General features: G+C 38.8%; 64 protein-coding genes and 2 pseudogenes (1 of these 66 cut by a window edge). 44 read left to right on the forward strand and 22 right to left on the reverse strand.

Going from position 1 to position 57,181, the window contains the following annotated elements; genetic code table 11:
- From LCD32_RS05505 to LCD32_RS05530, 6 genes are all read left to right on the forward strand, one after another.
- Positions 1-265, forward strand: a 265-nt coding sequence (locus LCD32_RS05505) for a hypothetical protein (RefSeq protein ID WP_224563046.1), incomplete at its 5' end; no start/stop codon positions are given.
- Positions 265-426 carry an XkdX family protein gene (locus LCD32_RS05510; protein WP_224563048.1) on the forward strand — a complete coding sequence of 54 codons (162 nt, stop codon included), beginning with the start codon at positions 265-267 and terminating at the stop codon, positions 424-426. The genes LCD32_RS05505 and LCD32_RS05510, both read left to right, overlap by 1 nt.
- A 32-nt stretch (positions 427-458) precedes the next feature.
- The gene (locus LCD32_RS05515) at positions 459-770 is read left to right on the forward strand and encodes a hypothetical protein (RefSeq protein WP_047204067.1); all 312 of its coding nucleotides are present in this window, start codon (positions 459-461) and stop codon (positions 768-770) included.
- A 25-nt stretch (positions 771-795) separates the two neighbouring features.
- Complete coding sequence (locus LCD32_RS05520) at positions 796-1,527, forward strand: peptidoglycan-binding protein (protein WP_224563050.1); 732 nt, start codon at positions 796-798, stop codon at positions 1,525-1,527.
- Positions 1,524-1,763: a phage holin gene (locus LCD32_RS05525; RefSeq protein ID WP_224563052.1), complete on the forward strand. Its 240-nt coding sequence runs from the start codon at positions 1,524-1,526 to the stop codon at positions 1,761-1,763. Before LCD32_RS05520 ends, LCD32_RS05525 begins: the two co-directional genes overlap by 4 nt.
- 131 nt (positions 1,764-1,894) lie before the next feature.
- On the forward strand, positions 1,895-2,407 hold the full coding sequence (locus LCD32_RS05530; protein WP_224563054.1) for a hypothetical protein: 513 nt from the start codon (positions 1,895-1,897) through the stop codon (positions 2,405-2,407).
- A 15-nt stretch (positions 2,408-2,422) separates the two neighbouring features.
- On the opposite strand, the gene LCD32_RS05535 is transcribed toward LCD32_RS05530, so the two are convergent.
- Together LCD32_RS05535 and LCD32_RS05540 are read right to left on the reverse strand one after the other, a co-directional pair.
- A complete protein-coding gene (locus LCD32_RS05535; RefSeq protein ID WP_224563065.1) occupies positions 2,423-2,767 on the reverse strand; it encodes a YolD-like family protein in 345 nt (114 codons plus the stop codon).
- 45 nt (positions 2,768-2,812) lie between these two features.
- A pseudogene (locus tag LCD32_RS05540) lies at positions 2,813-3,028 on the reverse strand (helix-turn-helix domain-containing protein); the annotation flags it as partial.
- Positions 3,029-3,168: 140 nt separating this feature from the next.
- Between LCD32_RS05540 and LCD32_RS05545 the strand changes: the two are divergent.
- Complete coding sequence (locus LCD32_RS05545) at positions 3,169-3,957, forward strand: helix-turn-helix domain-containing protein (RefSeq protein WP_224563071.1); 789 nt, start codon at positions 3,169-3,171, stop codon at positions 3,955-3,957.
- 1,101 nt (positions 3,958-5,058) lie between these two features.
- Here the strand turns inward: LCD32_RS05545 and LCD32_RS19345 are convergent.
- A pseudogene (locus LCD32_RS19345) lies at positions 5,059-5,143 on the reverse strand (hypothetical protein); the annotation flags it as partial.
- Positions 5,144-5,648: 505 nt separating this feature from the next.
- Between LCD32_RS19345 and LCD32_RS05560 the strand changes: the two are divergent.
- Complete coding sequence (locus LCD32_RS05560) at positions 5,649-5,873, forward strand: hypothetical protein (protein WP_181891812.1); 225 nt, start codon at positions 5,649-5,651, stop codon at positions 5,871-5,873.
- A 380-nt stretch (positions 5,874-6,253) separates the two neighbouring features.
- On the opposite strand, the gene LCD32_RS05565 is transcribed toward LCD32_RS05560, so the two are convergent.
- Together LCD32_RS05565 and LCD32_RS05570 are read right to left on the reverse strand one after the other, a co-directional pair.
- On the reverse strand, positions 6,254-7,198 hold the full coding sequence (locus tag LCD32_RS05565) for an acetyl-CoA carboxylase carboxyltransferase subunit alpha (RefSeq protein WP_048003226.1): 945 nt from the start codon (positions 7,196-7,198) through the stop codon (positions 6,254-6,256).
- 32 nt (positions 7,199-7,230) lie between these two features.
- Complete coding sequence (locus tag LCD32_RS05570; RefSeq protein ID WP_008348375.1) at positions 7,231-7,677, reverse strand: MarR family winged helix-turn-helix transcriptional regulator; 447 nt, start codon at positions 7,675-7,677, stop codon at positions 7,231-7,233.
- A gap of 250 nt (positions 7,678-7,927) precedes the next feature.
- Between LCD32_RS05570 and LCD32_RS05575 the strand changes: the two genes are divergently transcribed.
- The 6 genes from LCD32_RS05575 to LCD32_RS05600 all read left to right on the forward strand — a co-directional run bounded on the left by LCD32_RS05575 (position 7,928) and on the right by LCD32_RS05600 (position 12,690).
- Positions 7,928-8,758 (forward strand): sialate O-acetylesterase, encoded by an 831-nt coding sequence (locus tag LCD32_RS05575; RefSeq protein ID WP_008348373.1) that lies wholly within the window; start codon positions 7,928-7,930, stop codon positions 8,756-8,758.
- Between the two features lie 127 nt (positions 8,759-8,885).
- Positions 8,886-9,545 (forward strand): type A chloramphenicol O-acetyltransferase, encoded by a 660-nt coding sequence (catA, locus tag LCD32_RS05580; RefSeq protein ID WP_136944439.1) that lies wholly within the window; start codon positions 8,886-8,888, stop codon positions 9,543-9,545.
- A 195-nt stretch (positions 9,546-9,740) separates the two neighbouring features.
- A complete protein-coding gene (locus LCD32_RS05585) occupies positions 9,741-10,853 on the forward strand; it encodes a Rap family tetratricopeptide repeat protein (protein WP_060780974.1) in 1,113 nt (370 codons plus the stop codon).
- Positions 10,843-11,013, forward strand: a complete 171-nt coding sequence (locus LCD32_RS05590; protein ID WP_136944438.1) for a RapH phosphatase inhibitor — start codon at positions 10,843-10,845, stop codon at positions 11,011-11,013. The genes LCD32_RS05585 and LCD32_RS05590 overlap by 11 nt, the downstream gene beginning before the upstream one ends.
- Positions 11,014-11,347: 334 nt before the next feature.
- On the forward strand, positions 11,348-11,986 hold the full coding sequence (locus LCD32_RS05595) for a hypothetical protein (protein WP_058213856.1): 639 nt from the start codon (positions 11,348-11,350) through the stop codon (positions 11,984-11,986).
- Positions 11,987-12,009: 23 nt separating this feature from the next.
- Complete coding sequence (locus tag LCD32_RS05600; protein WP_058213855.1) at positions 12,010-12,690, forward strand: hypothetical protein; 681 nt, start codon at positions 12,010-12,012, stop codon at positions 12,688-12,690.
- Between the two features lie 50 nt (positions 12,691-12,740).
- Here LCD32_RS05600 and LCD32_RS05605 read toward each other — a convergent pair whose 3' ends face one another.
- Positions 12,741-13,496, reverse strand: a complete 756-nt coding sequence (locus tag LCD32_RS05605; RefSeq protein ID WP_058213854.1) for a Cthe_2314 family HEPN domain-containing protein — start codon at positions 13,494-13,496, stop codon at positions 12,741-12,743.
- Between the two features lie 834 nt (positions 13,497-14,330).
- On the opposite strand from LCD32_RS05605, the gene LCD32_RS05610 reads away from it, so the two are divergent.
- The gene (locus tag LCD32_RS05610; RefSeq protein WP_058213853.1) at positions 14,331-15,164 is read left to right on the forward strand and encodes an SMI1/KNR4 family protein; all 834 of its coding nucleotides are present in this window, start codon (positions 14,331-14,333) and stop codon (positions 15,162-15,164) included.
- 425 nt (positions 15,165-15,589) lie between these two features.
- A complete protein-coding gene (locus LCD32_RS05615) occupies positions 15,590-16,486 on the forward strand; it encodes a macrolide 2'-phosphotransferase (RefSeq protein WP_052320237.1) in 897 nt (298 codons plus the stop codon).
- Between the two features lie 43 nt (positions 16,487-16,529).
- Here the strand turns inward: LCD32_RS05615 and LCD32_RS05620 are convergent, their stop codons facing one another.
- Together LCD32_RS05620 and LCD32_RS05625 are read right to left on the reverse strand one after the other, a co-directional pair.
- Positions 16,530-17,405 carry a LysR family transcriptional regulator gene (locus LCD32_RS05620; protein WP_046343315.1) on the reverse strand — a complete coding sequence of 292 codons (876 nt, stop codon included), beginning with the start codon at positions 17,403-17,405 and terminating at the stop codon, positions 16,530-16,532.
- A gap of 23 nt (positions 17,406-17,428) precedes the next feature.
- Positions 17,429-18,127, reverse strand: coding sequence for an aspartate/glutamate racemase family protein (locus tag LCD32_RS05625; protein WP_035392360.1), 699 nt, complete (start codon positions 18,125-18,127; stop codon positions 17,429-17,431).
- Between the two features lie 192 nt (positions 18,128-18,319).
- Between LCD32_RS05625 and LCD32_RS05630 the strand changes: the two genes are divergently transcribed.
- Positions 18,320-18,844 (forward strand): DinB family protein, encoded by a 525-nt coding sequence (locus tag LCD32_RS05630; protein WP_046527478.1) that lies wholly within the window; start codon positions 18,320-18,322, stop codon positions 18,842-18,844.
- Positions 18,845-18,848: 4 nt separating this feature from the next.
- On the opposite strand, the gene LCD32_RS05635 is transcribed toward LCD32_RS05630, so the two are convergent.
- Together LCD32_RS05635 and LCD32_RS05640 are read right to left on the reverse strand one after the other, a co-directional pair.
- Entirely contained in the window at positions 18,849-19,412 is a 564-nt protein-coding gene (locus LCD32_RS05635; RefSeq protein ID WP_048003231.1) for a GNAT family N-acetyltransferase, read from the reverse strand.
- A 16-nt stretch (positions 19,413-19,428) separates the two neighbouring features.
- On the reverse strand, positions 19,429-20,334 hold the full coding sequence (locus tag LCD32_RS05640) for a LysR family transcriptional regulator (protein ID WP_017359617.1): 906 nt from the start codon (positions 20,332-20,334) through the stop codon (positions 19,429-19,431).
- A 109-nt stretch (positions 20,335-20,443) separates the two neighbouring features.
- On the opposite strand from LCD32_RS05640, the gene LCD32_RS05645 reads away from it, so the two are divergent.
- The gene (locus LCD32_RS05645) at positions 20,444-21,604 is read left to right on the forward strand and encodes a CynX/NimT family MFS transporter (protein WP_017359616.1); all 1,161 of its coding nucleotides are present in this window, start codon (positions 20,444-20,446) and stop codon (positions 21,602-21,604) included.
- A gap of 114 nt (positions 21,605-21,718) precedes the next feature.
- Here LCD32_RS05645 and lpdA read toward each other — a convergent pair whose 3' ends face one another.
- The gene (gene lpdA, locus LCD32_RS05650) at positions 21,719-23,113 is read right to left on the reverse strand and encodes a dihydrolipoyl dehydrogenase (protein ID WP_046343321.1); all 1,395 of its coding nucleotides are present in this window, start codon (positions 23,111-23,113) and stop codon (positions 21,719-21,721) included.
- A 184-nt stretch (positions 23,114-23,297) separates the two neighbouring features.
- Between lpdA and LCD32_RS05655 the strand changes: the two genes are divergently transcribed.
- From LCD32_RS05655 to LCD32_RS05665, 3 genes are all read left to right on the forward strand, one after another.
- Positions 23,298-23,867 (forward strand): TetR/AcrR family transcriptional regulator, encoded by a 570-nt coding sequence (locus LCD32_RS05655; RefSeq protein WP_224563078.1) that lies wholly within the window; start codon positions 23,298-23,300, stop codon positions 23,865-23,867.
- Between the two features lie 30 nt (positions 23,868-23,897).
- Positions 23,898-24,317 carry a GNAT family N-acetyltransferase gene (locus LCD32_RS05660; protein WP_224563081.1) on the forward strand — a complete coding sequence of 140 codons (420 nt, stop codon included), beginning with the start codon at positions 23,898-23,900 and terminating at the stop codon, positions 24,315-24,317.
- Positions 24,318-24,445: 128 nt separating this feature from the next.
- Positions 24,446-25,579 (forward strand): tetratricopeptide repeat protein, encoded by a 1,134-nt coding sequence (locus tag LCD32_RS05665; RefSeq protein WP_224563083.1) that lies wholly within the window; start codon positions 24,446-24,448, stop codon positions 25,577-25,579.
- 785 nt (positions 25,580-26,364) lie between these two features.
- Here the strand turns inward: LCD32_RS05665 and LCD32_RS05670 are convergent.
- Positions 26,365-26,628, reverse strand: a complete 264-nt coding sequence (locus tag LCD32_RS05670) for a hypothetical protein (RefSeq protein WP_024720168.1) — start codon at positions 26,626-26,628, stop codon at positions 26,365-26,367.
- A gap of 200 nt (positions 26,629-26,828) precedes the next feature.
- On the opposite strand from LCD32_RS05670, the gene LCD32_RS05675 reads away from it, so the two are divergent.
- The 4 genes from LCD32_RS05675 (at position 26,829) to alr (ending at position 30,463) form a co-directional block, all read left to right on the forward strand.
- Positions 26,829-27,314: an ATP-binding cassette domain-containing protein gene (locus tag LCD32_RS05675; protein WP_263485672.1), complete on the forward strand. Its 486-nt coding sequence runs from the start codon at positions 26,829-26,831 to the stop codon at positions 27,312-27,314.
- 582 nt (positions 27,315-27,896) lie between these two features.
- Entirely contained in the window at positions 27,897-28,346 is a 450-nt protein-coding gene (locus LCD32_RS05680) for a GyrI-like domain-containing protein (RefSeq protein WP_224563087.1), read from the forward strand.
- A 144-nt stretch (positions 28,347-28,490) separates the two neighbouring features.
- Entirely contained in the window at positions 28,491-29,099 is a 609-nt protein-coding gene (locus tag LCD32_RS05685; protein WP_224563089.1) for a hypothetical protein, read from the forward strand.
- A 182-nt stretch (positions 29,100-29,281) separates the two neighbouring features.
- The gene (alr, locus tag LCD32_RS05690; RefSeq protein ID WP_224563098.1) at positions 29,282-30,463 is read left to right on the forward strand and encodes an alanine racemase; all 1,182 of its coding nucleotides are present in this window, start codon (positions 29,282-29,284) and stop codon (positions 30,461-30,463) included.
- Positions 30,464-30,541: 78 nt separating this feature from the next.
- Here the strand turns inward: alr and LCD32_RS05695 are convergent, their stop codons facing one another.
- Complete coding sequence (locus tag LCD32_RS05695; protein WP_007498906.1) at positions 30,542-31,654, reverse strand: NAD(P)-dependent alcohol dehydrogenase; 1,113 nt, start codon at positions 31,652-31,654, stop codon at positions 30,542-30,544.
- Positions 31,655-31,869: 215 nt separating this feature from the next.
- Here LCD32_RS05695 and LCD32_RS05700 point away from each other — a divergent pair, with 215 nt between their 5' ends.
- The 5 genes from LCD32_RS05700 to hag (LCD32_RS05720) all read left to right on the forward strand — a co-directional run bounded on the left by LCD32_RS05700 (position 31,870) and on the right by hag (LCD32_RS05720) (position 37,351).
- Entirely contained in the window at positions 31,870-32,484 is a 615-nt protein-coding gene (locus tag LCD32_RS05700; protein WP_060780979.1) for a TetR/AcrR family transcriptional regulator, read from the forward strand.
- A gap of 145 nt (positions 32,485-32,629) precedes the next feature.
- Positions 32,630-34,111 carry a Kelch repeat-containing protein gene (locus LCD32_RS05705; RefSeq protein WP_224563100.1) on the forward strand — a complete coding sequence of 494 codons (1,482 nt, stop codon included), beginning with the start codon at positions 32,630-32,632 and terminating at the stop codon, positions 34,109-34,111.
- A 225-nt stretch (positions 34,112-34,336) separates the two neighbouring features.
- Positions 34,337-35,158 carry a flagellin Hag gene (gene hag / locus LCD32_RS05710; protein WP_224563113.1) on the forward strand — a complete coding sequence of 274 codons (822 nt, stop codon included), beginning with the start codon at positions 34,337-34,339 and terminating at the stop codon, positions 35,156-35,158.
- 235 nt (positions 35,159-35,393) lie between these two features.
- Entirely contained in the window at positions 35,394-36,239 is an 846-nt protein-coding gene (gene hag / locus LCD32_RS05715) for a flagellin Hag (RefSeq protein ID WP_025207194.1), read from the forward strand.
- A gap of 290 nt (positions 36,240-36,529) precedes the next feature.
- A complete protein-coding gene (hag, locus tag LCD32_RS05720; RefSeq protein ID WP_025207195.1) occupies positions 36,530-37,351 on the forward strand; it encodes a flagellin Hag in 822 nt (273 codons plus the stop codon).
- Between the two features lie 27 nt (positions 37,352-37,378).
- Here hag (LCD32_RS05720) and LCD32_RS05725 read toward each other — a convergent pair whose 3' ends face one another.
- A complete protein-coding gene (locus LCD32_RS05725) occupies positions 37,379-38,848 on the reverse strand; it encodes an NAD(P)/FAD-dependent oxidoreductase (protein ID WP_224563128.1) in 1,470 nt (489 codons plus the stop codon).
- Between the two features lie 221 nt (positions 38,849-39,069).
- Here LCD32_RS05725 and LCD32_RS05730 point away from each other — a divergent pair, with 221 nt between their 5' ends.
- A complete protein-coding gene (locus tag LCD32_RS05730; RefSeq protein ID WP_060780982.1) occupies positions 39,070-39,894 on the forward strand; it encodes a methyl-accepting chemotaxis protein in 825 nt (274 codons plus the stop codon).
- Positions 39,895-39,933: 39 nt separating this feature from the next.
- Here LCD32_RS05730 and LCD32_RS05735 read toward each other — a convergent pair whose 3' ends face one another.
- Positions 39,934-40,305, reverse strand: a complete 372-nt coding sequence (locus LCD32_RS05735; protein ID WP_017359605.1) for a DUF5412 domain-containing protein — start codon at positions 40,303-40,305, stop codon at positions 39,934-39,936.
- Between the two features lie 244 nt (positions 40,306-40,549).
- Here LCD32_RS05735 and LCD32_RS05740 point away from each other — a divergent pair, with 244 nt between their 5' ends.
- Complete coding sequence (locus LCD32_RS05740; protein ID WP_047945590.1) at positions 40,550-41,173, forward strand: poly-gamma-glutamate hydrolase family protein; 624 nt, start codon at positions 40,550-40,552, stop codon at positions 41,171-41,173.
- Here the strand turns inward: LCD32_RS05740 and LCD32_RS05745 are convergent.
- Positions 41,164-41,748 carry an ImmA/IrrE family metallo-endopeptidase gene (locus LCD32_RS05745; RefSeq protein ID WP_008346294.1) on the reverse strand — a complete coding sequence of 195 codons (585 nt, stop codon included), beginning with the start codon at positions 41,746-41,748 and terminating at the stop codon, positions 41,164-41,166. The genes LCD32_RS05740 and LCD32_RS05745 overlap by 10 nt on opposite strands.
- Positions 41,749-42,051: 303 nt before the next feature.
- Between LCD32_RS05745 and LCD32_RS05750 the strand changes: the two genes are divergently transcribed.
- On the forward strand, positions 42,052-42,951 hold the full coding sequence (locus LCD32_RS05750) for an N-acetylmuramoyl-L-alanine amidase (RefSeq protein WP_060780983.1): 900 nt from the start codon (positions 42,052-42,054) through the stop codon (positions 42,949-42,951).
- Here LCD32_RS05750 and LCD32_RS19235 read toward each other — a convergent pair.
- From LCD32_RS19235 to LCD32_RS05775, 6 genes are all read right to left on the reverse strand, one after another.
- The gene (locus tag LCD32_RS19235) at positions 42,940-43,071 is read right to left on the reverse strand and encodes a hypothetical protein (protein WP_256734188.1); all 132 of its coding nucleotides are present in this window, start codon (positions 43,069-43,071) and stop codon (positions 42,940-42,942) included. The genes LCD32_RS05750 and LCD32_RS19235 overlap by 12 nt on opposite strands.
- Positions 43,072-43,170: 99 nt before the next feature.
- Positions 43,171-43,347: a type II toxin-antitoxin system SpoIISB family antitoxin gene (locus tag LCD32_RS05755; RefSeq protein ID WP_008346289.1), complete on the reverse strand. Its 177-nt coding sequence runs from the start codon at positions 43,345-43,347 to the stop codon at positions 43,171-43,173.
- Positions 43,316-44,086: a type II toxin-antitoxin system SpoIISA family toxin gene (locus tag LCD32_RS05760; RefSeq protein WP_060780984.1), complete on the reverse strand. Its 771-nt coding sequence runs from the start codon at positions 44,084-44,086 to the stop codon at positions 43,316-43,318. Before LCD32_RS05760 ends, LCD32_RS05755 begins: the two co-directional genes overlap by 32 nt.
- A gap of 146 nt (positions 44,087-44,232) precedes the next feature.
- Positions 44,233-45,231: an inorganic phosphate transporter gene (locus LCD32_RS05765; protein ID WP_017359158.1), complete on the reverse strand. Its 999-nt coding sequence runs from the start codon at positions 45,229-45,231 to the stop codon at positions 44,233-44,235.
- A 15-nt stretch (positions 45,232-45,246) separates the two neighbouring features.
- A complete protein-coding gene (locus tag LCD32_RS05770; RefSeq protein WP_008346281.1) occupies positions 45,247-45,864 on the reverse strand; it encodes a DUF47 domain-containing protein in 618 nt (205 codons plus the stop codon).
- 206 nt (positions 45,865-46,070) lie between these two features.
- Complete coding sequence (locus LCD32_RS05775) at positions 46,071-46,529, reverse strand: ASCH domain-containing protein (protein WP_008346278.1); 459 nt, start codon at positions 46,527-46,529, stop codon at positions 46,071-46,073.
- Between the two features lie 227 nt (positions 46,530-46,756).
- Between LCD32_RS05775 and ggt the strand changes: the two genes are divergently transcribed.
- The 11 genes from ggt to pdhA form a co-directional block, all read left to right on the forward strand.
- Complete coding sequence (ggt, locus tag LCD32_RS05780; RefSeq protein ID WP_008346275.1) at positions 46,757-48,511, forward strand: gamma-glutamyltransferase; 1,755 nt, start codon at positions 46,757-46,759, stop codon at positions 48,509-48,511.
- Positions 48,512-48,787: 276 nt separating this feature from the next.
- Complete coding sequence (locus LCD32_RS05785; protein WP_082181676.1) at positions 48,788-49,801, forward strand: sulfate ABC transporter substrate-binding protein; 1,014 nt, start codon at positions 48,788-48,790, stop codon at positions 49,799-49,801.
- A gap of 12 nt (positions 49,802-49,813) precedes the next feature.
- Entirely contained in the window at positions 49,814-50,659 is an 846-nt protein-coding gene (gene cysT / locus LCD32_RS05790) for a sulfate ABC transporter permease subunit CysT (RefSeq protein WP_035700429.1), read from the forward strand.
- Between the two features lie 5 nt (positions 50,660-50,664).
- Entirely contained in the window at positions 50,665-51,534 is an 870-nt protein-coding gene (gene cysW, locus LCD32_RS05795) for a sulfate ABC transporter permease subunit CysW (RefSeq protein WP_035700432.1), read from the forward strand.
- A 15-nt stretch (positions 51,535-51,549) separates the two neighbouring features.
- Positions 51,550-52,281 carry a sulfate/molybdate ABC transporter ATP-binding protein gene (locus tag LCD32_RS05800; RefSeq protein ID WP_051632389.1) on the forward strand — a complete coding sequence of 244 codons (732 nt, stop codon included), beginning with the start codon at positions 51,550-51,552 and terminating at the stop codon, positions 52,279-52,281.
- A 240-nt stretch (positions 52,282-52,521) separates the two neighbouring features.
- Positions 52,522-52,989: a PTS sugar transporter subunit IIA gene (locus LCD32_RS05805; protein ID WP_017359150.1), complete on the forward strand. Its 468-nt coding sequence runs from the start codon at positions 52,522-52,524 to the stop codon at positions 52,987-52,989.
- Between the two features lie 50 nt (positions 52,990-53,039).
- Positions 53,040-54,413, forward strand: coding sequence for a PTS galactitol transporter subunit IIC (locus tag LCD32_RS05810; protein ID WP_007498866.1), 1,374 nt, complete (start codon positions 53,040-53,042; stop codon positions 54,411-54,413).
- A gap of 19 nt (positions 54,414-54,432) precedes the next feature.
- The gene (locus LCD32_RS05815) at positions 54,433-54,711 is read left to right on the forward strand and encodes a PTS sugar transporter subunit IIB (protein WP_008346262.1); all 279 of its coding nucleotides are present in this window, start codon (positions 54,433-54,435) and stop codon (positions 54,709-54,711) included.
- Positions 54,712-54,773: 62 nt separating this feature from the next.
- Positions 54,774-55,220: a hypothetical protein gene (locus LCD32_RS05820; RefSeq protein WP_008346260.1), complete on the forward strand. Its 447-nt coding sequence runs from the start codon at positions 54,774-54,776 to the stop codon at positions 55,218-55,220.
- Entirely contained in the window at positions 55,217-56,248 is a 1,032-nt protein-coding gene (locus LCD32_RS05825) for an alcohol dehydrogenase catalytic domain-containing protein (protein ID WP_041092293.1), read from the forward strand. Before LCD32_RS05820 ends, LCD32_RS05825 begins: the two co-directional genes overlap by 4 nt.
- A gap of 180 nt (positions 56,249-56,428) precedes the next feature.
- On the forward strand, positions 56,429-57,181 hold the 5' portion of the coding sequence (gene pdhA, locus LCD32_RS05830; protein WP_041092295.1) for a pyruvate dehydrogenase (acetyl-transferring) E1 component subunit alpha. 231 nt of this gene lie beyond the right edge of the window; only the first 753 of its 984 coding nucleotides appear in the window; the start codon lies at positions 56,429-56,431; the stop codon falls past the right edge of the window.

Raw genomic sequence — 57,181 nt, forward strand, 5'->3', positions numbered from 1 at the left:
GAAAAATTTCGTTTGGCAGGCCGGAGAGGAAATTCTAGTTGATGTAGAAAACGGTGAGCAAGTACCCGATGGTTACACGCAAACACAACCCCCGGATGGTCTTTATATAGCCAAGTATGATCAGGATAAAGACGAGTGGTTCGAAACGGCTTCGCAAGACTATATAGACGGAATTAAACAAGAATATTTTCCGACAGAACTCGAAATAGTACGCCAGCAGCAGGCGGAGCTGGTTTTCACTTTAATGATGAAGGGAGTGATTTAATGAACTGGTTCGCGTTCATCAAGAAGTTTTACACAGACGGAGATTGGACGAAGGAGCAAGTCGCGGCCGCAGTAGTTATGGAGAAGATTACACCGGAACAATACGAAGAAATTACGGGAGATAAATACGAAGTTGATGAGCCGCCGGCCGATGAGTCGTAGGCTTTTTATTTTGCACTTAAGGAGGATTTGCGGTGACTCAACCGACTACGCACGAACTTAACGAAAAGATTGCGAAGATACAGGTCGACATCGCCACCATCATCGCTACCCAACAACATCAGACGCGCATCTTCGAAGAGTTCCGAGAAATGGCGGCAACGGCGCTATCTAGGGCGGACACGGCCGACGACAAGGCGAGCGAAGCCCTACGTATTGCTAAAACGGCTCGCGATGATCTACGAGAATACCGCGACCAGGTAAAAGGCGATCGACGTTGGCTTATCGGAATTGCAGTTCCGGTAATGCTAGCGTTGGTACCGGTCCTGTTCCGTTATTACTTCTAAATAAAACGAAAAGGGAGACGATTATATGGCACTAACTTACGATAAGAGAAACCGAGAAAACCTCGCAAAGTTGGCGGATAACACAAAAGCGGCAGCACTTAAATGGTACGAATACCTTGTTGCGGAAAATATCGACGTCCTCATCTACGAAACTATTCGTACTGAAGCGCAGCAAAGGGAAAACGTTGCAAAAGGCGCTTCACAGACGATGCGTTCTTATCATCTCGTAGGGCAGGCGTTGGATTTCGTGCCGGTAAAAGGTAAGGATACGTTGTGGAACGGATACGGTGCGGCGGATATTAAAAAGGCGGTTGCTAAGGCGAAAGCGATCGGATTTGAGTGGGGCGGCGACTGGAAGACATTCGTAGATAAGCCGCACCTTCAGTTTAACTATAAAGGATACGGTACGGATACGTTTGGCAAAGCGCCAGCTAAAACAGGCGCAGCGACTAAGCCGGTTAAAACTAGCGCACCGAAGTCTCCGTCCAAAAAACTAACGGTACCTACCGGCGTCATCCGTCAAGGTGCTCGCGGTACAGCGGTTACGAATCTTCAGAACGCACTAGCAGCCGTTTATTTCTATCCGGACAAAGGGGCGGCGAATAACGGAATCGACGGCGCCTACGGTCCGAAAACGGCCAACGCAGTCAAGCGATTCCAGTCGACGCAATCCGGCATTGCAAACGACGGTATTTACGGACCAGCAACACGCGCCAAACTAGTGGCGGCACTTAAGAAAGCGGGGTATAGCGTATGAAGACGAATATTAGCGTAGGAACGGTGACTCGGTTTATTTTGCTTGCGTTGGCTCTCGTAAATAGCGGGCTGACGATGTTTGGCGTTCAGACGATTCCGGTAGACGAAGCGGCAGTGTCCGACTTTATTGCGCTGCTGTTCCTCGGCTTTACGGCGCTATTAGCGTACTGGAAGGATAACGATGTTTCTAAGAAGGCGCGAGAAAGAAAGGCGTTGGATGAGGTCGGAAAGAAGTAGACGGAACTTTCGGCGGTTGCTTACGTATAAAAACGTAGGTAGCCGTCTTACATAACAATGACGTATAATTAAAAGAAAAAGGTCGTGGTTAAATGAAGCGTGTCAGACTACTTTTTTCTATAGTAATAGCCTTGCTGATAATTGCGGGATGTTCGTCGAATACTCAAACGAATAACAAAGACGAAGAAGTTCAGGCGAAAGAGGCTACTGCGAGTGAGGACTTAAGTGAAGATAGCGGTATATGGTTATATAGTGCGGAAATGGATGACGAAGAGAATTACGATGGCTTAGATATTAAAATTGATAAAGTACTTATCTCTCCGTCGAGCGCTCATATAGCGATTAAAGGCTCGATGGCTAATATCGGCCATTCGTCCTTTGAAGCCTATCCGGCAACGAATCCGATTACTTTGAACACGGGAGAAGAGTTAGGTCCGGAAGAAGTGATAACGGTATCGGAGGAAGGGTCGGCTGTGATGAAGAACAAAGGCGATAGGCTCGACTTCTTTTACGCATGGCCGATGTCTAATACGTCTCCTAGCGAAGTGACAAGCGTAAGTTTCTCGTGGAGAATCTTCAAAACAAACGGAGATGATGTACTCGACGCGGCTACATTCTCACGAAAGTATACGCTTAATCAATAACGAAAAGCCCCGTCCCTAACCGGATGGGGCGTTTTTTACGTTTAGTATATCCGCAAACTTAACGAAATTAGTATCGCCTCGATTATCCTTCACACGAAATTCCTTCCGTAGATGGTCCACGTAAACAACGCGTCCACTTACTTCGCGAACAAATCCGTCATCGTATAATTCGAAATCCAGCGGCAGGTCTTCGCTCACCGCCGAGGAAATAACGAACTCAAATTCGTCAACTTGCTCCTCGCTTAATACCGGACGTTCTATCTTCTGCTTCGCGAGGTGTAATTGACGCAAAGCTTCGTTGTGCTCCGGCAATATGAACTTCATCTGCCAGCGGTTCTGATCCTTCCGTTCGTCCCACATTGGCGACACCTCCGGTTAAATTATAGCCGAATATATGTTCGTTTATCAATCTTTTTCAATGACGATTAAATCGGAAATATCGTCGATCTCAAACGTGTTGATGATGCGGTCTAAGTGATCTACGGAAACTCTCGCCACATGATTACGTGCCAATTGCGAAATAGCAGCTTGACGTATTCCGACCTTCTCCGCAAATTCAACCTGTGTCAATCCGTATTGTTCCATAAGTTTATCGATGCGCAAAACGACATGCCTCATAAGGGACCTCCGTTGCTTTTTTGTTTATTATACCGTATCTATTTGTTTACGTAAATACGTATAAACGTAATTATTTTCGTTGACTTATTATACGTATAAGCGTAATATACGTATTAACGAATAAATGTATAGGAGGTATCGATATGCATTACTTAGCGGAACATCAAACGTTCTCGTCGACGCAGGCACTAAACAAGGCCGTCTACGAACATATCAAACGTAACTCATACGACCTATCCGACACGGCGCGGACCGCACTTAAACAGATCGCACGCTATGCGGTTAAGTTCGCAGGCGCAGCGCATCTCAAAGCGGAAACCTTAGCCGACCTAATCGGTAAATCCGTCAAGACGGCACGCCGCGTTCTTAATCAACTGGCTGCGTTGAATATCGTCAAGAAGGTTGCGACGACTCGTAAAATCAACGGTGGCAAGGGCGCCAACATAATCGTCATCTTACCGTTAGCTGCGAATGACCAGTCGACAATGACCACTCGGCAGGAGACGGAAAACGCCGATGTACCAACGGTTGAGACGCCAAAAATCGAAAATGAACCATCGGATTCTATTAATCACTTAAATCAAAAGCACGTTAAAGATACGGCTGCGGTACCGGCTGAAGCGCTGAAAAACTCGTTGCCAACGGAAATCTACAACGCTATGAGTCGCTACTTTGAAGCAGCAGAAATCTATAAATATTACGGCTTGTTATTGCGGGCTAAAGCATCCGTAGACCCTGCGTTGATGATCGAGCATGATCCGGAGCCATTTGTAGATGCGTGGCACAAGACGATACTCAAAGCGAAATTGAACGAAATTAGCCGTTTTGATGCGTATATGTATATTTCGTTTCAGCGGGCAGCAAGCGAGGCAAAACGTAGGAAAATGCGCGGTAAATTAGAGGCGTTCGAGGCGTTTCTTGAAGCGGAATAATTCGGGTAGGTATCGCATGAAATACTTGCAGAATAGCGCTCCTATCGTCTATAATACGAAGTATCGAAGTGAAACCGTTTGACTTACCGACTGACTTAACGTCTATATACCAACGTTTGACTTGCCGTCTGACTTACCGGAGACTTATCGTATACCTTGACAGGGTAGAGGTCGCTGGTTCGAGCCCAGTCGGAATCATCGTAGAAACCCTTGCCTAGCAAGGGTTTTTTGTTTTTTTGACAACGAATATTTGTTCTGTTTCTTTTGATTGGGGACGAACTTTATCCGCCAGATTGTTTCTCAGTATTTTTAGGATCAAAACGATTAAAGTGTTCTGCAGTGTTTTAAGGGTTAATTTCTAATAATTCGCGAGCTTCTTCTTCTGTAATTTCTCCATCTCGAGAAGCGATTAATGTTTCGATATCTTTTTAATATTCGACTTGTTGTTTCTACCTTTGGGAAGAACATCAATCGAGACATCTGAAATGTTCGATATAGCTATTAACGTATTATGGTCTGGTTCTCTTGTCCCTAATTCATAGGCTGTATATGCTGAGATACCAAGTTTATTTCCATATATTGTTGCGTTAGCTATTTCTCTTTTCTATTTGTTGTTGCCTACCCTTTAATAAATACATTCTAACGTAACGTTTAGTTACATATAAGCGCATGTAACAAAAAGAAACGTTTTTTCTCAAAGTGGTTGATTTTGTAACAAACGGTGGAAACATAAGCATAAGGGGGGAAAAGTAAACGGACTAATACCAACTTTTCAATGTTAATATTCTTAGATGGGAACAAACAAAAGGTATTTGGAACTCATCAACAGACAGTAATTATCAAGGTTGAATTAAAATCTTGAAATCACTAACATAGGCATAGTGAAGGCGGCTATATATTTTAAAGTTAGCTAATTAAAAATGATAGGAGGGTCACCCCCCTATCTATTTTGCCTGTCCAAGTACCATCACCCTTTTATGCATCTTTTAATAAAGAGACCGAAACATTTGATAGATTCTTTTTGTGTATTGGCTTTTAGATGAATAGTTTTCAGCTCATCTTGAGGAGTTATTACCTTTTGACTCATGTTGCTGTCTGCATTAGAAGTTGAAGCGAATGCAGGAGATGCAGAAACAAGTAAAGCAAAGGATAATGCCGAAAAAGTTAAAACTTTTTTTAATCTCATTTAAAACTCTCCCTTGTTTATTTTGATATTCCTGATTATCCCATTTTTTATAATAAAATCAAGGGCGTTTTTGTAAAAATATGAACGGTTTTTAGAGTTAGATAGATTATAAGAAAATTTCAATATGAACTTTTAAGGAGTGGTAAGGTGAAATCTGAACAATTGTGTATATTACCAGGGATTGATGAGAAGCAAGTTGAAATGCTCTAATCAAGGTGCTGAAGGTCTATAGGGCTCTGAAGGTAAAGGAAGAAAGGAACAGTTACATTAATTATATTGATGATCTTTTATACTGCTATTATAGTTTGGCTAAACAAAGAATTAAAGAAATTAGAACGCGAGAGCCAACTAATGATGAAATTAAAGCATCGTTTCAGGCGTATAAAAATATTAGGATTGTTGGTGCATCCGAAGCGTCTTTGTCTAAACAGGGTGAATTGATTGAGGATTTTAAAAGAACTCATGTTATCATAGAAGAAAATGGATATTGGAGGATTGTCGTTAAATGCTCAAATCTAAGTTAGTTGTTTGGACTTTTATCATTGCGACTGGATTCTATATGCTCATAAGTATATGGAACATTGCTGTATTTCCAGATAAGACATGGACAGATTACGCAGGACAGATTTTGATTGTAGTTTTTGGAAGTATGGTGAATGGTTTAATCGCTGCATTCTTTATGTACGCAGCAGCTATGTTAGTGAAATATATTAATGGTGATAAAGCTTAAAACAGGTGTATAAAAAGGTAACATTTTTTTCGGTTTTTAAAAAATACTAAGGAACACCAGAGGATATTGGTGATACTCACAGTATGCCATATATCTACCTTGACAGGGTAGAGGTCGCTGGTTTGAGCCCAGTCGGAATCATCGTTGAAACCCTTGCCTAGCAAGGGTTTTTTGTTTTTTTTCTTTTGGTTGGGGACGAATTGGGGACGAACTTTATCCACCAGATTGTTTCTCAGTATTTTTAGAATCAAAAAATCCCTTTTCCATACCGATCACACACTTTTAATAGTATCAGCATATCCAGTTTAAGAGGTTACTTACAAAATATTTAGAACTTTTTAGTAAGAATCCTCAGAAATGTAATAAGGTTTTAAGTATTTTCATTTATAATTCTCTATTTGTCTATACTTTTCATATCGCTGTTGTATAAGCTCTTCCGAGGATAATCGTATCAATTTTTTAAGAGATGATTCGATTGCAGATTCAATCAATTTTGCCTGTGATTTGATATCATTTTGTGCTCCACCTTTCATTTCAGGAATGATTTCATCAATAATTCCTAAATGCTTTAAATCTTTTGCTGAAATTTTCATGTGTTTAGCAGCTTCTGGAGCATACTTAGCATCCTTCCATAGGATAGATGCTGCTCCTTCTGGTGAAATGACCGAGTACCATGAATACTCTAACATATGGATATGGTTACCGACACTAATGCCAAGAGCTCCACCACTTGATGCCTCTCCAATTACAATACAAACAATTGGCACTTTAAGTGTTGCCATTTCCAATAGATTTCGAGCTATTGCTTCAGAAATTCCACGTTCTTCAGACCCTTTCCCTGGATAGGCGCCAATTGTATCAATAAATGTAATAATAGGGCGATTAAATTTATCAGCTTGTTTCATCAGTCTTAGCGCTTTTCTATATCCTTCTGGATGTGACATTCCAAAATTTCTTTCTATATTTTCCTTTGTACTTCTCCCTCTTTGATGACCAATAACCGTAACGGGCATCCCTTTAAATTTTGCAATACCACCTATCATTGCTTGATCATCACCATATAATCGATCACCATGAAGTTCGAAAAAGTTTGTAAACAATAAAGGTATATAATCCAATGTCGTGGGCCGGTTACGTAGCCTTGCAATTTGAACTCGTTGAAAAGGTGTAAGATTAGAATAAATTTCATCTTGCATTTTATTTAAACGTTTTTCTAATTCTTGAATTTCTGTTGATAAATCTACATTATGTTCTTTCATCATTTTCTTTAATTCATCAAATTTCTCTTTTAGTTCAATCATAGGACGTTCAAAATCCAAACTCATTTTATCCTCCAAAGGGTATGATTTACCTCACTCTAATCAAAAGACTTAGAAATAGAATCAATAAATAATTCAAAACCATCCACAACTATTTTTTGTTCTGATTCTGATAAATTATTGAGGATACGTTGATAAAATGTAAGGGATTGTTCTCTTAAGCGATTAACAGTAATGTGACCTTTTTCTGTGAGGTGCAGAAAAAGTTCTCTTCTGTTTTTTTCATTTACTTCACGATAAACAAGTCCCTTTTTTACTAACTTATCTACCAATCTACTTACAGTTGAAGTCTCTAATCTAAGTTTATTGGATAGTTGCCAAACAGTTAATTTTTCCATCTCTATTTCCTCTAACGCCATCATTTGAGAAGTTGGTAGAGGTTTTTCAAATGGTCCATTGGGCAAATTTTGAGATTCAAAAACCCCAGTTATTATAATCATTTTCTTAATATCTGATCTTAGTTTTAAGGCATCTTCTCTTTTCAAAAAGGTCACCCTCCTAAAATTCATGTATGATACATCAATTGTATTATACATGAATATGTTTTTTTCACAAGTTTAACGTCAGCCCATATGACAACATGGACAAGAGATTTCTTCTTGTTAAAATGGTTTAAGTGGATTGATCATAGTCGATCCACCTGATTGATAGATGCATCAGGATCTTACCCTAAGTAATTACTGTTTACTGTTCTTTCAACAAAAATATGAAAAATGAAGAGAGGGGGAGAAAAATATGAAGTCATTTTTACTAATTGGACAATCTAATATGGCGGGTCGAGGCTTTAAGCATGAAGTGCCGCCAATTTATAATGAAAGAATCATGATGCTGCGAAATGGAAGATGGCAAATGATGACTGAACCTATTCATTTTGATAGGTCGGTAGCTGGTGTAGGACTGGCGGCTTCCTTCGCGGAGACTTGGTGTAAGGATCATGAGGGAGAAAAAATTGGTCTTATTCCATGTGCCGAAGGTGGCAGTACCATTGATGAATGGTCACGAGATGGGGCATTATTTCGTCATGCAATAAATGAAGCTAAATTTGCAAGGGAAGATAGCGAATTGGCCGGAATATTATGGCATCAAGGAGAAAGTGACAGCCAAGATGGGAAATACAAAGAATACGATGAAAAAATACGAAGATTATTTCATGAACTGAGAACTGAATTATCTGTACCTAACATTCCGCTTGTGATAGGTGGTTTGGGCGATTTCTTAGGAAAGACAGCATTTGGCGCAGGATGTGTGGAACATCAACTGATCAATGAGATACTACAAAAATATGCAAATCATCATGAAAATTGTTATTATGTTACTGCGAAAAGCCTTATACCTAATCCGGACGGAATTCACATCAATGCGATGTCCCAAAGAATATTTGGTATAAGATACTATGAAGCATTTCGAAAAACAGAACATATACATGAACCATTACCAAATGAACATGAGCTAGTGAATGACTGTCATAATAGAATGAATACCTCAGCGGAGAATACATATATAGCACTAGAAAAATTCACGTTGGGCAAGATGACTTATGAAGAGTTGCTGGAGGCTTTAACGTAGGCAAAGCTCATAGTAGTCTTTGAATAAACAGAAACATGATATATCTTGTGAAAGGATGATTGTGGTGGTAAAAACAGATAAAGCTTCCTCCTGAATACAAGCAATTACATTCAGGAGGAGATAGAAAATGTTTAAACAAATAGATGAAAATTATCCGAGAAAAGAGCACTTTCATCATTATATGAAGGTAACCCGATGCACATATAGTCTGGTGATCGATCTAGACATCACGAAATTGTATGCAATATTAAAAGAAAAAAGGCTAAAAGTATATCCTGTGCAAATTTATTTGTTAGCAAGAGCTGTGCAAAAAATACCGGAATTTCGGATGGATCAAGTGAACGATGCACTTGGTTACTGGGAGATTCTCCATCCAAGTTATACGATTTTAAATAAAGAAACAAAGACGTTTTCAAGTATTTGGACGCCTTATGACGAAAACTTTGCTCGGTTTTATAAAAGCTGTGTAGCGGACATGGACACTTACAGCAAAAGTAACAACCTATTTCCGAAACCTCATATGCCAGAAAACATATTCAATATTTCAAGTCTGCCATGGATTGATTTTACTTCTTTTAACCTTAATGTATCTACAGATATAACTTATTTACTGCCAATATTTACGTTAGGTCAATTTAAGATGAAAGAAGGAAAAATCACCTTGCCAGTCGCCATTCAAGTCCATCATGCTGTTTGTGACGGCTATCATGCCGGCCAATATGTGGAATATTTGAGGTGGCTTATAGAACATTGTGAAGAGTGGTTAAGCGAGTCATTGTATAATTAATTTTCAAAAGGTGTAGTCATTTGATTTTTAGAAAAAGGCAGACTTTGCAGAGTCTGCTTTTTCTGTTGTGAGAAGAAATGTGTAAAATCGCGGTTACTCAATTGTTTTTTTTGCGGTTTCTTTTCGGTGCCTTGTAAACTCATACATGTGATAATAAATGTAATATAAGGGAAATTAGTGGAAGGGGAATAAGGGATGGAGAAAGTTCTTTCTTCACATGTTGGTGTGAAAATAAATGAATGGTATAAAATGATTCGGCAATTCAGTGTACCCGATGCAGAAATTTTGAAAGCGGAAGTTGAATGGGAAATAGATAGGATGGAAGAAGATCAGGATCTTCTTATCTATTATCAATTAATGTGTTTTCGACATCAACTTATGCTTGATTATATAAAACCTTCATTCGATCAATCAATTTCCGCGCTAGTCGATAAAATAGAGAATTCTAACCATCAACTGTCTGGAATGTTGCAATACTATAATGCCTTTTTTAGAGGCATGCATGAATTCAGTAAGAAAGAGTATGTACAAGCCATTCAATATTATAAGATTGCTGAGAGGCAGCTGGCACTTGTTGTAGATGAAATTGAACAAGCAGAATTCCATTTTAAAGTTGCTGAAGCATATTACATCATGAAACAAACCCATGTTTCTATGCACCATATTATAAAAGCCCTAGAGATTTATGATCGTTATGATCTTTATAAGGTGAGAAAAATTCAAAGTTTATTTGTGATCGCAGGAAATTATGATGATTTTAAACGATATGAGAAGTCGCTCCCCCACTTACATAAAGCACTAGATCTTGCTGAAGAAATAAATGATCAAAGATTAATCGCTAAAACTTATTTGAATCTTGGAAATACGTATGACAGGCAACAGGATTATATTAAAGCTGCTTCCTTCTATAAAAAAGGGTTGGATAAGATGACTGAAAACAATGAAGATATTAAACCAAGATTATTTTTTAGTTTAAGTTGGACTTTGTTTAAAAGTGATAAAACAAAAGAAGCACTTGAATATATTGCTAAAGGAATAAAAAGTGCAACAGCAGAAAATAATCTGTTTTATAAAACATTGCTCAATTCATTAAAGACAATTTATGTAGATGAAGGTATTGAAAATGTACGAAAAATGTTTAAAGGGTTAGAGGAAAAGAAGTTGTATCCTTATATTGAAGAGTTTGCTTTAAGCCTTGCAAATCTTTATGAAAAAAGGAATGATTCGGAGAGGGTAGCAGATTATTATAGAACTGCCATAAAAGCTCAAACCGAAATCCAAAAAGGGGAGTGTTTATATGAATATTAAAATGAAGATATTGATTAGCGCCACTTTATTGGTAGGTGCTGCTTTCCTAGGTTCTTTTAATTTCTCACAAGAATCAACTGATCGAAATACCACTGTATTTCCTCAAAAAACTGATCGAAACACGACGATGATCGATCCAAATTCAACATCTGAAAACTAATAGGCAAAATTAAAACAGACCCTGTATGGTCTGTTTTTTAAAATGAGGACGAACGGGGTTAGAACTTTTTATCCTCCAGGTAGTTTTTGAGTATTTTTAGAATTCTAATTATTATGGTGTTTTGCAGTGTTATGTTCTAATTTGTTTGTGGCATGAACTTAAATATCTTATGTTGTTTTAGCACTCTTTTCTAAGTAGCGTTAATGCTCTCATAAGTTTATATAAGGAGTGCGACCTTAAAAAGTAACTGAATCTGACTCTTCACGTTGGATTAAACTGGTTATTGGATGCAATTTTTATGAAAATCTAATTAAGAAAAAACGGGGGAGAATTTATGGACTTATTTTTGAAATTTTTTGCAGGACCATTGATTGCTGCTGCACTTACAACCTTCTTTGTTATGTTTAAGGAGAATAAGAGTGAAAAGAAAAAACACTTACAAAATATAACTTTTGAGCAACTTACTAAGGTATATAATAAATTGTTTATTCTTTATTACAAATATGATCATGTATTAGAGATAACAGAGGTTGAGGAAGTTTATGACGTTACTCCGGATGGGAAGGAACATACATATATTGTTCCTTCAATTGATAATTTTGATACTTGGGATAAAGTCATTAAAGAAGTGGAAGATATTGTTTATCCCAATATACACTTATTAATGAGAAAAGACGTACATTTATGGAACGAGTTTCTTGATTATAGCTTAAAAGAGCCCGAAAGAGATTATGAAATAATAGAACCGTATCTTAAGTTCAAAAAATTCTTCAAAGAAATCACCTTAAGTTACATTAAGTTGTACAATGTTTATCATATGGAAATCAAAAGTGTAAAAAGAGCAAGACATAAAGAATACAAAAAGAAGCTAAAAGACATAAAAAAGAACCTATTTTTATCTAAGAAACAAAAAAAATCCAAATTAAAAAAATTAAAAAATAAAGAAAAAGAAACACTAGAAAAAATAATTTAATTTAGTAAGAGAGGAAGTTTTTTGTGAAAGACATTCTGATCACGATTTTGACAAGTGGTTTTACAACCACAATTATTTTGGCATTATACAGGCACTTTTTAAATAGAAATATTGAGGCATTCAAGAATAATTTGTTATTTGACTCACAAAGGAAAGTTCATGACTTCCAACTATTTACTGAAAAGAAACATGAAACTTATCCTAAGTTATATGGCTTGTTTTACAAAGCTACAGATTCAATTTTCGCTGTTACAAATTGGTATCAACAATTTCCTAATTTTATGGAACACACAAAGACAGATTTAGAAAACTATCTAAGTAATCACGATCTATTAGAAAAAGATAAAGGTAGGATTTTTTACTTGTGGGAAACGGATAAAAGAGAAATGCAAAAAGAATTACATAATCTTATTCAGCACAAAAAGTTTTTTGAAGCAGATACTTTAAGATTAGAGGTTTACCAACTGTTTAGTGAAACATTATTATATCAATCGGAGATAGTGGCTGAACTCTGCGAGAAAATAGTTGGAGAACAAAGACAGTTGTTATTAGAACATGATTGGTACAAAGAAGTTGAACCAGCAGAGAAAAAAGAAATTAGAGAGAAAATAAAATTTCATAGAGAAATGCTTGAATCATTGAGAAAAGAATTGTTGGAGATAATGAAGAAAGAATTGACTGTTGGATACTATAAAAAATCGTGAAAGGAAATAGTCGTAACAAGCAAGGAGGAACCTTATCTGGCTCCTCTTTTTTATTTGGCTACTTCTTTAATTGGTAAGTGTTTTTCAAGCACCTCAAATGTGGCCTCAATACTTTTCAGTAATCCAATCATTGCTGCTTTAATTTCACTTGAAGTTGTGTACTTTCCCACACCAACAGTAACCATTCCATGTAATTTTCTTATTCCAGAATCTATACGGTAAGGAGGGTGATTGTGAGCAATATCATGCCTCATTTGCACACCAATTTGGAAATCATTGGAGTATTTTACTTTGTTTAAGTCTTTGTACAATGGACGGTTCACATTTTTTAATCTGTAAATTGCAGAATTAAAACTTACTAAGTCATCTTCTTTGATTTCAAAGTTATAAAGTTTGAACAACAAATGTCCAATCGTTTCATACAATGTGTAAGCCTTTAGAAAGAATGTGTCTACAAAGTATGTGAAATTGTAAAAGTTGCTGTAATGTTGTTCTTCAAAGTGAGGATAATATTGAACTGACTGACCGTTTTTCCCAGGAGACATATACCACTCATCATCTGGAATGCCTTTGTAATAGTAAAACATTGTGTAACCAAAATTTCGATTCACTGAGAGCAATCTATTCTCCAAAATAGCTTCCCAATGTTGTGTGTCCCAATTACCTATGTTCATAAAATGATCGTCTTTTTTTTGAAACATTCCCTTGGGGAGTTCAAATTCTTTCAACGGACTTTCTTTTGTACATTCATTTATATTTACTTCTGTAATTTCTTCAAATGGATTGATATTGATTTTTCTCTCCATCTTTTTCCCCGCTTCTTTTAAATTTATTAATTTAATGATAAGGGAACAAATTAATTTATTCCATGAGAAGTTACACAATCTCAAAATGTTTTTATCCCAAATATGAAGGAACCTTCGATAATGACAGGAGGATTTACGTAAAGCAATCTGAATTAAACTATCGGATACTCTGAGAAGTTAAAAGATAAAGCAGGATTAAAATATGGAAAAAGAATAATTTAATTAGACAGTGTGAATAGTGATATTAATGAAACCTTTTATAAAGCAAGTAATCAATGTGTCTTGCTTTCTTAATTTGAATTGTTCACTTCCAAATGTCTCATTTGGGATGCGTAATGAAATTTACTGTCCAATCCTTAATATTATGTTTTCATTCTCTCAAATGTGTTCCAGATTTATGAATATTCTCAAATGACAATTTAATTAACTCATCTAGTTGCTCAACATTCGTTCTCACTAGGAGATTATTGATCAAGTTTTTTAAGGCTCAAAATGATATTCAAAAAGGAGAATGTCTATATGATTATTAAAAGCTTACTATTCATAGTAAGCTTTGTATTATTGAGTGTATCAACTGTAGAAACGAGGGAGTTCATTGAAACAAAATCGATTCGAAATACTACAATGGAAGAACAACAAAAACTGACCGAAACACGACTTTAATTGACCGAAATGCAATATCACAAAACGTATAGATAAAAAGAAAACAGACCTTAAGGGGGTCTGTTTTTTCATTGCGAAGGATTTATAGTTGTCAATTTGTATTCATTATTAAAGTTCATGTACAGTGGTCAATGATATACTGATCTCATTAGAAACTAGGAGGTCCCCACTTTGAAACCATTTTGGGAGAAAGAAGAAGAGAGTCCTTTCACGTTAGAAAAGATAGATGAGGAAAAAATTCTTGAGGCAGAGGGAAGACTTGGTGTCACTTTACCTGATACATATAAAAAGCTCATTTTAGAATGGAACGGTGGTTTTACAGTTCGTAATGCTTTTCCAACGGAACAGCCGAATTCATGGGCAGAGGATCATGTTCAATTTGACCATCTAAGAGGAATCGCCAAAGGTGATGGAATTATGACTAGCCCTCAGTTAAGTGATGAATTGGAGCTGCCTGAAGGACTTATTTTCATCAGCGGAGAAGAAGATACATGGATCGCAATGGATTATCGACAAACGAAAGAGCACCCTCCTATTCACTATTTTGATTTAGAGATGGGAGTCGATTTTAAGCTGGCGGATACTTTCGATGATTTTATTGAGCAGTTATATACAGCTGAAGATGCGATGATCGAGGTAGTAGAAATTGATGAGGAATGCTCGGATTTGTATATCAGTAAAGAAGAGCTTGAACAAATTTTTGAGAGACAAGACCTTCGTCAGCAGAATCTCTTTAAAATGGCACATTATCCGATGGAAGAAATTGAAGAGATTGAATGGTTTTTCGATCGTATGAAACAATGCATCAAACAGATAAAAGATCAACATGTTTTGTATGAAGCAGCGACAACGATTCACTCCATCCTTCTGTTAAACCCGGATATGCAAAGAAATGACCTTATCAATCAAGAGCTGAAAGAAATAGCGGAGTTTCTAGAAAATAGTGGTGAGCCTAATACCGCTTTTTTGGGAGAAGATATTCATCCAGGGAATAAACGATGGTGAAAGACGAAAAGCCCCTGAAAAGGGCTTCTTTTTGTCATCTTATTGAAAGCCATATTTAAATAAAGTATAGTAAATTTATATGATAAAGAGGAGGATGGTTAAAGATGATGCATTCAGGAAGATTACGCCAGAAAACTTTGAACAATCAGTAATTTCATATGTTCAAAGGCTCTGTTTTCATCAAACGGAGTAAACGGGGTAGTCTGCACATTTTTAATGATCTTCAGCGGGAAAGTATGCAATTTCACTAGAAAAGAGGCAGCTAATCGATCTGTCTTTTTTTTGTATGTTTTTTTATGATGCAAAGAAAGGCATATGTCTAGCTTTGTTTACTCTGACCACATAAAGTAGCCTGTTTGTGGGTTTTGTGATGATATTCTTGATGCCTATTGATCATGACTAAATGAACAATTGGAGGATTGGATATGAATAGACTGGAATTAAAGCAGTTAGTCAAACATCACGGATTAGAGATTTTAGAGAATACCATCAAAATAAATGAATCAGGTGTGGATTTCCGTGTCGCTCACGTCGAAGATTTACATGGTGATCAATGGATAATAAGAATGCCTCGCAGACCTGAATCAATGAAACATACCTTACAAGAAAAAAAGACATTAGATTACATTAGTAATCAGGTTCACTTTCAGGTTCCTAAGTGGTCTATCTTTACAGAAAGTCTGATTGCTTATAAACAATTAGAGGGGGTACCGGCGGCTAGTATTGATGTGGAACAGCAATCTTATGAGTGGAGATTTGACCAAACGAATGTACCGCAAGCTTATTATGAATCATTAGGAAGAGTTTTAGCGAATGTACATTCCTTAGATCAACAGCCTTTTAAAACGATCGGTGTGGACATGCTCAGTGCTCATGAATTAAGAGGATCAATGAAACAGCGAATGGAACGTGTCAAATCGCAATACACCATTAACAGCGGTTTATGGGAGCGCTGGCAAGAATGGCTAGCTAAAGATTCTTTATGGCCGCCTTTTGTGGGAGTGAAGCATGGAGATTTGCATCCTGGCCACATTCTGATTGATGAAAATCAATGTGTTACTGGTGTGATTGATTGGTCTGAAGTGGGGATTGGTGATGTATCTGCCGACTTTTTGTCGCATCAACTTCTCTTTGGGAAAGAAGGATTAACGAAACTTATCCATGCGTATGAAAAAGCAGGCGGGAGAACTTGGTCAGGAATGGATGAACATATAATAGAACTTCTGACGACAAGTGCGATCACTGTGGCCGAGTACGCACAGAGATCAGGATTGAAAGATATGCATGAAACGGCAGCATACATGTTGGCAAACGAAAGCTAATCAATCAGAACGAATCCAAAAAAGCCCCTAAAAAGGGCTTTTTTTAATCTAATTCATGAAAAAACTGTTTGAGTTGATCAATGAAAACGGATTTGGATTTTCCTTTTTTATAAATGAACTCAATATTGATGTTGAAATTGATAGATGGCTCAATTGAAATTTGTTTTAGTGTTCCTTGTTCTACTTCATTTCTAACACAATGATGAGGAAGAAACGATAGTCCCATTCCTTGTAGCACTAAATTTTTTGCAGTTTCCATATGATCAACCTCAATGGAAATGTTCGGTGTGATGTTGTTTTTTTGAAATAATCGGTGGAGCATCAACCAATCAAATGACCCATAGTCAAAGAAAATAAAAGGTTGTTCTTCTAGTTCATTCATATTGATGTTGCCTAGGCTGGCAAGCGGGTGATGAGTTGGGACGAACAGCCCGATTGGATCGCTGAAAATCGGGATTGATTCAATTTGAGGATGTGTTTCAGTCCTGACAATGCCAAAGTCTACTTGGTTGTTAATCACTTTTTGGACAACATCCTTTGAATGTCCTGTTACAATTTTCACTTTCAGATTTTCGTATTTTTCTTTTAGGGCGGGCAATATGTTAGGCAATAGATTATTGGAAATAGAGGATGCGCATCCAATCGTCAATTCATAAGGGAGCATCGTTTGTTTGAGACTATGCTTTGCTTCTTGATAAGAATGGAGAATCTTTTTGGCATGCGGGTAAAACTGTTCACCTTTTTCCGTCAGAGATAGTTTATTTCTCTGTCTATCAAATAATTTCAGGTCTAATTCTTTTTCTAACGATTGAATACGTGCCGATACAGAAGGCTGGGTTAAATACAATGCTTCTGCAGCTTTATTGATACTGCCTAGCTGGCATACATAAATAAACGCTTCTATATTCTCAATATTCATGTTATCCCCTTATATGACGTTCTTTAAATGTTTAGTTTTTCAAGCTCATACACTAATTTTACAGCTTCTTTCGCCAAAATGACAGTAGGGTCAATCACTTTCACAGCTTTGGTTGACCTTAGAACTAAAGGAATTTCTGTACAGCCGGCAATGATGGCTTCTGCTCCTTGATTGATTAAAATTTCTGCAGCTAACGCCAGTTCACTTTCGCCTTTACTCAATTTCCCTGCTTTCACGGCATAAATCCCATTCATCACACTTTTCTGAAGATTTTCACTAGGAGTCATGACATCAATCTTGTGATGGGCACAAGCTTTTTGATAGAGCTGGGTTTTTAATGTGCCATCAGTACATAGTAAGCCCACAGACGTATAGTGATGTTTGTTCAGGTGCTTTGCGGTTTCTAATGGCATATTCATGATAGGGATATGAGTGGATTGTTGTACGTTTTCTAAAAAGAAGTGAGCGGTATTGCATGCAATCAGAATAAAGTCCGCTCCTGCGCGTTCTAATCTTTTAGCTGATGCAATCATATATTCTGTAGGATCTTCGCCTTTCCCAAATATGGCATTGGTTCTATCAGGGATTTGCGGATCATTATCAGCAATTACATGGAGATGATCCTGATCTTTAATAGCTGGTGTATGAGAGATAATTTTTTTCATCAGATCAATCGTCGCTAAAGGGCCCATACCGCCCATAATCCCAATCGTTGTAGACATCAATATCACCACATTTCATTTTTTTCTATTATAAAAAAAGAAAGGATGGTGAGTGTTATAGAAAAGTTCTATTTGTATATAGAAGGTTGATCAAAAGCGCCTTTTATTTTCTTTTTTATCTGTTTTGAGGTATGAGTTGCAATCTAATCAAAAAACATTAGAATAAAGAAAAATTGCTAAAGGAGCAACCATATGAATTTCAATTTGGATGAAGCTTTAGATATGTTGAGTCGAACTCCTCGTACAGTAGAAAGTCTTTTGTCAGGTTTATCGAAGGATTGGCTTCACAGTCGTGAAGGGGAGGGAACGTGGAATCCCGTTGAAGTCATTGAACATTTGATTGAAGCAGAGAAATTCAACTGGATTCCTCGATTAAATGTCATTCTTGCTGATGGAGAGAATGCCCCATTTCCTGCATTTGACCGCTACTCCCATTTGAATCAAACTGAAAGACAGATAGAACAAGCACTAGCGGAGTTTCATCATGTGCGGATGGAGAATGTGGCATACATTCAGCGTATGACACATTCAAGTCTTGATCTAGAGAAAAAGGGCGTCCATCCAGAATTCGGCGTCGTGCAAGTGAGCGAATTACTTTCTGCGTGGGTTGTCCATGATTTCACCCATATCTCCCAAATTGTTCGGGTCATGGCGGAACGATATCGAACCGATGTGGGTCCGTGGAGCGCTTATTTAGGGATTTTGAATAGGAAATAAATGTTTAATGACGCTTCGCGGCCCACTCAGATTGAAGAATGGCATATTGATATTCATCGACCCAATGTCCCTTCGACATGTAATTTTGCAGCAAATGTCCTTCGCGTCTCATGTCTAAACGTTCCAGCACTCGAATGGATTTTTCGTTGCGTACATCTGTAAAGGCAATGATTTTATGCTTGTTCAGTGTAGTGAAAATATATTCGATCATTGAATTCAAGGCTTCGTGAATATAGCCCTTTCCTTGAAATTCAGGCGCGAGTGTAAATCCTATTTCAACGATTCTAGGCTCGCTGCCGAGTGTATGAATGGCGCAATCTCCTATCAGCTGATTGGATTCAGATAAGGCAATCGCGTATTGAAACCACGTCCCTGGTTGATTAGGTTGTTGCGTCATTTGGTGTTGAACAAATGATTCAGCTTCTTCGTGCGTGTAGTTTTCCCAGGATTGAAATGTGGCAATAGAGGGATTTGATCGGTATTGATAAAATGCTTCAATATCCTGCTGATCAAACTGACGAATCACAACCCGGTTTGTTCTTGTAAATATGCTGTTTGCATTCTTCATGTGTTACCCTCACTTTTTAATTTGTTCTTGATTTGAAAAAGTCTATTAGCCATTCAGATAGCTGTTTTTGCGCTTTGGTCACAAATCGATCGGCATAATACGTTAATTCAAGATGCCGAACAGGAGCAGGAGCAGAAATAGGGATAGAGACAATATTAGGCCATGCTGAATGTTGCTTTAACAGCCCTCTTGGCTGGATGGTGGCACCGATCCCGGCTTCAACCAACTGCAATAATGAAGTGGCAGACCCAACATCCATGACCGTGTCCAATTCAAAACCGTGTTCTTTACATACGTCATCGACCAAATCTCTTCCTAGATAGCCTTTTGGATACATGACCAGCGCATGCTTTGTCAGCTCTTTTAGCGTCACTTCACGCCTTTTTGCCAGTTCACTGTCTGAATGAACAAACAATTCGTAGGGCTCATCGCCAAGTGGAATTTGAATCAGGCGTTTATCCGCAGGCCCGCGCAGCCCAATTCCGATATCGACTTTATGTGAGAGCACCTCGTCACGAACAAAGATGGTCGAAAAAGCCTTTAGATTGATCTCTGGATACAGCGTTTTAAATTCTACAAAAAGCGGAACAAGCTGAAAGTCAAGATCAGAGGGAAGGACGGCAAGCCGAACGGTACCCCGCTGTTCAGATAAGAGTTCTTTCATAGCATTTTTGGCATCTCGCTCAGCCTGAAGCATTTTCAAGCCATATTGATAAAGAAGCGTACCAGCTTCAGTTGCAACTACTTTTTTACCGATTCGGTCAAAAAGCGGCATCCCAACTTCAGCTTCAAGCAGCTGAATCTGTTGGCTTAATGTAGGCTGTGATATACCTAGTTGCTCTGCAGCCTTTGTGAAATGTAAATGATCGAATACAGCCATAAAATAGGTAATGTGACGAGTATCCATATGCCATCCTTTCATTAATGATAGTATTTTCCTATCATCATAATACGAATTATTGTATTGATCAATGAATGAAGCGGATTTATACTCATAGTAACCTCAACAAGATGAGAGAGGAAGAAGAGTATTGATAAAAAAAGTATTTTATTTAGCTGCTTTATTTTTAGCTGCCTTAAACTTGCGCCCAATCATTACATCCGTAGCTTCTATGATGAGCATGATTCAATCAGACCTTGGCGTTAGTGCACTCACGGCAAGTCTTTTAACCACTTTGCCGGTCTTGTGCATGGGAGTGTTTGCCCCTGTAGCAACGAAACTAAGCCGCCGGTTTGGATTAGAGAGAACTCTTTTTTTCTCGATTTTTCTTATCACAATTGCGACTGGACTGCGTGGTACAAGTCAAACGGTTACCATCCTTCTCATGACTGCTTTTGCAGGAGGAGTTGGAATTAGTTTTGCCGGACCATTGTTGTCTAGTTTTATTAAAAAGTATTTTCCGAAAAGTCCTGGGATTGTCAGTGTGTACTCTATATCGATGACAGTTGGCGCTGCACTTGCTTCGGGCTTGACCATTCCGATTTACCTTCGCAGTGAGCATAACCTTCCACTTGCGTTAGCCTGCTGGGCGGTTTTAGGCGTTATTGCACTGATTTTATGGCTCGGTCTAGCTCGTAAAAACCAACAAGCAGATCATGCAGACGTGCCGCTGAGATTACCGCTACGAAACAAAAAAGCTATTCAATTTACTTTGTTCTTTGGCTTTATGTCTAGCATGTTCTATTCGTTAACAGCGTGGATTTCACCCATTGCGCTTGATTTTGGGAATAGTCCGCAGTATGCCGCCATGCTGCTTACGATATTTACGCTCATTCAGATTCCGGTGGCATTACTTGTTCCAGCAATCGTTAATCGTCTAGGAAAGCCGAAATTATTTCTGATCTTATGCAGTTTGTCAGAGCTGATTGGCCTCATATTCCTTCTACTGCCAATGCCGATCCTGCCAGCTGTTATTTTTCTAGGGATTGGAGCAGGTGGATTATTTCCTTTGGCGCTTATGTTGCCTATTATTGAAACGCGTACGCCAGAAGAAGCCGGTACATGGTCAGCGATGTCACAGATGGGCGGGTATATCATGGGAGGATTTGGTCCATTTTTAATCGGTTTGATTTTCGATATCAGCGGACATTTTCAAGCTGCTATTGTCGCAATGCTCGCCATCGTGATGCTGATGATTGGCGTGCAGTTATCGATGAAGTTAGGGAAAAAACGTGATGAGGTATCCAATTAAAGATCAATATACCGCTGCTTTTATATCATGACTCAATTGAAATCGCCATAGCCTATTCCTAAGTAGGCTATGGCGATTATTTTACTCAATTTTTAAAAGATGCACCTGAATGAATTATCGTGCCAGATTTTTTTCAACTTTACGAGTGGCCATTTCTGCAGCCTCCATGATCATTTCACCTAATGTTGGGTGAGGATGAATCGTCATGGCTAAATCTTCTACTGTAGCACCAATTTCAATAGAGAGAGAAAGTTCTGATATAAGAGTAGATGCCTCTGCACCTACGATCTGTGCTCCTAAAATAAGGCCAGATTCAGCATGGGCCACAATCTTCACAAATCCTTCTGGTTCTTTTAATGCCAGTGCTCGACCATTAATAGAGAACATTGTTTTTCCAGTAACAGTCGGAATGGATTGTTGCTTGCAATCCGTTTCGCTCAGTCCAACACTCGTCAATTCTGGGCTAGAAAACACAACAAGTGGGATCGCTTTATAATCGATCATCGAAGGTTTCCCGGCGATTGCCTCTGCTGCCACCTTCGCTTCATAGGAAGCTTTATGAGCCAGAGCAGGACCCTCGGTGATATCACCAATTGCATAAATGTGCGGAATGGAAGTTCTGCATTGTTCATCAATTTTAACTAGTCCGTTAGGGGTAATGGACAAACCGATAGAATGGAGACCTAATGTTCCATCTGTATTCGGTTTTCTTCCGACAGTAATCAGTGCATAATCTGCTTTCAACGTGTAACTTTCTTTCTGTTTCTCATAATAAAGATCAATTCCGCTCATATGCTGCTCAGCACCTATGACGTTTGCTCCTGTAATCACGGTGATGTCATCTTCTTTCAATTGTCGAACAACAGGTGAGACAAGTTCACTTTCAAAGCCAGGCAATACTTGATTACCGCCTTCTAGAATGGTGACTTTTGATCCAAACCTTGCAAACATCTGTCCGAGTTCAACACCAATATATCCACCCCCAACTACGACAAGGCTTTTAGGGATTTCGGGAAGGGATAGTGCTTCAGTGGAAGACAATATACGACCTCCGAAAGGGAGTGATTTAATTTCAATTGGACGAGAGCCGGTTGCTAATATAAGGTGTTTGAAGTTGATTCGTTTTTCACCTTTTTCGGCATGTTGAATCACCGCTGTATGCTGATCGAACAAGCTTGCCTCGCCTTCCAAAATAGTAACTCCCGCTGACTTTAACAAAAATTGGACGCCCCCAGCTTGTTTTTCCACAACAGCTTTTTTGAACGCTTGGGCTTCATTGAAAGAACCGCCTTCTTGAAAACCACCCCATTGTGTGCGGAGTTTGAACCGCTCTGCTTCTGCTATTAGCGCTTTAGAAGGGATACAGCCTACATGGGTGCATACGCCACCTAACTGATCACGTTCTACAATCGCTGTCTTCATGCCGAGATGAGCTGAACGTAACGCCGCCACGTAGCCTCCCGGACCTGATCCAATCACTAATGTATCTACTGTTTCTAAATGAATCATTTCTTGCACCTCCAATTTCAAAATATGATGATCATAATATATTATAGTCATCATATTTTGGCAAAGTCAATCCCATTTGAGTGAGGAAAGATGGATTTCAGTCAATTGACACATGATAATATGATGAATATAATTTTTTAATAAATACACTTAGATGAGTTAAAAGGAAGGAGGAGAAAAGAGGATGCCTTATCCGAAAGGTCATAAGTCAAAAGTGAGAGAGCAGATCATCGCAAGTGCTGCACGAGCATTTCGAACAAATGGGGTCCGTAATATCAGTTTGCCATACATTATGAAAGGGGCAGGTCTAACTCATGGAGGGTTTTACGCTCACTTTAAGAACAAGGATCAGTTGGTAATAGAGACTTTTCATTTTGCTATTACTGATACGATCAAGCTGCTGCAAAGTGTTGCAGATAAGAAAGTAGATCAGCCTCGAATTCAGACGATCATTGACTTTTATTTAAGTTCCGTTCACCGTGATCAGACGGAGATCGGCTGTATATTGCCTGCACTGGCAGGGGAGATTGCTCAATTATCGCAAGAGGTACGTAAAGCCTATACAGATGAATTGAAACGGTTTATGGCGTTTATAGCTGATACGGGAAACATAGATCTCTCTACCAGTTACGCACTAGTAAGCAGCATGATTGGTACAATTGCTCTTGCACGAGCTGTCAATGATTCGCAGTTCAGTGATCAATTGTTATTGGCAGGTAGAACACAGGCAAAACACATTTTAGAAGCGAATTAACATTCAAATGAAAACATAGGGGATGTTGCGATGTTCATAAGAGAAGCAAGCATAGAAGATTATCCACAATTAAGACAAATCTATTTAGAATCCCGACGTCAGAGCTTTCACTGGCTCAATACAGAAGAAATCAAACTGCAAGATTTTGATCAAGATACGCAGGAAGAGCAAATTTTCTTAGCTGAGGAGAGCAATAAAATCCTTGGATTCATCTCATTATATGTACCAGATCGTTTTATTCATCTCTTGTTTGTACATCCAGAAGCTGCTGGTCAAGGGGCTGGCGATTTGTTGCTGAAACATGCGATCAAAGTGCTCGGAACACCAGTCACCCTCAAATGTGTATCCGAAAATCACAAAGCTTTGTCTTTTTATCAAAAAAGAGGATGGAAGGCTGTTGTAGAGGAAGGGGAACCTGGGGCGAAGTACTGGGTGCTTATTTATGAATAGAAGTCATGTTATCTATCATTCACACGGCCCTTTATAGGGCTTTTTTGCGGTTTATTTTCGGTGTCGAATGATTCATAAAATGATAATATATGTCATTATAGGGAAAATAGAGGAAGGGGTAAGAGCTGATGGAGAAAGTGCTTTCTTCTCACGTCGGTTTGAAAATCAATGAATGGTATTATCATATTCAACGATTTAATGTACCGGACGCCGAAGCATATAAAGAAGAAATCAAATCAATGATTGATCATATGGAAGAGAATCAAGATTTATTATTGTATTTCTCACTCATGGAGTTCAGACATAAATTAATGCTAGATTACTTGAATCCTTTAGAAAATGGGAAAGAACGAGCGAACTTCAGGGAACTTGCAGTGAAGATAAAAAAAGATCAAGAGAAATTAACAGGATTGCTTGAGTATTACTTTAATTTTTTCTATGGGATGTATGAATTTGAAAACTACGAATACCTCAATGCGATTACCTTCTATAAGCGAGCAGAAAAAAAGCTGTCTCTTGTCAGCGACGATATTGAACGTGCCGAGTTCAATTACAAGATGGCGGAAATCTATTACCACATGAAACAAACCCACATGTCCATGCACCATATCGCACAGGCGATAGAATGTTACCGAGAAAAAGATACATACACAGTCAGAGAAATCCAGTGTTCTTTTGTCATTGGATTAAACTATATTGATATGGGCTGCCCCGAAAAAGCCATTCCACATTTTGAACGTGCGCTTGAACAAGCTGCCGATCACTCAACAAAAAGACTAAAAGGGTCAGCGCTCTATAATTTAGGGTTGAGTTATTTCCATCATGGTGACCTAGCACAAGCAATTGTTCACTTTAATGACTCGATTCGAGCATTTAAAGAGCAGGGGTACGAGCATTTAAATCGAATTTTAGACCCTCTCGTTATGTTATCAAAATCCTATTTTAAAAAGAACGAACAAGATCTAGGTACGTATGCATTACATAACGGTATAGAACTATCTGAAAAGCTGAAAGATCATGTGTTGTTACGTATCTTTACGTTTTTAAAATCACTATACGTTGACAACAATTTTGAACAACTAGAACAAATTTCAGATTGGTTAGAGATGAAGTCCATGTATCCTGACCTTGAAGACTTAGCAAAAGATGCTGCAAAATATTATAATGAGATGGGAGATAAAGACAATGCGATGCATTTCTATGAAAAAATTCTTTATTTCCAAACTCAAGTAAAGCGGGGGGACTGTCAGTATGAAATTTAAAACGTTATCAGTAGTATGTGCAGTGATCAGTGTCATCAGTATTGTTAGTTATTTTACATCTGAAGTGACAGCAAGTCATGATGTAGCTAGGAGAGGTCATACGGCAAGTATCGGTTATACTGCTTAAATAAAAAGCCCCTTAAGGGCTTTTTATTTTAAGACGGTATATATGCTATGAATAAAGAATATTTTTTCCATAGAAAAGATATTGAGGAGGAAGTAAAGTGACAATGTTAAAATCCAAATTATTTCGAAGGATTTTCATTATATTCTTTGCTTTAACCTTTATGATTAGCCTGTTTAATATGGCTGTATTTCCAGGGACGCCAGTGTCTTATTATGTTGGTCTGATTTGTCAGATGTTGTTAATCAGTTTGTTAAATGGTATGTTTTTCGGCACAATCTTCTATTTGATTGTCACCTTTCTTATCGCTAAAGATTTTAATCAAAATCAATAGTTAGCAAAGCATTCATGAATTTAACATTCTGATTGGAAGGCAGGCAGTATAAGCCGATACTAGAACAACAAAGATTCAAAAGTTCTCAAGTCTCATTTTTCATTCGCAAAACCCCACTATAAACTCATTCAAAATTTGCATTGCCAATGTAAATTTCTTTTTCGTCTTTATATCCATTCAATGTTGTTAATAATATGAGAATAGCTAGAAAAGTGTACCACATGAAAAATGATTACTAGGGGGAATCATTATTCATGTGAGGCCTCTAAGTATGTGAAGCAAAAAAATCTGCCCTAATAAAGGGACAGATTTTTTTGCATTTTTACATTATTCGTAAACATAACAAGTGCCGCTTATAACAGTGACACATTCATAAGTATTAGAGTAAGACTTACCATTCGAATCTCTAAAGAAAACGGTGACGGTTGCTACTCCACTGCTATTGTAGCCATTCCATTGATATTGATAGCCATCATACTTGTCCCTAATAGGGATTAAATTCGAAGCGGCATCAGCAGGAATTGCAGAGAACATTAAAGCACCAGTGAAGAGAGTAGCTCCCACTATTTTTTTCATTTTTCCCTTAAACATTAAAACATCTCCCTTTTCCTTATTTTTCTATTAAACCAATGTTTAACAGATGCTTATAAGAATAGCACGTCTAGTAGGAGAAAAATGTCAAAAAATGTCTAAATAAATAAAAATTCAAAAAATATACATATTTAGGAATTATTTGTTTTTGGCATGATTGAATGTTTGTTCCTAAAATGCTTTTTTGACTGATAGCTGGTTTGGTGAAACCAAGTGGTGGTGAGGTTATAGTATCTGATCAAATTTTGCATAAACAAATTTCGTTTCCTAAAAGTATTAGCGTGCTTTTAGAGAAACCCGCTTTTTTAGAACAATACAGTGGTTTTGATAATTTCAAGTTTCTTGCTGATATACAAAAAAGAATAGATGATCAACAAATTAGACAGGTAATTGACAGTGTTGGACTGAATCCTGATAATAAAAGAAGTGTTAAAACATATTCGTTAGGTATGAAACAAAAATTAGCAATTGCTCAAGCTATTATGGGAAAGCCAGACATTATCATATTAGATGAACCGATGAATGGACTGGACGAGGATTCAGTGAAAAATGTATTTCAGTTGATTAAAGCAGAAAATGAAAGAGGTGCAACTGTTTTATTAACTTCTCACCATAAAAAAGATACAGAGGAACTATGTCATGTTGTTTATAAAATAAATTCTGGAAAAATACAAACTACAGATTAATGTCTTTTATAAAATAACCAATTTTAGAAAGAGAATCATAATTTATTCTCTCAGATTCTAAATAAATCCCGCCTTTACTTTAAGTAAAAGTGGGGTTTTCCTTTATTTTATAAAATAGATCAGTTCGCATATGATTAATAGAATCCTTTTAATCTGAGTTTTCTAGATACATGGCAGTTAAGGTTAAGCCACATCTTTTGAAACTTTTTTCAATGCATGAAAGATTGTCAACGTATACCCGGCTCTCTTTATGACTAGATATTTTTAGTCTTGCTAAATATGACGATGATACTGTTTAATGTGATTTTCACTGAGAATACAGCTGTACAGCGTCTTTTATATGTTCGATGAGTAAGATGTTGTCAAATTAGATTGTCACCTATCTCAATGATAAATCTTCATAAAAAAACAAGTGTGCGGAAATTGAAAAAAAGATTGGAATCTTGCTAACTGGAAAACATGTATTTTCCAACATACATTAAAAATTCTTTTTAATAACCTGCTGTATTATATTTTAAAGGATGTTACCGTTGGATGTAAGGAATGATTGGCCAATCTTCCAATAAGAGTTGGAGGGAAATCATGAATTACAAAATTGAAATAGTAAGTAATATGAGTATGGTGTATATGAGGAATATAGGACCTTATGGTAGCAAAGAAAATGTAGAGATGATGAAGAGATTTAAACAATGGATCAATCAACATCAATTAAATGATGAATTAAAGGAATATGGTATATATGGTGTTCCTCAAGATGATCCTGGAAAAATCCCACCAGAAAAATGCAGATACGACCTTATGTTTATGACAAATAGAGATTTCTCAAAAGATCAAATGGTTCAGACTGGACATTTTGAAGGGGGAAAGTATGCTGTGTTTACAGTGACACATACAACCGAAAAAGTGAATTTGTTTTGGAGCCAATTGCCTCAAATGATGCAAAACAATCAATTGAACATGCGTCCGGCATCTATTATGGAGAGATATAGAGAAGAAGAAGGCATGTGTGAGTTCTTACTACCTATTTTTTAAACACTTTATCGAACTTCAATGAAAAAGCAGACCTTTAAGGTCTGTTTTTCTGCCTATCAGATTTATATTCTTAAATCATTTTGCTTCAAATGCTATACTATGGCTAAACCATTCATGAAGGGTCATGATAGGAAGGAGCATCGAGTGATATTCATCATAGGCATTATCATTGCTTTTATGATTGCTATTTTAGGTTTTACTGTTTTCATAGATGTAGGTAATGGGTTGGGAACGGCTTTTAGCATCATTGGGGGAATGGTCATTTTATTCATAGCGGGAAGGCTGCAAAGAAAAAAAGAAAAGAATGATCCAAACATCTTATTAGATAAGATGATGATGCTCTTTCACGAAGACGGATTTCAGTCCTCAACATACATCTTTTCGCAAAATGTTGATAAAGGATTTGCGATTGATGACGAACGAAAGAAAATGCGCTTTATTACATATCAACCTGGCGGCTCATCTCAAAAATTCAGGTTTGAAGTCACTGAACTTTCCTTGAAAGAGTTGAAACAAGTTGACATGTTAGAAGATGGTAAACCGATTGAACATTCTACTAGTGATAATAATGAAGAGATTTCTACACTTCAATTAAGATTAACGATGAATGATCAAGAAGCATCAACGATCACGATCACCTTCCTGCAATTTGATGTGCCAGTTCGTAAGAGCACCGCTGAATATTTAATTGAACGAGAAAATTTGGAGGAAATTTATCATCAAATTAATTCAATGATGAAATCTGTATATTAACTAAATTCCTGTTCATAAAGAAGAAATCACATTTTGATGTGGTTTCTTTTTTTATCTCAATCAAGTTAAAGACAGTCCAGTCATTGTAGTTGAATGTTTTTTTCAAAAATGAATAAAGATAGACTAGACACGAAAACGAACATTGATATTGAAATGACTCATGTGATGAGGAGGAAGCATACATGCAAAAGCTTTGCAGGGAAGTCTGGATTGAAGTTAATCTTGATGCGATTAAAAGAAATATCGAAGCCATTCAAGCGCATATTCCAAAGAAGAGTAAGATCATGGCCGTCGTGAAGGCGAATGCTTATGGACACGGTTCAGTGGAGGTAGCGCGGCAGGCACTAGAAAGCGGTGCGACGGAGCTCGCAGTTGCTAGTTTAGAGGAAGGCATTGTATTGCGAAGAGCGAAAATTGAAGCGCCGATTTTGGTTCTTGGATTTACACCGCTCGACTGTGTGAAAAGGGCCGCAGCCTGGAGAATTGATCTATCTGGCCTTCGTGAAGATTGGATTGCTCAAGCAAATGAGATCTTAGCGGAAGAAGAAAGCCAGCGCCAGCTTGGGATTCATGTCAATGTCGATACAGGGATGGGGCGATTAGGTGTACGGACAAAGGAAGAGCTGTTAGCGGTGGTGAAGGCGCTTGAAAAGAGTGAAAACCTGAGGTGGGATGGAATATTTACGCATTTCTCCACTGCGGATGAGCCTGATCCTGATTTTACGTTGCTTCAGCATAGCATCTTCATTGATTTTCTTCGGTTTTTGAAAGAAGAAGGGATCAAACTGCCGACCGTACATATGAACAATACAGCTGCTTCGATTGCGTTTCCTGAATTTAGTGCCGATATGATCCGGCTTGGTATCGGACTTTATGGATTGTATCCCTCGCAATACATTGAAAGCTTAGACGCTGTTCAGCTAGAGCCCGCTCTCAGTTTAAAAGCAAGAATTGCGTTCGTGAAGAAAATGGTGACAAAGCCAAGAACGGTCAGCTATGGGGCAACCTATGTGGCAAAGCCTGACGAAGTCATTGCGACCATACCGATTGGCTATGCAGATGGGTACTCGCGTGCTTTATCCAATCGAGGGTTTATGCTTTTCCGCGGAGAACGAATGCCAATTGCGGGCCGAGTCACAATGGATATGACGATGATCAGCTTAGGAGAGATGAAAGCAAAGCAAGGCGAGGAAGTCGTCATTTATGGCCGTCAAAAGGGGGGAGAAATTTCTGTTGATGAAATTGCTGAAATGCTGAATACGATCAATTACGAAGTTGTCGCGACCTTAAGCCGCCGTGTTCCAAGGTTTTATCGTCGAGGCGGGAAGATTATTAAAATTTCGAAGCCGGTGATGTATGTGTGAAGGTAAGGACAGCATGAAAGTCCAAAAATCCCCCTTTATATGGAAAGGGGGATTTTGAGTTTCATGTCTTATTTCGGCTTAAGCTCGATACTCTTTATCTAAAATAAGAATGGGTTTAATCGTAGATCCATTTTTAGAATCTTCAAAAGCTTGTTCAATCTCTTCTAATTCGTAGAATTTTGCTAGTTTCTCAACTGGGAATTGTCCATTTTTAAAGAACTTGACTAGTTTAGGAATGAATAGTTGAGGAACGGCATCTCCTTCTATCACACCTTTTAACGTGAGCGCATTGAGCATGAGATCATTTGTGACATTAAACGTTAAATCGCGTTTTCCTACTGCTACTGTTGCACAAGTTCCTTTGACACGCAGGCAGTGAAGGGCAGCTAGTGTGACTTCTGGTACTCCAGTTGTTTCAAATGAGTAATGTGCTCCTTTTCCTTCTGTGATTTCCTTCACTTTTTCAGCTGGATTCTCATGTTTACTGTTGATGACATGTGTTGCACCTAATTCTTTTGCTAGCTCAAGGCGGCTATCATGGATATCAACGGCAATAATCGGATCACAGCCTGCAATTTTTGCTGCCATTAACCCACTTAAACCAACAGCGCCTGTACCAAACACAACAAAGCTTGTACCTGGAGCTGGAGCAAGTGAATTAAGGACAGTACCGCTCCCAGTCATTAAGCCGCAACCGAATGGTCCTAAATAGCGTAAATCAGTTTCTTTGTCTACTTTCACCACATTTTTCTCATCAACCGTTGCATATGTACCAAATGACGATTGACCAAAAAATTGTGATACATCTTGATGATCATGTGTATGGATAGGCGTTTCATTATGTTTATTACGACCAGAAAAATTCAGTGGAATCATGTTTTCACATCCACCAGCGTTCCCGTCAAGACAATTATGGCAATGACCGCAATAAGCGAAACCAAGTACAACGTGGTCTCCTTCTTGAACGGTTGTGACATTAGAACCTGCTTTCACGACAATGCCAGAGCCTTCATGTCCTAATAAAGCAGGACGTGGAACAGGGAGCGTGCCATCTAATACAGTGGCATCCGTATGACAAACGCCAGATGCAACGATTTTGACAAGCACTTCATCTGCTTTTGGATCATCTAGTAATAGTGTTTGTTTCTCGAAATCTTTTTCATTTGTTGTGACCATCGCTTGAATTTCCATATCATGTGCCCTCACTTTTTGTATAGTATGATATTCTGAAGAAAGGTTAGATCAAATGTCACAAAAAATTCATTTCTTTATGACTAAGTTGATTGTAGGACGAAAGATTTTCCGTTTCAATCAGCAAAAAATCTTTTTTGTATAGGTTTTCAACACAAATAAATTTATGTATCTCTAATCAACATTTTTTAAAAAGTGTCTAAAGGAGGGGCCCCATGATCAAAAAAGAGGATCGTCGTATTGAGCGAACAAAAGAAACACTTCGTCAAACATTCAAAATACTAGTAAAAGAAAAAGGATATTCGCACGTAAAAGTGAAGGATATTGTGGAAAAGGCAAACTATAATCGGACGACATTTTATGTGCATTATGAAAGTAAAGATGAATTAGCAGCAGATGTTATTCACCGGGAAATGGTCGATTTTGAATATGAATTTTGTAAGCCGACTCGTGAAAATCCACTGTTGGATTTAACTCGCATGAAACCAGAAGGCACTGATGTATTTCAATATATCGTTGAAAATCGCGACTATTATGATTTATTAGTGATGGAAGACCGAATTCCCCACATACAAGAAAAATTGCTTAAGAAAATACAATATATTTTCCAAAATAGAATGTCGTTTGTGAGTGATCAGTATACAGAAATCAACGACAGTTATTTTGTCCAATATCGTTCATACGGCATTTTCGGTTTTATCATTGAATGGATCAGAAATGACTATAATGCATCTCCCTCAGAAATGGCACGCCGCATTATCAATTTATTATATATTCAATCCTCACTCATGATTCAGTTGAAAAATGAAGAAGCGATTATGAAAAGGTAATGTCATATAAAAGTGATATATGTAGAAAGATATTAATAGAAATAAGAGCGTCCTAAATTTATGACAGGCACAACGGTAAAAATTAAATTTTATTACAAATATGTCGATAAAAGGAGGGAAATTTAAGAGATGGAGGAAAGAAACGATGAAAAAAGGATTATTTTTAGTGCTTTTGACCATTTTTATGATGGTCACAATTCATCCGTTAAAAGCTCATGCAGCTGAGACAAATGGTTGGACGAAGCGAGCGGACTTACCGGAAGAGCGTATCGGAGCAAGTGTAGGTGTAGTTGACGGAAAAATATATGTATTCGGTGGAGCTAGCCAGCAGTCTAAGTTCAATGATTCAACATATATGTATGATCCTAAAACTAATTCGTGGACAGAAAAATCAGCGATGCCTAGGTCAAGAACAGGAGCTGCTTATGCGACAGTAGATAAAAAAATCTATGTCATTGGCGGTCTCTATGAAACGACTAAAACAGTTCATAGAACTATGGATGTTTATGATACAGAACTTGACCAATGGACAGAAGAACCGATTAAGATGCCTGATAAATTTATATATACATCCTATACAACAGGTGCCTTACGAGCTGTTACAGTTGGAGAAAAGATTTTTATCGTATCCTCTTTATCATCCTATAAAGAAAATTTTTATTCCTATGATACGGTAAGTGGAGAGTGGGAATCTTTAGATAGTTCCCTATTAGTGAATCACCAAGGTAGAAGTATTTCAGAAATAAATGGGAAAATATATATTGCTGGTGGTGAGGCTAATGTTAGCCGAGGGAAAGATAAAGACATTTTAGAATATGATAGGTCGCTAGGGAAGTGGCAACGTTTAAAGGATGTTCAATTAAATTCTTTTGCCTATGAAGCTGCATTTGCGACATATAATCATAAACTATTTATCATTGGTGGACAGCAAATTGGAGATAGATCTAGCAAATTATTAAAACAAGTTCAAATATTTGATCCAAAAACTAGTCAAGTTAAAGATTCTTTATATGAAATCCCTGAAGGTAGAGTTGGATCTGTGGCAGTTATTGCTGATGATCAATTATATGTTATTGGTGGAAGAGACTATGCTGAATCAATTGGTAGTCATTCTGTCAAAAACAATTTTAAATCTGTTATCTCTATTCCATTAAAAGATCTGCAAAAAGTGTCAACGGATCAGGAGGAAACAAAACCAGATGATGGTACAACCGAAGAGCCGAAAGATCAGGACGGGACAAATCCAGGTGATGGCACAACAGAAGAACCGAAAGATCAGGACGGGACAAATCCAGGTGATGGCACAACAGAAGAACCGAAAGATCAGGACGGGACAAATCCAGGTGATGGGTCAACCGAAGAACCGAAAGATCAGGATGGAACAAAGCCTGGGGAAGAATCAACAAAAGGTATACTTTCAATTACTATGATAAACGGACTGCAAAAGGATTATCTGCTCTCAATGAAAGAAATCAACAATTTTCTTAACTGGTACAAAGAAAGAAGCTTTGGAATTGGGATGAACTTCTATGAAATCAATGATGAACACAATAAAGGACCTTTCACAAGTAAGAAGGATTACGTAGTGTACCAAAATATTTTGATGTTTGATATCAAGCAATATTGATAAAATGAAAGCTGCTGATAATAGATCAGCAGTTTTTTATATTTTACATAATTGTTAAATTTAGTATTAATATCATAAAAAAACAAGATATTTTTTAAAAAATCTGCTAAACATCCCATAACCACGTCCGATAATAGAATTGTCAGGGTTGATAAACCCTAGAAAAAAGGACTTTTTTCAGACAAGGACGTCTGTCAGGTCCCACATACATGGAGGTAATAGGAAATGAGAATTAACCACAATATCGCAGCACTTAACACATTAAACCGTTTGTCTGCAAACAACGGTGCGAGCCAAAAGAACATGGAGAAACTTTCTTCTGGTCTTAAAATCAACCGTGCAGGAGATGACGCAGCAGGTCTTGCAATCTCTGAAAAAATGCGTGGACAAATCCGCGGATTAGAAATGGCTTCTAAAAACGCACAAGACGGTATTTCTCTTATCCAAACAGCTGAAGGTGCATTAACTGAAACTCATGCAATCCTTCAACGTATGCGTGAACTAACTGTTCAAGCAGGTAACACTGGTACTCAACAAACTGAAGATTTAACTGCTATTAAAGATGAGATGGATGCACTTGTTGAAGAGATCGATGGAATTTCTAATCGTACTGAGTTTAACGGAAAAAAATTATTAGATGGTACTGAAACTGCTGGATTTACATTCCAAATTGGTGCTAACGCAACTCAAAATATCAAAGTTGAAATTGGTAGCATGGATGCTACTACTTTAGGCGTAGATACTATTGATGTTTCAGCTGCTGCTTTCAGTTTTGACACAGAAATTGCAAAAATCGATACAGCAATTAAAAGTGTATCTTCAGAGCGTTCTAAACTTGGTGCAGTTCAAAACCGTTTAGAGCACACAATCAACAACCTTGGTGCTTCTGGTGAAAACTTAACAGCTGCTGAGTCTCGTATCCGTGACGTTGACATGGCGAAAGAAATGAGTGAGTTCACGAAGAACAACATTCTTTCTCAAGCTTCTCAAGCAATGCTTGCACAAGCGAATCAACAGCCACAAAACGTACTTCAATTACTACGTTAATGAAGAGCCCCTTTTTAAGGGGCTTTTGTTTAAATAAAATTTGACTTTATAAAGTTAATTTAGAAACGAATACTTAGTAAATGCAATTTGTAAATAAGACTAAAGATGTGAAAAAGCTAAACTTTCTTTAGAATCAGCCGATATTTTAAATGTCAGGGCATGTAAACCCTAGAACAAAGGACTTTTTTCAGACAAGGACGTCTGTCAGGTCCCACATACATGGAGGTAATAGGAAATGAGAATTAACCACAATATCGCAGCACTTAACACATTAAACCGTTTGTCTGCAAACAACGGTGCGAGCCAAAAGAACATGGAGAAACTTTCTTCTGGTCTTAAAATCAACCGTGCAGGAGATGACGCAGCAGGTCTTGCAATCTCTGAAAAAATGCGTGGACAAATCCGCGGATTAGAAATGGCTTCTAAAAACGCACAAGATGGTATTTCTCTTATTCAAACCGCTGAAGGTGCATTAACTGAAACTCATGCGATTCTTCAACGTATGCGTGAACTAACTGTTCAAGCAGGTAACACTGGTACTCAACAAACTGAAGATTTAACTGCTATTAAAGATGAGATGGATGCATTAATCGAAGAGATTGATGGGATTGGTGACCGTACTCAATTCAACGGTAAAACTCTTCTAGATGGTTCTTTTGCTCAAGGAACAGCTGATCTTGTTTTTCAAATTGGAGCAAATTCTGGCCAACAATTGACTGTAAATATTGACAGTATGAAATCCGCTGATTTAGGAACTACTGTTGCAATTAGTGCTATCGATGTAACTGATTTTGCTACTACATCTTTTGACGATCAACTTAAAGGAATTGATGAAGCAATCAATCAAGTGTCATCTCAACGTGCTAAACTTGGTGCAGTCCAAAACCGTCTAGAGCACACAATCAACAACCTTGGTGCTTCTGGTGAAAACTTAACAGCTGCTGAGTCTCGTATCCGTGACGTTGACATGGCGAAAGAAATGAGTGAGTTCACGAAGAACAACATTCTTTCTCAAGCGTCTCAAGCAATGCTTGCACAAGCGAACCAACAGCCACAAAACGTACTTCAATTATTACGTTAATTAAAAGCCCCCTTTGAGGGGCTTTTTTTTATGCTGTTTTTTCCTTCACATTTTCTCCAGTCTTATGATTCTTAAATCCCTCTGATAAATCATGAAAAATGACCTTTAAATTTGTCATACTCTAGCGAAACGATCATAATGAATAAGACTTTTTCCTTATTTATTCCTTTTTTGTTAAACATATTCCATTAAAGTTCGATAAATGGATTGTAAGGCTTACAAAAAAATTCTAATTTAGAACTTTTGGACATGGATGTCTAATTGGTTCAAACACATGGAGGTCATTTAACATGAGAATTAACCACAATATCGCAGCACTTAACACATTAAACCGTTTGTCTGCAAACAATGGGGCAGGACAAAAGAACATGGAGAAGCTTTCTTCTGGTCTTCGTATCAACCGTGCAGGAGATGACGCAGCTGGTCTTGCGATCTCTGAAAAAATGCGTGGACAAATCCGCGGATTAGAAATGGCATCTAAAAACGCACAAGATGGTATTTCTCTTATTCAAACCGCTGAAGGTGCATTAACTGAAACTCATGCGATTCTTCAACGTATGCGTGAATTGACAGTTCAAGCGGGTAACGTTGGTACACAGCAGACAGAAGATTTAACGGCGATTCAAGAAGAACTTACTGCTTTGGTTGATGAAATTGATGGGATTTCTCAGCGTACAGCATTTAACGGAAAGAATCTATTAGATGGTAGTGTAGAGGATGGATTCCAATTTCAAATTGGAGCGAACATTGAGCAAAATATCAACGTAAAGATCGGCAAAATGGACGCTGAAACATTGACTGTCAAAGATATTAAAGTGAATGAAGATGGTTTTGACTTTGACGTTGAAGTAGCAAAAATCGATGCTGCAATCGGTGCGGTATCTAAACAACGTTCAGCACTTGGTGCAGTCCAAAACCGTCTAGAGCACACAATTAACAACCTTGGTGCTTCTGCTGAAAACTTAACAGCTGCTGAGTCTCGTATTCGTGACGTTGATATGGCGAAAGAAATGAGTGAGTTCACGAAGAACAACATTCTTTCTCAAGCGTCTCAAGCAATGCTTGCACAAGCGAACCAACAGCCACAAAACGTACTTCAATTACTACGTTAATGAAAGGCCCCTTGATGGGGCTTTTTTTTATGTTGATTTTAGCAACAGATGTAATTGAAAATCTGGAACAGCTTCATAGAAGAAAGCTCGATTTAATTCATCATTCTTTTGATCCCACCTCTGCCACCAGTGGCCGACCTCACCAGTGGAGTCAGCTTGAATCATGTCTTGCAGCTGCTCTAGGTTGATGATTTTTCTCGGTTCTATTAAGAACGAATGCATACGATGATACGCCTCAAGGTATTTAGGTTGTTTTGTTTGAACGGCATATTGTACATAATAATTGAAAAATTCTTGTACAAATGTCAGATGGGGAATGGGGGTTCCTTTTAATTCGACGCCTTCCCATGCCATATCCGCAATTGCACAAAGCCACCAGCCAAGCTCATTGGCTTGCTGCATTTGTTGTAAGGTGTTTTTTTCAAAAAACATAAGCTCATCTTCTTGTGCTTGTTTGAGCATACGCTCAAGTGTCTGTGCCTCAAGAGCGGCCTTTGTCATTCCCTGACCATGTATTGGATCTAATGTGCATAAGGCATCACCCATGACCAATAAGCCGCTTGGCCAATCTTCCATTTGTTCATAGTGGTTTCTGACACAAGCCGGAACTCTAAATCCTTTTGGTTTCGTATAGGGAATTAAATGAGTGATGGCTTCTGCTATCGAGGGATTGGTCAGCCTAGCGGTCTCTACATCAAACTGATCAGCGTCCGTTGTTGGATAATGAGAGCCGCCAGCTGCAGAGAGAAGAACCGCTGCTAAATCATGATCTACTCGTTCAAACAGTCCTGTTGGAATTTTTTTATTTGGCTGTCCAACGATGACCATTGGTTCTAGGTTCGGTGCCTCAGATGGTATTTGGTAGTATCTCGTGCTATAGCCAAGAGACACGATTAGCTCATCTGTCTGAGGCAAGGTTCGTCCTGCGCTTTTCAGCCATTTTGGCAATTTAGACATTCTTCCAGACGTATCAATGACTAAGTCCGCACTCATTTTGTTGATGATTCCAGGCTTTATCCTCCGATCTTTGACCTGTAATCCACTCACTTTAGTCGTTTCTTCTTCAAAAAGAAGAGCGATCGCTTCATGTTTTTCTAAAAATTGAACACGTTCCTCGCATAACATTCTTTGCATCAGCACCCACTCTAGCATGGCACGTCGTGTGACAGCTGTTTCTTCAGTATCGGTGAGTACTAACTCGCCATCTTTTGTCATAAATCGAGATGTCTGATGCCATGTGTTGTACCCGCCCAATTCGAGTAATTCTTTTGTATAACCAGGAAATAGACGTTCCACTATTTTTTTGCCTAGTGGCAGCATTCTATGTGGATGAAAAGCTTGAGGCGTGCCAAGACGATTCTCAGGAGCGTCTGGCAATTCGTCCTTTTCAATAATCAATACTTCAAGGTAAAAACTTGATAAAACCTTTGCAGCGAGCATTCCCGTTATTCCGCCTCCGATGACGATCGCCCGCTCATACTTCATGGGTTGTGTCACAACATGCGCCTCCAGTGAATATATAAAATGGTTACATGACCATTTCATCATATGTTGATTTTCTAAGTATAGCAAATTCTCGTTTTTTTGAATATAGAAAGGAATTGGCATACTTTTTACTCGTAAATATGAAAAAAACTTCAATCTTGATCATTATTTTTTAAAAATCATGATCAAATTTAAGAGGAATGACCGATAAATACATTAAGGGGGTAGAGAAGATGGATATACTACAGAGTATTGTAACCGCAGTACCTTATATGATGAAGATTTTAAAAGATGAAGTGACGATGGGGGTCATTGATCGAGAAAAATTCTTGCTGTATTTGCCATCAAAAGATGTGGATTTTCAAATACGGACAGGAGATCCCATTAAACCAGATGATCAGAATATGAAAAATGCGCTTAGAGGCAAAACATCAAGTACATTTGTACCTGAATCGGTGTATGGGACGCCTTTAAATGCAATGGGATTGCCGATTTTCGATGAAAATCAACAAGTCATTGGTGCAATCGCTTTAGGTTTTCCGCTTAAAAATCAAATAGAGCTTGAGGCGTATATGGAGTCATTGAACGACATCATTCAAAGTATTCAAGAAAAAGTACATGTGGTGGCGGCTCATTCAGAAGAGCTCTCTGCGACAAGTGAGGAAATGACATTCCAAACACAGCAAACACTTGAAAGTTCGAAAAAAACTTCAGATATTACAAAAATGATCAAAGGTATCTCTAAGCAAACGAGTTTGCTAGGATTGAATGCTTCAATTGAAGCGGCCAGGGCAGGGAAAGAGGGAGCGGGTTTTAGTGTGGTAGCGAGCGAGGTTCAAAAGCTCTCAAGCGAAACCTCACGTGCAACAGAAAACATAGAAAGCTCATTGCAAGGGATTTCCTCTAATATACATACGTTACTTGAGAGTATGGGCCATATGAAAGGGTCATCTTCAGAACAAGCTTTATTAGTGACGGAGTTTAGTGAAATTGTAGATAGGTTGACGATGGTTAGTAAAGAAATGAAAGAATTTATGCAAAAGGCGATGTTAACGTAAAAAACGAATCCAGAAAGGGTTCGTTTTTTTGTTGGCTCGTTATTTTCTGTTTTTCTGATCAAAGCGATAATCGTATGTTTCACCTTTGACCACATTTAAAAACTCATGTCCAATTTGAACGAGCTGTGCATTTTCCCATTTGATCAGAGGATCTTTATCAGGGTACTTCCAGTAGATTGTTTTCTTGTGATGGGTGAGTTTGTTTTCAATTTCTGCTCTGACCGCATTCTCTTTTAGCTTTCCTCCGCTATGTCGATATGTGTTAATGGTATAGGTTCCATCAGGTGATGATATCGAGCGGATGAATGTTCCGTGAGACACGCCTTGAAGAGAGAAGCATTTCCAGTAAATAATTCCGGCGAAGCTAAGACATAAGATGGCAAGGATGATGGTGGTTTTCTTTTTAAACATGAATTCCTCCAGGTGTAGATCGCAATATTCTAATATATGAGAGAGATTACAAAAAGATTCATATAGTTCAAAAGTTCTATTCATTTCAATTATCGGTCATTTTTTCTCAACATTCAACAGTTAGCCCGTAAAGATAAGGAAAATTTAAGGATGCATTCAGATCACACTGGTGAATCGAAAACACTTTACAAAAGAATTTGCGATCAGTAGACTTATGCTCATATAGAGAAATGGGGCAGATGGAATGAATCAAATCATAGATACGTATCAAAATTATGAAGAGCTTTCCGCTCATGAAAGAAAAGGGATCGACTATCAGATTCTTCATCAGCGGAAAGGGGATCAGCTTCTCGTCCTGTCACCTCATGCGGGAGGAATTGAATCTGGCGTGAGCGAGCTGGTCCATGAAGTGGCAACAGATTATTCTATGTATTTATTCGAGGGCCTTAAAGTGAAAGGCAATCATGTTCTTCATATTACGAGCACACGTTTTGATGAGCCGATTTGTCTTTCTCAAGTGCATACACATCATTATACGTTTGCACTCCACGGCTATGGAGAAACAGACGTCCTACAAACTTTAGTTGGCGGTACCGACAGGGAAAAAGCTGCTGAAACAGTGAAGTGTCTCACACAAAATGGCTTCCATGCCTTACTTTTATCTGAATCGGATCAATTTGCTGGAACACATCCTCAAAATATTAATAATCAATGCCTCACAGGAAAAAGTGTTCAAATTGAAATTAGCCAAGCTCAGAGAAGAGCTTTCTTTCAAGACTTTAGGCGGAGCCGTAGGCGTGATACACAAACCGAACAATTTTATCAATACACAAATGTACTGAAACAAGTGTTAAGCCTTTATGAATAAACTTCTGACGTCACGTGTGCAGACGCTTTTGTTTGATACGCAGCTTCATTTTCTGCGACCTTGCCTGCTCTCATTAAATAAGAAGTGAATTCTTTTTGAAATTGAATGCCGGCTCTTCGCTGTTCAAATAGAGCAAGCCGTTTTTCAGCAAAAGCCCGAGTGACATGAAATGTTTGAGCAATATGCAAAATGGCTTGCTGCCTAAGGTTTGGGAGCGTCATTTGCAGCAGCATAAAAGTCGGAACACAAAAGTGATACATGAATTGTTTTGCTTGAAACTCTTGCAGTTCTCGAAAGAGCTTGTGCATGTTAAAGTGGTTGCCTGTATGCTTCAGCACATGACAAAGCTCGTGGGCGAAATCCTGCCACTGTTCTTCTGACGATAAGGCTCTGTTTAAAATAATACTGTAAAGACCTTGATGTTTGATCATCATGCTGCCAGTATCCTCGTAGTGTACCCATACATGAAATTCAGCTGCGATCCTATGCATGTCTACATAGGCAGGACCGCTTATTTGCAGTTGAGTGTATAACCGTTTAATATCTTCTTCTAAATGGGTTAAAAAATAAGTCATGTCAAAACCTCCATACAAACGTATGTTCTATTTTTGCCGTAAAAGAAAAGTCCATATAGGACTAAATGGCTAATAAAGCTATCGCTTACTTTTTATATCGGCTTATTTTTAACAATTTTAACATAAAATCAAAGAAAATTGGAAGTTTTTCCTGTTTTTTTGTTCTATTTTTACAAAGATAAAACGGCGATTGAATTCAAATTTTACCATAGTCTTATGACGAAAACAAACAAATTTGTCTTACGTTTGCCACCGATTGATGAACAAGATCAAACATCAATTTAACAAAAAGGAGTGCAAAACATGGTACAAATTTATCAAGATTTTATTCCAGTTGGAAACGGAAATCGGCCAGGATATGCTATGATGCCGCTTTATGTAACTGTGCATAACACAGCCAATACATCTAAGGGAGCTGACGCAAAAAGTCATGCGGCATATGTCAAACGCTCAACAACAGAGGTAAGCTGGCACTTCACAGTGGATGACAAGGAAATTTTTCAGCATCTCCCTTTAAATGAAAATGGGTGGCATGCTGGGGATGGGCATGGAGATGGCAACCGAAAATCGATTGGCATTGAAATTTGTGAAAATGAGGATGGAAACTTTCAACAAGCTGTCAAACATGCCCAGTGGCTTATTCAAAAGCTTTTAAAAGAACATGGCATTCCATTAGCAAATGTGGTGACGCATCAGCATTGGTCAGGAAAAACATGTCCACGTCTGCTGCTAGCTACATGGGATGAATTTAAAAGAGGAATTGAGACTGCAGGTGATCCGGAAACGGTGATCACATATGTGGTGAAAAGCGGGGATACGCTAACGAGTATTGCTAAAGCCCATGGTGTCACAGTGAGTGATTTACAGACATGGAATCAGATTAGTGACCCGAACATGATTCGAGTTGGACAAGTTCTCAAAATTTATCATGCAGAAGAAAAGCTCAGTTATGAACTGCCGGATGGGGTGTTAAAGGTGACATCACCTCTGACAAAGGGGGAGCATGTACGTCTCGTCCAAAAAGCGCTTGCTGCTGTGTATTTTTATCCTGACAAAACAGCTGTAGATAAGGGCATTGATGGCGTTTATGGGGAAAAAACAGCCAATGCCGTCGCGCGATTTCAACTGATGAATGGTCTAACAAGTGATGGAGTATACGGTCCTAAAACAAAAGTAAAGTTGCTTCAACTATTAAATCAGTGAGTCTTTCTTTTTGGCCGCTTGAATGACGGCTACACTTTTTTCGTGTAATCGGCAGACATAAGGGGATGGCTTAAATTCAGCAAACTGAACATACCTCAATTGTTTAAGTTTCTTTTTCATATTGGCACCTCAATCGTTGCAGCAGTTGGTTTTATTGTATGCAAGTAGATGTGAAAACGGAAGTAGGACGCGGATGAAGTTCCGCGTCCTTTAGTGTAATCAAGCTTTTTTATTTTTATACTCATCTAGGAGCTGTTCATTCTTTTTGAAAATACGCTCCGTATGGGGACTTACTTTGTAATCAGCCATACTAATATGGCGCTTTTTCTTTAAAATCTTAAATGGGTTTTTCTTGCGATTGTTATTATCCCCTTGAAGTGCGTGTTCCATCTTCATCACCTTCCTCTTCGTCAGGCAAGATTAGGTCATAAATCGTTGTAAGTGAAGTCATTAATAAATAGTCGAATTCAGTGACAATATCCTCAGAGGTCAGCTTAATCACAAAGTGTGCATCCGCTACTGAAAACGGGATGAGAACCAGTTTGCCGAAATCATCGTAATACACTTCCTGCCTGTCAAGCTTTGCTTGAATGAGCGCTCTCTGGTCAAGTGTCCGCAGCAAGTCATCTTTTTGCTCCTGCGTATCATAAGGACAAAGAGCGGCTTGAATATTCATTTTTTCTGCAAAAGAATAGATCAGTCGTTCAATTCCCTCTATATAAGCTTCTATACTTCCATAATATACATGGATCGGTTCGTTTTTCAATAGGTATTGGTACGTTTTTAGTTTATTGAGGTAAGAATGAAGCAGGTCGTTATTTTGTTCTAGGAGTTGATGGGTGTCGGTTTCAAGTTCATGATTTCCGAGTTTTTTTATATAGGAGCTGAGGAAAATAAAGGCATCAGTTAATGCGAAAAAAACAGCAATAATCAGGTAGTGCATCCAATCGGTGAAGATTGAAGAAGGGTCATTTGTCCAGTACACAACAGCACCCGCTACATAAATCCAATACCACGTTTTACGAATCGCAAACATCTTTTCTTTTACTTTTTGTTCAAAGCGCCATACCGCAAATACATATACAGCAAGAGCACCTAGCAATAACCAAACAGTCAATTGAAAAAATAATAGCATGTTCTTCTCTCCCATAGACAGATGGATACTTATTTATTTCTATGGATATGATTGGAAACCCTGCTTCATGAAAAAATGGCTTGCAGGAAAAGAGCATTTGAGTATGCAAACAATTAAAAAAAGACCTGTTAGACAGGTCTTTGATATTAGAGAATCGCATTTAACACAAAGTATATAAGTGCCCCTAGAGTTCCCGAAATCGGTAATGTGATCACCCAAGTGACAAGCATACGTTTTGCCGTACCCCAGTTGACTCCTTTTACTCTATGTGCAGAACCTACACCTAGAATAGAAGATGAGATCACGTGAGTGGTACTAACCGGTAAGTGAATAAATGTTGCACCGAAGATAATAGCTGCACCTGTTAAGTCTGCAGATACTCCGTTTACTGGACGAATCTTCATGATTTTACCGCCGACTGTTTTAATAATCTTCCAGCCGCCAATAGACGTACCTAGTCCCATTGCAAGCGCACAAGAGAATTGTACCCAGAAAGGAATGTCATCTGTTGTATGCAAATTACCTGCAATTAAAGCCATCGTAATAATTCCCATCGCTTTTTGCGCATCGTTTGTTCCGTGGGTATACGATTGCAGTGCAGCCGTTAAAATTTGAACACGTCGGAATTGTTTATTTGTTTTTGCGAGATTGTTGTTTCGGAATATAATTTTGATAATGGTATACACGATATATCCCAAAACAAAAGCCAGGATAGGTGAAAGCAATAGTGCTTGAATGATTTTAATGAATCCCGAATAGTTTAAAGCGCCAAAACCAGCAGAGGCAATAACAGCTCCTGCAATTGACCCGATCAGTGCGTGTGAAGAACTACTCGGAATCCCGTAATACCAAGTAAGCAAGTTCCAAGTAATGGCTGCAATTAAAGCAGCCAAAATGACGACAGATCCGTTTTGAAGTGTAAAAGGATCTGCGATGTCTTTTGTAATGGACTTTGCCACACCTGTAAATGTCATTGCTCCTAAGAAGTTCATGAACGCTGCCATAATAATAGCATGTCTAGGCTTTAACGCTTTTGTTGAAACTGAAGTGGCAATGGCATTTGCTGTATCGTGGAATCCGTTAATGAAATCAAAAGCAAGTGCACAAATGACAATAAGTATGGTAAGGATGAGTAATGTATCCATGTTTAACTAACCCCGTTACGCATTCTTCATAATGATTGTTTCTAGATTGTTGGCAACACTTTGACAGGAATCTGCGATTTCTTCAAGTGTTTCGTAAATTTCTTTGTATTGAATGACCTTAATTGGATCTGTTTCTTTTCCAAACAAGTTCTTTAGTGATTTGCGGTGAAGATTGTCACAATTATGCTCAATCTCTTTAATTTTGATTGCGTGCGGATGAATATCTTTTAAGCGATTTTCAGCCAGTAATTCAATAGTTATTAAAATTTCTTTCGCACATTCTCTGATGTAGTGGCTGAATTTGTCGATATGTTCGTCAGAGCTTGTAATTGAATAAATTTCTAATGTTGCAGAAAAATGCTCAATGCCGTCTAAAACATCGTCGAGGCTATTCGTCAATTGAAGAATGTCTTCACGTTCAATCGGTGTAATAAAGGCTTTATTCAGCTCTTTAATCATGGTATGAACATGATTATCACCTTTTGTCTCATATTCCTTCAATGTGTCAGAAAATTCTTTCAGAGTGGTTTGATTTGTTACTTTATAGCTAACAAAATACTCAGCAGTTTCATCTAAATTTTTAGCAATTTCCGTTAACAAGACGGAAAACTTGTCTTTTTTCCTTTTTAACATGTAAAAACCCTCCATTGTATAAATGAGACAATGCACACATCAAATAATTATATATTCTTTTGTCGAAAAAAAACAGGTGTAGTCGAAAATTTCTTCACTTTTTCTATTTGATCTTATTCTGACCTAAAGATGTGATCTCAACTCACCTTTTTCAGAAAGGGGAAAAGAAAGCAAAAAAGCGGACCATTTTTGGCACCGCTTAAAAGTTAAGAAGCTGAATAAACAAGCTTAAATCGCTCACAAACAAGAAGCATATCTTCCTTAAATGTTAATCCGTACGGTTTAAGTGCTTCTGTGAAAAATTCTTCATGTTCTTTGTACCAATAGTCATATGAAAGATCGCCTTCACCTTCTGCTTTTGCAAATGATTCAGGAACCTCATTCATTGGCATGATATCTACTTGCGTGATCTCTATGATGGCTTTTGGTTCCTCCCGGCTGTCCAAAATGACCGCATAATGACCGGGTTTTGGAAGCGGCTCTTGTTCTTTTTCGTAAAAAAGGTATCCAGAACAAGTGGCTGTTTTTTTTCCTTGTTGTACAAGGTCAAGCAAGTGATCTGGATTTGCGCCAAATGCCCAAGCAGAAACAGAGGCGTGATCAGGAGTTTTTCCTGATTTTTCTTCCCAATAAGATTCCCAAAATAAAGTGCTTTTGTGGTTCATCCTTTTTCCCCCTTTGTTATGAGTTTATTATATCGTGAAGTTTCCTACTTGAAAAACGTATGTCTTTATTACTACAAGATGTGCATGTCATATGTTTTGAAAACATGTGTTTTGTTTGGCAGATATAGGATGATAGAATGAAAAATTTTGAAATTTTAGAATAATCTATTGTATTCTGGTCAAGAAGTCGGTAAGGTCAAAGTAAGAATATGGAAGGGGTGTTGTTCATGAAACGCATTTCTCTAACTGTTTTGTCCATATGTCTGTTTGTTTTCTCGTTTTTTCTGCCGGTCAGCCAAGTCACTGCAAACGAAACTCATGGGAATAAAGTAGCTGTTGGCAAAGATGGGATGGTGGCTACTGCACATCCGCTTGCATCGGAGATTGGTGCTGACGTATTGAAAAAAGGTGGGAACGCAGTGGATGCTGCTGTTGCCATTCAGTACGCACTTAACGTAACAGAGCCAATGATGTCTGGAATTGGCGGCGGCGGATTTATGATGGTTTATGATGGGAAGACAAAGGAAACATCCATCATCAATAGCAGAGAGCGAGCACCACAGGGCGCAACACCTGACATGTTTTTAACAGATGATGGAAAAGTGATTCCGTTTGCTGAGCGATCTACACATGGAAATGCGGTAGGTGTTCCAGGGACTGTAAAAGGTCTTGAAGCTGCATTAGATAAGTGGGGTACTCGTTCTATGAAGGAATTGATTGAGCCCTCCATTCAACTTGCAGAAGATGGTTTTGAAATTGATTCTGTCTTGGCAAAAGCGATTGATGATCATCAAGCAAAATTGAAAAAAACGGCCGCAGCGCCAATTTTTCTTCCAAATGATCAGCCGCTCGAAGAAGGAGATCTGCTTGTCCAGCCAGGTCTTGCAAAAACATTTAAACTTATTGCGAAAAAAGGAAGCAAAGCGTTTTATGAAGGAAAAGTAGCAAAGGCACTTGCAAATACAGTTCAAGATTTTGGCGGGACGATGACTTCAAAAGATATCAAACGTTATGAAGTCAAGACTGACAAGCCAATCTGGGGAGACTATAAAGGATATCAGCTTGCAAGCATGCCACCACCAAGCTCAGGCGGGGTGTTTATGCTACAAATTCTCAAAATACTTGACCATTTTAACCTGTCTCAGTATGACCCCAAATCATTCGAAAAATATCAGCTTCTTGCTGAAACGATGCACCTCTCCTATGCTGACAGAGCCGCATATGCCGGCGACCCCGAATTCGTAGATGTTCCACTAAAAGGACTATTAGACGATGATTACATTTCAGAAAGAGCCTCTCTCATTCAATTAGATCAAATGAATCGCAGCCCGAAAGAAGGAGATCCTTGGGCATATGAGGATGAAAAAAATCCATCCCCAATTGTTCCTCAGCCAGAAGATAAAACCATTGGTGAGACGACCCATTTTACTGTTGCAGATCAGTGGGGAAATGTTGTGTCATTCACCACTACCATTGAACAATTATTTGGTACAGGGATTCTTGTTCCAGAGTATGGATTTTTCTTAAATAATGAACTAACTGATTTTGATGCACGACCTGGCGGTGCAAATGAAGTCCAGCCAAATAAACGTCCATTATCAAGTATGACCCCGACGATCATTTTTAAAGATGGAGAGCCTGTCATGACTGTTGGATCTCCTGGTGGAACGACGATCATTGCTTCTGTTTCACAGACGATTCTCAATTTACTTGAATATGACATGGAGCTTCAGGATGCGGTAGAAGAGCCAAGAATCTACACAAACAGCTTAACTTCGTATCGTTATGAAGTAGGTGTCCCTCTAGATGTAAGAACAAAGTTAAATGATATGGGTCACCAGTTTGGCAGTTCACCTATTGATATAGGGAATGTGCAAGCTTTACTGATTGATCGAAAAGCAGGGACATTTACTGGAGTAGCTGATTCAACGAGAAATGGAACTGCTGTTGGTGTCAATCTAAAGGTAGCTGCAGATCAATAGCATTTCCCGGGAAAAGAAGCGCCTCATCAAGAAGGCGTTTCTTTTTTTCATTAAAATAAAAACACAGTTGACACCTGTGAATAGTTTGAATAATATATAGACTAACATCAATCATACATAGCTGATCGGACAACCGAAGGCTCTTGGCATTGACGTACAGGACTTTTTTGTACTTCAATCGCTGAGGGCCTTTTTTGCGTATAGAACTGAAAACGGCAAGGTTGGTGTCACTATTCAATGTGAAAGGGAGCGGATAACGTGAAAAAATGGATATGGATGTCTATTGCGATCACACTTTTCATCATCACAAGTGCTGCATGCTCAAATGCGAATGAAGCCTCAAATCAAAAGGGAAAGGTTGAGCTTTTGAATGTGTCATACGATCCTACCCGTGAATTGTATCAGGAATACAATCAAGCCTTTCAGACTTATTGGAAAGACAAAACCGGTGAAGATGTGACAATCCAGCAGTCTCATGGAGGGTCAGGTAAGCAGGGGAGATCGATTATTGATGGACTCGAAGCAGACGTGGCTACACTTGCTCTTGGGTACGACATTGATGCCATTGCAGATCGAGGGCTACTTTCAAAGGATTGGCAAAAAGAATTTCCGAATCAGTCCACACCTTATACGTCTACTATTGTGTTTCTTGTGAAGAAAGGGAACCCAAAAAAGATTAAAGACTGGGACGACCTGATTCAGCCAGGTGTATCTATCATCACACCAAATCCAAAAACGTCAGGCGGTGCAAGATGGAATTATTTAGCCGCATGGGCATATGCCGATAAAACCTTTCATGGGGATGAAGAAAAAACGAAGGATTTTGTGAAAAAGTTATATGAACATGTTGAGGTGCTCGATTCAGGTGCTCGTGGCGCCACAACAACTTTTGTCGAGCGCGGTCTTGGTGACGTGTTAATTGCTTGGGAAAATGAAGCCTATTTAACACTGCATGAATTAGGCAAAGACAAATTTGAGATTGTCAGTCCCTCTATTAGTATTTTAGCAGAGACGCCCGTTGCCGTTGTCGACCAAAATGTGAAACGAAAAGGAACAGAGAAAGTGGCAAAGGCTTATTTAGATTATTTGTATTCTAAAAAAGGACAGGAAATTGCGGCTAAAAACTATTATCGACCAAGAAATCAAGAAGTGCTAAACAAATATAAAGATCAATTTAAAGAGATTGATATGGTGACCATTGATCAGGCATTTGGCGGATGGCGAAAGGCGCAGAAAAGATTTTTTGATGATGGCGGATTATTTGATCAAATATATAGCGGACAAAAATAGGGGGGCGACGTGATGAAGAAAGGCTATGCTGCCGCCAATAAAAGAAAACGTGTATTGCCTGGATTCGGGCTGAGTCTCGGAGTGACACTTGTTTATGTCAGTGCGATTGTCGTGATTCCTTTATCTATGGTATTTATTTGGACGGCTTCATTAGGAGCAGAAGGAATTTGGAATGTCTTTAGTGATGCACGGGTGCTAAAGTCGCTGCAGCTTACGGTTACGACTTCTTTTGCAGCTGCACTCATCAATGCAGGTTTCGGTGTACTGATCGCATGGGTTCTCACGCGGTACTCGTTTCCAGGAAAGAACATCCTGGATGCCCTCATCGATTTGCCGTTTGCTCTTCCAACGGCAGTGGCTGGCATCGCTTTGACGACTCTTTATTCTCCGAATGGGTGGATTGGGCAATTTTTGCATGTGAAGGTGGCTTACACCCCGCTCGGGATTATTTTGGCACTGATTTTTATTGGCATTCCATTTGTCATAAGAACGGTTCAACCGGTCATTGAGGGGCTTGAGCAGGAAGTGGAAGAGGCCGCAGCTATACTTGGTGCTACAAGAAAACAGACCTTTTTTCATGTACTGCTGCCTGCCTTGTTTCCAGCGGTGATGACTGGATTTTCTCTTGCATTTGCAAGAGCACTCGGTGAATATGGCTCCGTTGTGTTTATAGCGGGAAATATTCCGTTTAAAACAGAGATTACACCACTGATGATCATGTCTAAGCTTGAGCAGTATGATTATCCAGGTGCCGCAGCTATTGCCTGTTTCATGCTGCTCTTATCATTTGTCATTTTGTTATTGATTCACGGATTGCAGTGGTTTGTCGAGCGGAAAAAACAAGTGGAAGTGAGGTGAGATGATTGGAAAGGGAGCTTCTTAAAGAGCACCGCATCAAGTACAGGAGTCCTGTGACGGAATCAAAAGCGGTGAAGCGTATGTTAATTAGTGTGGTGTATGCTTTTTTGATTTTGTTTTTACTCATGCCGTTGATTGCTGTATTTTCAAAGGCTTTTGAGAAAGGATGGAGTTCTTATCTTCTTGCCATCTCACATCCAGACACGCTTGCGGCAATTAAATTGACTGTTTTCATTGTGATGATCACATTGCCGCTTCAAATGATATTTGGGGTCAGTGCTGCTTGGCTCATCACAAAATTTCATTTCCCGGGAAAACGTTTGTTAACGACTGTCATTGATCTTCCGTTTGCGGTGTCACCTGTCATTGCAGGACTTGTATTTGTACTTTTATTTGGTTCAAATGGACTTTTAGGACCGTCGCTTTTAGCAAATGGATGGAAAGTGATTTACTCTGTACCAGGGATGATTCTTGCGACCATCTTTGTGACATTTCCTTTTGTTGCGAGAGAGTTAATTCCGTTTATGCAAAATGAAGGCATTCATGAGGAAGAAGCATCACTTACGCTTGGTGCCAGTGGGTGGCAGACCTTTTTCCTTGTGACACTTCCAAATATAAAATGGGCCCTTTTTTACGGCGCCATTTTAGCAGGGGCTAGGGCAATTGGTGAATTTGGTGCAGTGTCGGTTGTATCTGGTCATATACGCGGAATGACGAATACGATGCCGCTTCATATAGAAATTCTATACAACGAGTATCAATTCCAAGCGGCTTTTGCTGTGGCCTCTCTCATGGCGTTTGTAGCGGTCATTACATTAATCATCAAGCAGATCATTCAGCAGAGAGATCACAGGCTTGGCAAGCGTTCAAAATAAATGGAGGGATCAGCCTTGGGGATTACAGCGAAACAAATATCAAAGCAATTTGGGCAGACGAAGGTTTTGCAAAACGTGGATTTGACGATCGGAAATGGGGAATTAATATCCTTACTAGGACCATCTGGATCAGGTAAGACGACTTTATTAAGAATTATTGCAGGGCTTGATGATGCGAATACAGGGCAGATCTTATTTGGAGAACAAGATTATACTCACATTCCAGTGCGAAAACGGCAAATTGGTTTTGTCTTTCAGCAATATGCGCTTTTTCGAAATATGACGGTATTTGATAATGTGGCTTTTGGATTGAAGATGAAACCTAGAGGTGAAAGGCTGCCTAAAAAAGACATCAAAGAGCGGGTGCATGAGCTGCTGAAAGTCGTTCAATTAACGCAGTATGCACACCGTTATCCAGAGCAGCTGTCAGGTGGACAAAAGCAGCGTGTAGCACTTGCACGTGCTCTAGCCGTTAAACCGAAAGCTCTTCTCTTAGATGAACCTTTTGGTGCACTAGATTCAAAGGTGAGAAAAGACTTAAGACATTGGCTGAAAAAAGTTCATCAAGAATTTCAAATGACGACCATCTTTGTGACGCATGATCAAGAAGAAGCGTTTGATATCGCTGATCGTGTTGTGGTGATGAATGAGGGCAGAATCGAAAAAATCGGCACAAAAAAAGAAATGACAGAGCAGACAGACAACCTTTTTGTAGCTGAGTTTTTAGATATAGGAAGCCATATTTAACAAGAAGTTGATGTGATGTAATGAAAGAGATGCGGCAAAAAGCTGCATCTTTTTTTATAAAAATTTTCCTAGGAACATTGACTTATAATTTCGAATATTATAATATCTTTACAAAGGTAACGGTATTGAACATTTTATAAAACATCTATTTGTAAGCGCTTTACAAAAGGTTCTATTTTAAAATGTTCATTCTTTTTGTTACATGTGTTCATATTTATACCAAATGAAAGGGGTGGTTGTTTGAACAGCTTGTTTGAGTTAGATCAACAACTGATTGAGCTGCAATACGAAGCATCTTCAAGTGAGGAGGTGACTGCCTATTTAGCAGAAAGGTTAGAAACTGGAGGATATATTAAATCGAGCTTTTTACCAGCAGTGCTTGAAAGAGAAAAAACATATCCGACCGGTCTTCCTCTTGCGACCTTTGGGGTGGCCATTCCCCATACAGATCCTGAACATGTAAACAAACCGGCGATCAGTGTAGCGACATTAAAGGAACCTGTTATTTTTCATAAGATGGGAAGCCCTCATGAGACAGTTCAAGCCAAAATTGTGTTCGTTCTGGCAATCTCTGAACCTAGTAAGCAGCTCGTGATGTTAGAGAAACTGATGACGCTTTTCAGAAAAGAAGAAGTAATGACAAGTTTATCTCAGATGACATCGTATGAAGAAGCTGTTGATGTACTTCAAAAAGAATTAAACCAATAGTTATTCACGACATAATGTAAGCGCTTTATCTAAAATCAGGAGGTGGATGTATGATCAAGCAAGCCGTCGATTTCATCTTAGACTTAGGGCCAACAATTATGCTCCCAATTATTATGACGTTATTCGGTATGATTTTAAGGCAAGGATTTAAAAAATCCTTCCGTGCAGGTATTACCATCGGAATTGGATTTGTCGGGGTCAATCTTGTCATTAATTTACTTGTAAGCGGTCTTGGACCAGCAGCCAAAGCCATGGTCAATTCTCTTGGATTAAAGCTTGATATTTTAGATGTCGGCTGGCCGATTGGAGCCGCCATTTCATTTGGTACACCTGTTGCCCCTTTGATGATTCCTCTTGTGCTCTTGTTAAATGTCATTTTGCTGTCTGTTAACTTTACGAAAACATTGAATGTGGATATTTGGAATTTCTGGCATTTGATTTTCGCTGCTTCTGTTACTTACTACGCTTATCATAATATGTTCTTAGCCCTTGCCGTTGGTTTAATCGTTTCTGCGATTACACTAAAACTAGCCGATTGGACGGCACCGACGATCGAACACCATTTCGGATTAAAAGGCGTATCGATGGCTCATGCTGAAACGGTCAACTTCGCTCCGCTGATGTATGCGTCAAACCGAGTGATTGATAAAATCCCTGGTTTAAACAAAATTCATGCGGATCCAGAAACTTTGAAAAAACGTTTTGGCATCTTTGGTGAACCGCTTGTGATGGGTCTTATACTTGGTATCATTATTGGTCTTCTTGGTGGCTATGATGCAAAAGGTGTCATGACCCTTGGAATTCAAATGGCTGCAGTGCTTGTGTTAATGCCAAGAATGGTTGCTTTATTAATGGAAGGACTTATTCCAATCTCTGAGGGTGCTCGTTCTTATATTCAAAAGCGTTTCCCTGGAAAAAATGTCTATATTGGTTTGGATACAGCGATTGTCATTGGTCATCCAGCGAATATGGCTGTAGCCCTTTTGATGGTGCCAATCACCATTTTGCTCGCTGTTGTCCTTCCTTACAATGGTATGCTGCCGTTTGCAGACTTATCGGTTCTGCCATTTACAGTGGTATGGGCAGTAGCAGCCGCTCGTGGAAATATTATTCGCGGCCTCATTAACAGTATTTTTACTTTAATGATTGTTTTCTTCATTGCAACGAACCTTGCACCACTCGCCACAACAATGGGGAAAGCAGTTGGTTTCGATTTCCCAGAAGGGGCAAATATGATCTCTGGTATCGATCTTGGTTCACACGTCATTCCTTGGATCATGGTGAGACTTCTTGATCCGAGCAATCCTTACTTCATTGCAGCGATTGTCTGTGCACTGGCATATGCGCTTCTTTGGTACTGGGTGCGAAATGATATTAAAAAGCAGTATGCAAAAGAAATGGGCTTAGATCAGAAAGATCAATAAACGAGCTGGAGGGATTCTCATGGCAAAAAAAATATTAGTATCTTGCGGAACGGCAGTTGCTACGTCAACGGTTGTGGCAAAAAAGGTAGAAGAGACATTAAAGGAAAAAGGATACGATGTCATCGTTGAACAGTGTAAGGCATCTGAGGTTCCGCAGAAAGCGGAGGGTGCTGATTTAATTGTGACGACAACGCCTGTTAGTGATACAAAAGGAACGCCTGTGATTCAAACGTTATCTTTTTTAACGGGATTTGGCATTGAAGAAGATATTGAAAAAATTATCGATCATATTAAGTGAACGATGATTGCGTGGAGGAGCTGCGAAAGCTCCTTCCATGTCATTTGAAAGGAGGAGCTCTCATGCAGCAGCATGCTTATAGCCGAACGTCTGCCATGTTTTCTATTTTCCTTCCGGCCTTGTTAATATGTGTGTTTTTTCTCTGGTCTCTTTATACGTTGATGTCGGCAGGACCTGAGCCATTAGCTGTGTTAGGTGTCTATACGCTGCCTATCCTTATGCTTTCTAGCATCACTGGCCTGAATCAGCCAACGAATATCATGATTAGTGAAGATGAGCTGAAAATAGGTGCTTTTGGCAGGTGGCACACATATGCCGTGTCCGATATTAAAGGAAAATTGTTTTTAAAACCATATCCTCATATCGGGAAAGTATATGTCAGAGTGGGACCTGCGCGAATATTTGGAGGACGCTACTGGATTTCAAGTGAGATGAGTGAGTACAAGCAGCTCGTTCAATCCTTGCAGAGTCTTGCGACATGTGATGAAAAGGAGGATGCGGCTAAATGAAATCAGCTGTCTTTTATTCTTCAGAGGACATTCGTTACGAGGAGCGGAAGCGGCCAGCCATTGGTGATGATGAAGTATTATTAAAAATGCGTGCCTGCGGGTTATGTGGGACGGATATTTATAAAGCGACACATGAGACGGTACCTCCTGGCACAGTGCTAGGGCATGAAATCGCTGGTGACATTATCGAAACAGGCCGTCACGTCACACATGTTCAAACGGGAGACAGGGTGTATGTAGCGCATCATGTCCCTTGTTTCACTTGTGACTTTTGTCAAAGAGGATTTTATACAATGTGCCCGCAATTTGCAGCCACAAATGTAGAGCCGGGCGGTTTTTCGGAATATATTCGTGTTCCTGCTTTACATGTGAAGCATACAATGGGCAAACTCCCACATGACGTCTCATATGAACAAGGAGCGATGGTCGAACCGGTTGCCTGCTGTCTTCACGGCTTTGAAAGGGCGCCCGTTCATCCTGGAGATTCGGTCTTGATTCTTGGAGCGGGACAAATTGGCTGCATTCAATTACAGCTTGCCAAATATTATTTGGCTGGAAAAGTGTTGATCACAGACGTAAATGAGAACAGGCTCCGTCAAGCAAGAAATCTTGGGGCGGACGTCGCTTTTCATCCAGCATCTGAGCCAGTAGAAAACCGCGTCATGAAAGAAACAGATGGAAAGGGAGCGGATCTTGTCATTATTTCTGTGGGGAGCAGTGCGCTTTTAAAAGAAGCATTTCAAGCTGTTGCAAGAGGCGGAACGATTTTGGTCTTTGCTCACTTTCCGAAAGGGGATGTCTCCATTCCAGCAGAACGTTTTTTCCATGATGAAGTGAAAGTAGTCGGAGCTTATTCGTCGCATCCATACCATTATCGTGAAGCGCTAGAGCTCTTAAAAGCAAAGGTCGTTCATACAGAAAAAATGGTGACGCATCGATATCCATTAAGTCAGCTTCGTCAGGCGATAGAATGCGCTAGGCATCCAGAAGGAGAAAGCGTCAAAATCATGATGTATCCAGATGAATGAGAATGTACGAGATGGAGAGAAAGAGAAGGTCTTTGGAAAAGGGCTTTGCCTTTCTCTTTTTTTCTGAAAAAAGATGAAAACGCTTAAAAAATAAACGGAAATACTTGACTTCAATGAGAGTTAAACGTATGATAATTACAAATGTAACACATAAGAACAAATGTAAAGGGGAGAGAAGAAATGCAAAAACAAATCACTTTGCCTGAACAGATTAGTCATGAGAAATTAGCAGATTTATATAAACAAATGTGGTTAGTAAGATATTTTGATGAAAAGGTCGATCAATTCTTTGCTAAAGGATTAATCCATGGAACGACCCATTTATGTGTTGGACAGGAAGCATCGGCTGTTGGGTCTATTGCTGTGTTAAAGGATGAAGATAAGATTGTCAGTACACACCGCGGACATGGTCACTGTATTGCAAAAGGTGCAGAGGTCAATAAAATGATGGCTGAACTATTCGGACGTGAAACAGGTTACTGCAAAGGAAAAGGCGGTTCCATGCATATTGCCGACTTAGAAAAAGGAAACCTTGGGGCAAATGGAATTGTTGGCGGCGGTATTCCGCTTGCAACTGGTGCGGCGCTCACGTCCAAGATGAAAAAGGAAGGCTTTGTGGTCCTTTGTTTCTTCGGAGACGGCGCTACAAATGAAGGCAGCTTCCATGAAGCGCTGAATCTTGCTTCCATTTGGGATTTACCTGTTGTGTTTATTTGTGAAAACAACCAATACGGCATGTCTGGTCCTGTGAAAGAAATGATCAACATTGAAGACATCTCAACAAGAGCCAAAAGCTACGGAATGCCAGGGAAAACAGTTGATGGAAATGACATGGTTGAAATCATGAATACAGTAGATGAAGCGGTAAGCCGTGCAAGAGCTGGAGAAGGGCCATCACTCATTGAAATGAAAACGTATCGCTGGAAGGGTCAC

Origin of the sequence: Bacillus sp. RSS_NA_20 (assembly GCF_020165915.1) — a bacterium.
Classification (GTDB): domain Bacteria; phylum Bacillota; class Bacilli; order Bacillales; family Bacillaceae; genus Bacillus; species Bacillus altitudinis.

Coding starts and splice junctions, on each gene's coding strand:
- LCD32_RS05510 (WP_224563048.1), top strand. CDS start 265: ATGAACTGGTTCGCGTTCATCAAGAAGTTTTACACAGACGGAGATTGG.
- LCD32_RS05520 (WP_224563050.1), top strand. CDS start 796: ATGGCACTAACTTACGATAAGAGAAACCGAGAAAACCTCGCAAAGTTG.
- LCD32_RS05525 (WP_224563052.1), top strand. CDS start 1,524: ATGAAGACGAATATTAGCGTAGGAACGGTGACTCGGTTTATTTTGCTT.
- LCD32_RS05535 (WP_224563065.1), bottom strand. CDS start 2,767: ATGTGGGACGAACGGAAGGATCAGAACCGCTGGCAGATGAAGTTCATA.
- LCD32_RS05545 (WP_224563071.1), top strand. CDS start 3,169: ATGCATTACTTAGCGGAACATCAAACGTTCTCGTCGACGCAGGCACTA.
- LCD32_RS05560 (WP_181891812.1), top strand. CDS start 5,649: ATGCTCAAATCTAAGTTAGTTGTTTGGACTTTTATCATTGCGACTGGA.
- LCD32_RS05565 (WP_048003226.1), bottom strand. CDS start 7,198: ATGAGTTTGGATTTTGAACGTCCTATGATTGAACTAAAAGAGAAATTT.
- LCD32_RS05575 (WP_008348373.1), top strand. CDS start 7,928: ATGAAGTCATTTTTACTAATTGGACAATCTAATATGGCGGGTCGAGGC.
- catA (WP_136944439.1), top strand. CDS start 8,886: ATGTTTAAACAAATAGATGAAAATTATCCGAGAAAAGAGCACTTTCAT.
- LCD32_RS05585 (WP_060780974.1), top strand. CDS start 9,741: ATGGAGAAAGTTCTTTCTTCACATGTTGGTGTGAAAATAAATGAATGG.
- LCD32_RS05590 (WP_136944438.1), top strand. CDS start 10,843: ATGAATATTAAAATGAAGATATTGATTAGCGCCACTTTATTGGTAGGT.
- LCD32_RS05595 (WP_058213856.1), top strand. CDS start 11,348: ATGGACTTATTTTTGAAATTTTTTGCAGGACCATTGATTGCTGCTGCA.
- LCD32_RS05605 (WP_058213854.1), bottom strand. CDS start 13,496: ATGGAGAGAAAAATCAATATCAATCCATTTGAAGAAATTACAGAAGTA.
- LCD32_RS05615 (WP_052320237.1), top strand. CDS start 15,590: ATGAATAGACTGGAATTAAAGCAGTTAGTCAAACATCACGGATTAGAG.
- LCD32_RS05620 (WP_046343315.1), bottom strand. CDS start 17,405: ATGAATATTGAGAATATAGAAGCGTTTATTTATGTATGCCAGCTAGGC.
- LCD32_RS05625 (WP_035392360.1), bottom strand. CDS start 18,127: ATGTCTACAACGATTGGGATTATGGGCGGTATGGGCCCTTTAGCGACG.
- LCD32_RS05630 (WP_046527478.1), top strand. CDS start 18,320: ATGAATTTCAATTTGGATGAAGCTTTAGATATGTTGAGTCGAACTCCT.
- LCD32_RS05635 (WP_048003231.1), bottom strand. CDS start 19,412: ATGAAGAATGCAAACAGCATATTTACAAGAACAAACCGGGTTGTGATT.
- LCD32_RS05640 (WP_017359617.1), bottom strand. CDS start 20,334: ATGAAAGGATGGCATATGGATACTCGTCACATTACCTATTTTATGGCT.
- lpdA (WP_046343321.1), bottom strand. CDS start 23,113: ATGATTCATTTAGAAACAGTAGATACATTAGTGATTGGATCAGGTCCG.
- LCD32_RS05655 (WP_224563078.1), top strand. CDS start 23,298: ATGCCTTATCCGAAAGGTCATAAGTCAAAAGTGAGAGAGCAGATCATC.
- LCD32_RS05660 (WP_224563081.1), top strand. CDS start 23,898: ATGTTCATAAGAGAAGCAAGCATAGAAGATTATCCACAATTAAGACAA.
- LCD32_RS05665 (WP_224563083.1), top strand. CDS start 24,446: ATGGAGAAAGTGCTTTCTTCTCACGTCGGTTTGAAAATCAATGAATGG.
- LCD32_RS05670 (WP_024720168.1), bottom strand. CDS start 26,628: ATGTTTAAGGGAAAAATGAAAAAAATAGTGGGAGCTACTCTCTTCACT.
- LCD32_RS05680 (WP_224563087.1), top strand. CDS start 27,897: ATGAATTACAAAATTGAAATAGTAAGTAATATGAGTATGGTGTATATG.
- alr (WP_224563098.1), top strand. CDS start 29,282: ATGCAAAAGCTTTGCAGGGAAGTCTGGATTGAAGTTAATCTTGATGCG.
- LCD32_RS05695 (WP_007498906.1), bottom strand. CDS start 31,654: ATGGAAATTCAAGCGATGGTCACAACAAATGAAAAAGATTTCGAGAAA.
- LCD32_RS05700 (WP_060780979.1), top strand. CDS start 31,870: ATGATCAAAAAAGAGGATCGTCGTATTGAGCGAACAAAAGAAACACTT.
- LCD32_RS05705 (WP_224563100.1), top strand. CDS start 32,630: ATGAAAAAAGGATTATTTTTAGTGCTTTTGACCATTTTTATGATGGTC.
- hag (WP_224563113.1), top strand. CDS start 34,337: ATGAGAATTAACCACAATATCGCAGCACTTAACACATTAAACCGTTTG.
- hag (WP_025207194.1), top strand. CDS start 35,394: ATGAGAATTAACCACAATATCGCAGCACTTAACACATTAAACCGTTTG.
- hag (WP_025207195.1), top strand. CDS start 36,530: ATGAGAATTAACCACAATATCGCAGCACTTAACACATTAAACCGTTTG.
- LCD32_RS05730 (WP_060780982.1), top strand. CDS start 39,070: ATGGATATACTACAGAGTATTGTAACCGCAGTACCTTATATGATGAAG.
- LCD32_RS05735 (WP_017359605.1), bottom strand. CDS start 40,305: ATGTTTAAAAAGAAAACCACCATCATCCTTGCCATCTTATGTCTTAGC.
- LCD32_RS05740 (WP_047945590.1), top strand. CDS start 40,550: ATGAATCAAATCATAGATACGTATCAAAATTATGAAGAGCTTTCCGCT.
- LCD32_RS05745 (WP_008346294.1), bottom strand. CDS start 41,748: ATGACTTATTTTTTAACCCATTTAGAAGAAGATATTAAACGGTTATAC.
- LCD32_RS05750 (WP_060780983.1), top strand. CDS start 42,052: ATGGTACAAATTTATCAAGATTTTATTCCAGTTGGAAACGGAAATCGG.
- LCD32_RS19235 (WP_256734188.1), bottom strand. CDS start 43,071: ATGAAAAAGAAACTTAAACAATTGAGGTATGTTCAGTTTGCTGAATTT.
- LCD32_RS05755 (WP_008346289.1), bottom strand. CDS start 43,347: ATGAAGATGGAACACGCACTTCAAGGGGATAATAACAATCGCAAGAAA.
- LCD32_RS05760 (WP_060780984.1), bottom strand. CDS start 44,086: ATGCTATTATTTTTTCAATTGACTGTTTGGTTATTGCTAGGTGCTCTT.
- LCD32_RS05765 (WP_017359158.1), bottom strand. CDS start 45,231: ATGGATACATTACTCATCCTTACCATACTTATTGTCATTTGTGCACTT.
- LCD32_RS05770 (WP_008346281.1), bottom strand. CDS start 45,864: ATGTTAAAAAGGAAAAAAGACAAGTTTTCCGTCTTGTTAACGGAAATT.
- LCD32_RS05775 (WP_008346278.1), bottom strand. CDS start 46,529: ATGAACCACAAAAGCACTTTATTTTGGGAATCTTATTGGGAAGAAAAA.
- ggt (WP_008346275.1), top strand. CDS start 46,757: ATGAAACGCATTTCTCTAACTGTTTTGTCCATATGTCTGTTTGTTTTC.
- LCD32_RS05785 (WP_082181676.1), top strand. CDS start 48,788: ATGTCTATTGCGATCACACTTTTCATCATCACAAGTGCTGCATGCTCA.
- cysT (WP_035700429.1), top strand. CDS start 49,814: ATGAAGAAAGGCTATGCTGCCGCCAATAAAAGAAAACGTGTATTGCCT.
- LCD32_RS05810 (WP_007498866.1), top strand. CDS start 53,040: ATGATCAAGCAAGCCGTCGATTTCATCTTAGACTTAGGGCCAACAATT.
- LCD32_RS05815 (WP_008346262.1), top strand. CDS start 54,433: ATGGCAAAAAAAATATTAGTATCTTGCGGAACGGCAGTTGCTACGTCA.
- LCD32_RS05820 (WP_008346260.1), top strand. CDS start 54,774: ATGCAGCAGCATGCTTATAGCCGAACGTCTGCCATGTTTTCTATTTTC.
- LCD32_RS05825 (WP_041092293.1), top strand. CDS start 55,217: ATGAAATCAGCTGTCTTTTATTCTTCAGAGGACATTCGTTACGAGGAG.